Source organism: Mycobacterium sp. E2479, from assembly GCF_001667925.1.
In the GTDB taxonomy this organism is placed as follows: domain Bacteria; phylum Actinomycetota; class Actinomycetes; order Mycobacteriales; family Mycobacteriaceae; genus Mycobacterium.
This window is the reverse complement of sequence record NZ_LZJR01000010.1, coordinates 115,187-171,326: the sequence shown is the minus strand read 5'-3', so window position 1 is coordinate 171,326 and position 56,140 is coordinate 115,187. Positions and strand designations below refer to the sequence as shown.

Below are 56,140 nucleotides of genomic sequence, written 5' to 3'. Positions count from 1 at the left end.
CCACCAGTTGACCGCCTTTGATGGTGATGGGTGACACCACTCGCTGGGTCGCCACACCGGCCGCATCCAGATAACCGATCACCAGGGTGTCTTGTTCCTTGGCCGCGCGCTGCAACTGCGTCATGGTGACCGCGGGATCGACACGGATGTTGCCGAATGGTGCGGCGGTCACCTTGCGCAGCACCGCCACCACCGCGTTGAGGCTTTCGCTGTTGGGACGCCGGATCGGGCGATAGGGCCGGCGCTGCTGGGGCGTGGCCACCCGGGCACCGCGCGGACGAACGTCGACGATGGCGCCGGAGGAATCCTCGGCCGCCGGCGCGAAGCCGGCGGCCCGCAGGGCGACGAGCACCTCGCCGATGGGGGCCGGCGACACCGCGACCGTCGGCGCAAGGGCCCGCAACTGCACCTCTTCGGTCGCCGGTGCTGCCACCGCCTGGGCCAGCAGGGCGGGGTCCTCGCAGCGCACGAACGACGCCGCCATGCCGATCCGCAGCTGCCCATGCCGGCGTGCAACATCGTCGATGAGGTAGCTCAAGCCTTGGGGAACCGGAGTTTTCGAATGCTTGGCGAATAAGGAATGCATCCAGTCGCGGGTCTTGCCGACATCGAGTGCGTGGCGGATCGACTGCTCGCTGATTCGGTACACCATCGCGGTGCCGGCCGATTCGACGGTGGCGACGACGGCGAGTTGCTCGGCCAGGTCGCGTTCCAATGGGCCGGGCACGACCACGGTGAGATCCGCCTGCAGCAGGAAATGGTCGACCGGTTTGGGCAGCGCCCGGTTCATCGCCTCGATCGCGAGCTGCGGATCGCCGTCGTCGTCCAGCAGCGCGCGACCAGGTGTGCTGATCGCCCCGCGGCCCACCAGCCCCAGGGCGTTGCTCTCGGCGAGCAGGTCCCCGACGGGTCCGGGCTGCAACCGTTTGGCCCAGCGCGGGCGCCGCCAGATCAGCGCCGCCGAAGCGTGCGCCGCGTTGACGCCGGCGCCGGGGGGCAGTTCGGACAGCATGGAGAGCAACAGCCGGCGATCCAGCGGTGCGGCCGTGGAGTACAGGCCGTCGGTGAGGGCCCCATAGGGCTTGGCGTCGGGGCCGCGGCTGCCGATCAGCGCCGGCCGACCGGGAAGGTCGAGCCAGGTGCTGGCCAACAGCTGCCAGCGTTCGGCGGCCGACATCGCGGCGTACCGGTCGGTTGCGACCGTCGGCGCCCAGTACGGTGCCTCTCCGGTGACCGGCTCGGGGTCTGGCATGCCGCTGGCGATCAACCCAGCCGCGGCCGCGACTTCGAGGATCAATCCCAGGCGCGACTCTTCGATGCCGGTCACCTTGCCCAGCCGCTTGACGTCGCGAATCCCCAGACCGCCGCTTCGCAGCTCGGAAACCGGTGCGGTGGAAAGCGTTTCAAGCAGGACATCGACCTCGCGTAGCAAGTCGATGACAGCCCCGGCAGCGGTTGCGTCGACGTCGTCGGCCGTGGTGGTGGAGACCACCGGGTCGGGTGCGGTCAGCTGCATGGGACCGGGCTGCTCGCCCCGCAGCACCTGCCCGACGTGGCGGGGCAGGATCACCGTCTCGGCATCGATGCGCCGCAACAGGCCCATGGCCAGCAGCTGGGGTACCGGCCGGTCGGCGGGCGCGCCGGGCGCGGCGTCGCGGGTGCGGCCCAACGGGGAACCTTCTAGAAGCTTCTCCAACACGTCGAGCTGCGCCTGGTCGAGGCCATCGATCAGGCCGGCGATCTGCTCGGCGCTGCGCGACGCGTCCTCGAGACTGACCTGGCCCGGATGCCACGGCATTCCTGCCGCGGCGTCGGCGGCCACGCGCAGCGCGGCGTCGCCCCAAGCCAAGGCGCGTTGCCGGAGGTCGTCCACCGCGTCGAGGACGTCGGTTTCGGGGGCGCGGTCACCGATCAGCGCTAGCAGCTTCGCGGTGGGCACAGGCTCCACGTCGGCCTGGAGCACTAACAGCGCGTCGAGTACGGCCAGCCGCAGAAAGTCCAGGTCATCGGTGGCGGCCTTGATCGACTGGCGGGCCTGGGCGCGCGCGGCCAGCGCGGCGATGCTGCCGGGTGGGGGCTGGGCGAGGTCAGGCCGCAATTCCAACAGTCGGATCAGCCGCTCATCGGACAACTCGGCCAGCCACGATCCCAGCGGGATATCCGGGGTGTTGTCGGTCATTGCTGACCAGCGTAAAGCAGGTGGCTGATACCCAGCAGGCCTCGACAGCCCATCGCGCCGCTAGCGCGGTGACCGGCGGCGGCGACGGCAACGCGTCTTCAAACGCCGGTCTTGCGCCGCGTGCCGTCCGGCCACCTGTCAGAATGGACCTCGTGGCTGACACTGCTGAGGGCAAAGCACGTAAAACCAAGTATGTGGACAACGGCTGGCCGACGACGGACCCCGACGACCACGCGGTCAGTGAACTCGTGACCGATCGCACGGGCGCGCTGTCGCCCTTCGGTGAGCTGGTGTTCCCGCTGCCCCCCACCGATCTGCCCTACGTGCACCCGGTCACCGTCGTCAATCGGTAGGCCGCCAGATGGCCAGGGCCTCTGAGGGCTCCGAAGCCTCGGCGAACTCGGCTTCCGAAGACGCCGGCTCGGGCCCCCTGTCACATTTGGACGACCAGGGGGCGGCGCACATGGTCGACGTCAGCGAAAAGCTGGCCACCAAGCGGACCGCGGTGGCCGCGGGCGTCCTGCGCTCGTCGCCGCAAGTGCTGGCGCTGATCTCGGCCGGCGGACTGCCCAAGGGCGATGCGCTCGCCACGGCCCGGATAGCCGGCATTCAGGCCGCGAAGCGCACCAGCGAACTCGTCCCGCTTTGTCATCAACTCGCTCTCACAGGGGTCGACATCGACTTCACCGTGGGGGAGTCTGAGATCCAGATCACCGCAACAGTGCGAAGCACCGACCGCACGGGGGTGGAGATGGAAGCGCTGACGGCCGTCAGCGTCGCGGGCCTGACGCTCTACGACATGATCAAGGCGGTGGACCCGGCCGCACGGATCGACGACATCCGAGTGCTGCGCAAGGAAGGCGGCAAAACCGGAAGGTGGGCGCGCCAATGAGCACCCGTTCCGCCCGCATCATCATCGCCTCGACCCGCGCGGCGTCGGGAGTCTACGACGACCGCTGCGGCCCGATCATCGCCGAATGGCTCGCAGAACGCGGCTTTTCGGCACCGCAGCCGGAGGTGGTTGCCGACGGGCCGCCGGTCGGTGCCGCGCTGCGCACCGCGATCGGCGCCGAGGTCGATGTCATCATCACCTCCGGCGGCACCGGCATCTCGCCCAGCGACAGCACGCCGGACCACACCGTGGCCGTAGTCGACTACATGATTCCGGGGCTAGCGGAAGCGATCCGCCAGTCGGGCCTGCCGAAGGTGCCGACGTCGGTGCTGTCGCGCGGGGTGTGCGGCGTGGCCGGCCAGACCTTGATCGTCAACCTGCCTGGTTCGCCGGGAGGAGTTCGCGACGGCCTCGGTGTGCTCGCCGATGTGCTCGACCACGCACTCGACCAGCTCGCCGGTAAAGATCACCTGCGATGACGCTCGTCGTGCGCGCAGCCATGACCGAGCACCCGATTTCACTGGCCGAGCATGAAGAGTTAGTGGGCCATCAGTCGGCCGGGGCCATCGTCGGGTTCGTCGGCATGATCCGCGACCACGACGGCGGACGGCGGGTGGTGCGACTCGAGTACTCCGCGCACCCGTCGGCCGACCAGGTCATCGCCGATGTGGTGGCCGAGGTGGCCGAGCAGTCCAGCGGCGTACGGGCAGTCGCCGCAAGCCACCGCATCGGCGCGCTACGCATCGGAGAGGCGGCTCTGGTGGCCGCCGTCGCCGCCGACCATAGGCAGGCAGCATTCGCCACCTGCGCGCTCTTGGTGGACACCATCAAGGCGCGGCTACCGGTGTGGAAGCACCAATTCTTCGCCGACGGAACCGAAGAGTGGGTGGGCTCGGCCTGACGCGCCAGGCACGTCGGCCACCGGAATGCTGCACCATGCCCGACACGCCCCGAAAAGGAGGGGTTTCGGGGCGTGCGGGGGGTGAGGCGGCGTCAGGCGTTGGGTGACGGCTGAGCGAGAGCGTCCAGCGCGTCGTTTCCGTGAACGTCCTGCGCCTTGATCGCCTCCCACAGCTGCACGAGGTAATTGGCGTCGGAGGCCTGCTGCGGCGTGCCTTCCGGCACGAAACCGTGAAAGTCCGTGTCCACGACGGGCGGTGCGTCCGCCGGAGGTGCGGGTGGCATCGCGTCGGCCGGCGGCGGGGCGTCGGCGGGGGGCGCCGGCGGCAGGTCCACGGGAGGTGCGGGTGGCATCGCGTCGGCCGGCGGCGGGGCGTCGGCCGGGGGAACCGGCGGCAGGTCCGCAGGGGGCGGCGCAGGAGCGTCCGGCGGTGCCGGCCGGTCAAACGAGGCCAGCTGCACCGGAGCGGGCGGGGGCGGCGCAGGAGCGTCCGCCGGGGGCGCATCCACGGACGGGGCGAGCGGCGCCGGGGCGCCATTGATGCCGGGGGCGTCCAGGCCGGCGGGCGCCGGCACGTCGCGATGGGTCGGTCCCGACAAGGGGCCGCCGCACACGGGCCAGGCTCCGCGGCCCTGAGTGGCGAGCACCCGTTCGGCGACGGCGATCTGCTGTTCCCTGGTGGCGAGTTCGGCCGACGGGGCGTATTGGCCGCCGCCGTGTGAGGCCCAGGTGCTTGCGCTGAACTGCACGCCACCGTGGTAGCCGTTGCCGGTATTGATGCCCCAGTTACCGCCGGATTCGCAACGGGCTACCTGATCCCATTCTCCGTCGGTGGCCGCGGCCGCTTGGCCGGCCAGGGCGATGCTGCCGCCACCAAGAACCGCGCCGGTGAAGGCGATCTTGGCGACGCTGATGTTCGAACTGCTGGGCTTACGATGACGTCCGCTCATACGCGCCGATCTATTCCTCTCTCGTCACGCGCCTGCGAGGTCAGCTGTCGGGTTCGGGTTGGAGAGGCCACCCGGCCGGCGTCGTCGTCAAATGAGACGACGCCGACTTCACCCCTAGGAGCCGCGTGCGGCCCCATTCCGATCACGGTGGACCGGTGGGTCCCCCGTCTCCATCCATGTAGTTCGGAGGCCCCCCGCCTATTGGATGGAGCTCGGCGCGATAGGGAGGGGAGGTCCGCCAATCGGGATGGCTGGCGAGCCTTCGGAGACGGTAACCGTTTCTGTTGGTCTCGTCACGTTGAGCGGAACCCGGCGTTTCCCTCTCGGCCCTCCGTGAAAACCGCAGGAACACATAGTGTTTGCGCAGCTCATAGGGGTCGATATCGGAGCGTGACCGCGCCGTTATCGTTCCGTTACGTGAGATATGTCACAGTTTCAACCGCCAGAAAAGGGCGGCAGGACATCGATCGTGTCACCGGATTGCAACGCCGTGGTGTCGTCGCGGACGGCGATCCCGTCGCGCAGGTACGAGCACCGGTTCAGCACGGTGGCCAAGCCAGACCCTCGAACGGCGAGCCGCTCGACCAGCTCGCCGACCGTGGTGCCGGGACGCAGCACCACCGACTCTGAGTCGACGCCCGCGGCCGCGCGCGCGGCGGCGAAGTAGCGCACCGTCACCTGAATTCCGTTGGCTTGGACAGGGGTCTGCCCCATGGGACTAGCCACCGATCGCGCTCATCGGGCGGTCGGGCTGGATGAAGTTCGGATCGTTGATGCCATGACCGGCGGGTTTGCCCCACATCGCAGTGCGCCACGCCGCCTCGATCGCGTCGTCGGGCGCACCGCTGCGCAATAGCCCGCGCAGGTCGGTCTCTTGTTTGGCGAACAGGCAGCTGCGGATCTGGCCGTCGGCCGTCAAGCGCGTGCGGTCGCACGCCGCGCAGAACGCGTGCGAGACCGATGCGATGACCCCGAACTTGCCGCTCGGCGTGCCCGGGCCGGTATCGACCAGCCACAGCTCAGCGGGGGCCGAGCCCCGCGGCGCGGGATCGGGCCGCAGCCGAAAATGTGGGCGCAGCGCGGCGAGCACGTCGTCGGCCTTCAGCGCCGCGTCCCGTCGCCATTGGTGCCCGGCATCCAGGGGCATCTGCTCGATGACGCGCAACTGATAGCCGTGCTCGAGGCAGAACCGCAACAGGTCCACCACGTCCTCGCGGCCGGTGCCGGGGTCCAGCACGGCGTTCACCTTCACCGGCGTCAGGCCGGCTTCGTTGGCGGCGGCCAAGCCGTCCAGCACGTCGGCGAGGCGATCGCGGCGGGTGATGGCCGCGAAATTCTGCCGATCCACGCTGTCGAGTGAGACGTTGACGCGATTCAGGCCGGCCGCCGCGAGCCCGGCGGCGCGACGCGCCAGCCCGATACCGTTAGTGGTCAGCGAGATCTCGGGGCGGGGCTGCAGAGCGGCCGCATCGGCGACCACTACTTCGAGGTGGCGCGCCAGCAGGGGTTCGCCGCCGGTGAACCGCACGCTGGTCACCCCCAGCCGGGTAACCGCAATGCGCATCAGTCTGGCGAGTTCGTGAGCATCCAGCAGTTGCTCGCCCGGTAGCCAGTTCAGGCCCTCCGCGGGCATGCAATAAGTGCACCGCAGGTTGCAGCGGTCGGTCAGCGAGATCCGCAGATCGGTGGCGACCCGCCCATAGGTGTCAACCAGCGGGCCGGTGGCGGGGGCACCGGCAGAAACGGCCGCGCCGCCGTCGCGCCTCGGCACTGACGGGACGCCCAGCGTCGTCAAAGTCATGCGGCCGCCGGGGGCGCGTAGTCGGTCGGTGAGCTGACCGGGACAATCTGCTTGCCCAGCGGCATCAATGACACCGGAATCAGTTTCAGGTTGGCCAACGCCAAGGGGATGCCGACGATCGTGACCGCCATCGCCGCCGCGCTGGCCAGATGACCGATCGCCAGCCACACACCGAACAGCAACACCCAGATCACGTTTCCGACCAGGGCGCCAGACCCCGCCGTCGGCTTGTCCACAATCGTGCGGCCGAACGGCCACAGCGCATAGGAGGCGATGCGCAACGACGCGAAGCCGAACGGGATCGTGACGATGAGCAGGAAGCTGATGATCGCCGCAGCCAGGTATCCGACGGCCAGCCAGAGGCCGCCGAAGACTAACCAGATGACGTTCAGGATCAGGCGCATATCTCCTCCGCGGTTATTACCAAGCGTACCGAGTGCCCGATAACGGGGGTGCTTGTCGCCCGGGCCCGCGAGTAGGATCAGACTCCTAATACGGCGTCCTGCGCAGGCGGGACGCTTATTGTGTTTCCTACCTCTATTGATTCGTTAGACAAGCAGGTGAGACCAGTGCCGACGGGCAAGGTTAAGTGGTACGACGCTGACAAGGGCTTCGGGTTCCTGTCGCAAGAGGACGGCGAAGACGTATACGTTCGCTCGTCGGCGTTGCCCGCCGGGGTTGAGGGCCTCAAGGCTGGCCAGCGTGTCGAGTTCGGCATCGCCTCCGGACGGCGCGGACCGCAAGCGTTGAGCCTCAAACTGATTGAGCCGCCGCCCAGCCTGACCAAGGCGCGTCGCGAGGTGCCCGCCGAGCACAAGCACAGTCCCGACGAGCTGCACGGCATGGTCGAGGACATGATCACGCTGCTGGAAAGTGCGGTGCAGCCTGAGTTGCGCAAGGGTCGCTATCCGGACCGCAAGACTGCCCGCCGGGTTTCCGAGGTGGTCAAGGCAGTGGCCCGGGAGCTCGACGCCTGACGCCGGCGGTGGCCCACAACGTACTGCGCCGCGAAGCTACTCGGTGGTAACTTCGAGATCTGTAGGCGTGGTATTCGGGCCAGTAGCGGGGTACTCCCGCGTCGTGTGAGTCGTTAGCGAGGAGGCTGCGATGGCACAGCAAGCGCAGGTCACCGAGGAGCAGGCGAGAGCACTCGCCGAGGAATCCCGCGAAAGTGGTTGGGATAAACCGTCGTTCGCCAAAGGCTTATTCCTTGGTCGTTTTCCGCTGGAGCTCATACATCCATTTCCCACGCCGTCTGACGCCGACGAGGCGCGCATCCGTGCGTTTCTCGAAAAGCTGCGACAACTTCTGGACACCATCGACGGCAGTGTCGTCGAGCGTGACGCGCAGATTCCCGATGAATACGTCAAGGGCCTTGCCGAATTGGGCTGCTTCGGCATGAAAATACCCACGGAATTCGGTGGCCTGGGCATGTCGCAAGTCGCCTACAACCGCGCGCTGATGATGGTTTCGAGCGTTCATCCCAGTCTCGGTGCACTGCTGTCGGCCCATCAGTCGATCGGGGTACCCGAACCGCTCAAACTCGCCGGGACCCCCGAACAGAAGCGGAAATTCTTGCCGCGCTGTGCTGCTGGGGCCATATCGGCGTTTCTGCTCACCGAACCAGACGTTGGCTCAGACCCGGCACGCCTGGCCTCGACGGCGACGCCGGTCGACGGCGGGACGGCTTACCAACTCGAGGGCGTGAAGTTGTGGACCACCAACGGTGTGGTCGCCGAACTGCTGGTGGTTATGGCCCGGGTGCCCAAGAGCGACGGACACCGGGGTGGAATCAGCGCCTTCGTGGTCGAGGCCGATTCACCCGGGATCACCGTAGAGCGCCGTAACAAGTTCATGGGGCTGCGCGGTATCGAGAACGGCGTGACCAGGCTGCACCGCGTTCGGGTGCCCAGCGAGAATCTGATCGGCCGCGAGGGCGACGGGCTCAAGATCGCGTTGACCACGCTCAACGCCGGACGGCTGTCGCTGCCTGCGACCGCAACGGGGGCGGCCAAGTGGGCGCTGAAGATCGCACGCGAATGGTCGGGCGAACGCGTCCAGTGGGGCAAGCCGCTGGCCAAACATGAAGCGGTGGCTAGCAAGATCTCGTTCATGGCCGCCACCACCTACGCGCTTGATGCGGTGCTCGAGTTGTCTTCGCAGATGGCCGACGAGGGACGCAACGACATCCGGATCGAGGCGGCGTTGGCCAAACTGTGGGCCAGCGAGATGGGCTGTTTGATTGGCGACGAGCTCTTGCAGATCCGGGGTGGGCGGGGCTATGAGACCGCGGAGTCATTAGCCGCGCGCGGCGAGCGCGCGGTGCCGGTCGAGCAGGTGGTGCGGGACCTGCGGATAAATCGCATCTTCGAAGGGTCCAGCGAGATCATGAGGCTCCTTATCGCCCGCGAGGCGGTCGATGCCCACTTGAGTGCGGCCGGTGACCTCGCCAAGGCCGACGCGGGTCTGAAGCAGAAGGCCGCCGCGGCGGTCGGCGCGAGCGGTTTCTACGGGAAGTGGTTGCCACAGTTAGTCTTCGGCGAAGGGCAGCGACCGAAGGCGTACAGCGAATTCGGCCCGTTGGCCACACACCTCCGGTTTGTCGAACGCTCCACCCGCAAGCTGGCGCGCAACACCTTCTACGGGATGGCGAGGTGGCAGGCCAAGCTGGAACAGCGGCAGGGATTCCTCGGGCGCATCGTCGACATCGGTGCCGAGCTGTTCGCGATGTCAGCGGTGTGCGTGCGCGCCGAGGGCGAGCGGGTCGCCGACGCGACTGTCGGTCAACAGGCTTACGAGCTGGCCGAAACGTTCTGTCAGCAAGCGACGCTCCGCGTGGAGGCCCTTTTCCACGCGCTGTGGACCAACACCGACACCAGCGACGTTCAGCTGACCCACAATGTCCTGGAAGGCCGTTACACATGGCTCGAAGACGGGATCATCGACCAGTCAGAGGGTACCGGGCCGTGGATCGCGCACTGGGAACAAGGAGCGTCCACTGAGACCAACCTGGCTCGGCGGTTTCTGACGGTGGCTGCGCCGACGGAGGCGCATCTCTAGCGAGGAGTTTTGTCATCATGGCCACCTACGTTGCCGGGGCGGGTGAATTCACCCGTGACACCAACTACATCACCACCCGCATCACCGCCGACGGGCGCGACGGCTATCCGGTCGAGCCCGGGCGGTACCGGCTTATCGTCGCCCGGGCGTGCCCGTGGGCGAACCGCGCGATCATCGTGCGGCGTCTGCTGGGCCTGGAAAGTGTTCTCTCCATTGGTTTCTGCGGCCCCACCCACGACGAGCGCAGTTGGACATTCGATCTCGATCCGGGCGGAGTGGACCCGGTTTTGAAGATTCCGCGGTTGCAGGACGCCTACTTCAAGCGGTTCCCCGACTACCCCAAAGGCATCACGGTCCCGGCGATCGTCGACGTCGGAACCGGGGCGGTGGTCACCAACGACTTCGCGCAGATGACCCTGGATCTCTCGACGGAATGGTCGGCCTACCACCGTGCCGGAGCGCCCGAACTGTATCCCCAGCACCTTCGTGCCGAGATCGACGAGGTGAACAAGAAGGTCTACACCGAGATCAACAATGGCGTCTACCGGTGCGGGTTCGCCGGCTCGCAGGAGGCCTACGACGCGGCCTACGACCGATTGTTCACCGCGCTGGATTGGGTGAGCGAACGGCTGAGCGACCAGCGATATCTGGTCGGCGACACCATCACCGAGGCCGATGTGCGGTTGTTCACCACCCTGGCCCGCTTCGACCCCGTGTATCACGGGCATTTCAAATGCAATCGCAGCAAATTGAGCGAAATGCCGGTGCTGTGGGCCTACGCGCGCGACCTGTTCCAGACACCCGGATTCGGTGACACCGTCGATTTCGTCCAGATCAAGCAGCACTACTACATCGTGCACGCCGACATCAACCCCACCCGGATCGTGCCCAAGGGTCCGGACCTGGCCGGCTGGCTAGTCCCGCACGGACGAGAAAGCCTCGGCGGCAAGCCGTTTGGGGCGGGAACGCCGCCCGGACCGCCGGTCGAAGGTGAACGCGTGCCCGCCGGCCATGGGGCCTAGCCATTGCGTATCGCGGCGAACGTGGACGTGTTGCGCGAAATTTGGCGAATTTTCCCATCAACTCCACGCTCGACGTTAGAGCGGACAGCCCGCGGCGAGCAGGGCGTTGCGAACGCGCGCCACAACGACGTGGGGCCGACGGCTGAGCAGGTCGGCGCTGACCCGGACTATCGTCCAACCCCTCGCCTCAAGCTCTGCCAGTCGATCGATGTCTCGGGTCCGCTGCGCAGGATCGGTCCAGTGCTGCGCGCCATCGAATTCCACTCCGACCTTCCAGTCCTCCCACCCCATATCAATGCGCGCTAGCACCCTGCCGCATTCGTTGACCACTTTTATCTGGGTCTGTGGTCGTGGCAATCCGCTGCCCACGGAGAGCAAGCGAGTCTTGGTCTCGTACGGTGATTCCGCGCCCCCGTCGGTGAGCGGCAGGACCTGACGCAACTGCACGATTCCGCGCGCTCCGCGGTGGCGGTCGGCCAATAGTTCGACGTCAGCGAGCTTCAAGCCCGATGCATGCATCAGCGCGTCGAGCCGAATCACCGCTGTTGTCAAGCCCTTTCGCCTGGCCAGGTCGAACGCCGTGCGTGCAGGCGTGGTCAGGCGCATTCCGTGGCACACTGTCGTCTCATCATCGTCGAGGGTGTCGCTGTACGAGATGATGCCGCGCGCTTTGTCTCGGCCGGCTCGGTTGAGCTCGGCGGGCAGCCAGTCGTCGATCCACGCCGTCCGGTGCAGTGCGGCCGCGGACAGGCCCGCCAGCGTCGCGGTCCGCCCAGACCACAGCCAGGTCGCGATCGCCCGGGTCACGGCGGTCAATGTCGTCGCGCGAGGGATGTACACGTTGCGATGGACCATTTCGAAATCGGTCCGCAATTGATGCGGTGTGAGCAGTCCGGCTGCCAGCGCTTCGGTTCCTCTGAATGGCCAGTCCAGCGATCGCATGCCGATACATTGCCCGGCCGTAGCGACATCCTCGGCCGAGCGTGGACTCATTGCGCCCAAAGACTCACATTCACACAACAAGTCGACATCGGGGCCAGAGAAATCAGTACACCAGCCGCACCGACCATTCCGCGTGTGGCACGTCGCGCAATTCCCCCGCGGGATCGACCGCCAGCGTCAGCAGTTGCACGACGATTCCGGCCAGACGCCCGCGATGCGGGTCGACGGGCGGGATCGTTACGGCGAACCGGGTGCCCGGGCGAAAGATGGTGCTGGTGGTGTTGGTGGGGTCGTCGTACACCTGCAGCAACCGCCAGGGCGCGCGGTAGATGGCATCGGGCACCGAGAGCTGAATCGGGTACCGCTCGCTGACCTTCAGCTCGCCCTGGCTCTGCGGCGTCTCGCAGTCTTCGAGGTTGAGCACGTTGCAAAAAAGGTACGGCCCCACCCGGGTGAGGTGACCATGTGAATACGCGCTGATCTCGGGGTGACGCGGGCCAGAGCGGCCCACCAGAAACCAGGTCCCGACGCCGGCGCCAATGCAGAGCACAGCTATCAGGCAGGCGAGCAGTACAGCCACACCCCGCTTGCCTTCGGGCTTCACTCGGCAACCACCGCCGGAGCGCCGACACCGCGGCGCTTGCCCTCCTGCTCGACCATGATTGGCCTATTTCCTCCCAGGCCGGGAATCAGTGAATTGCCGCGGAAGCTGACCAAGGTCTGCGCCAGACCCAGGATGAGTAGGGCAGTGACCGCGGTGAAACCGACCCACAATTCGGTGTACACCAAGACCCCCAGCGCCCCGCCGAGGACCCACGCCAACTGCAGCGTCGACTCCGAGCGCCCGAAACCCGATGCGCGGGATTCTTCGGGCAGGTCGTTCTGCAGCGACGCGTCCAGGGACGCCTTTGCGATGGCGCTGGCGCCCGACGTGACGAGGGTGGCGATCACGACAAGCACCAGGTTGCCGGCCACCGAGGCCGCCAGCGCGACCGCGCTCACCGCCACCGTGCAGCGCACCACCAGCACGGCGGGCCGGCCCAGCTTCAGGCGCGCACTGGTGAAGTTGCCGACGAAATTGCCGATCCCGGCCGCGGCGCCGATCACCCCGAGCATCGCGACCTGGGCCCAGCCATTGGCCTGATGGGCCTTGGCGACGAATGCGGGATAGAGGAATAGGAAGCCCACCATGACCTTGATGGTGCAGTTACCCCACAGCGAGGTGATGATGTTGCGGCCCAACGGCTGTCGCAGTGCCCCGCTGACTTCTTTATGCCAGCTGCGCCGCAACGGTTCACTGTTCTGGCGATAGCTCAGCGTGGCGGGGACTTCACCGGCGGTCACCTCGACCCAACGCGGTATCCGCATGGACAGCAGGGCGCCGGCGACGGTCACGGCGATCACCACGAACAACGCCCCGGGCAGCTTGAACAGGTGCGTGCAGACAAACTCGACGCCGCTCGCTATCGCACCGCCGACGATGGTGCCGCCCAGCAGACCGAACATGGTGAGCCGGGCGTTCACCCGCACCAGGTCGATGGTCGGGGGCATGACCCGCGGTGTCACCGCGCTGCGCAGCACACTGAACGACTTCGAGAACACCATCATCGCGAGCGCGCACGGATAGAGCACCCACGACGGGAAACTGCCGCTCGCGCCGTCGTAGTTCATGACCAGCAGCACGGCCAACGCGGTGCGAAGGGCGAACGATGCGGCCAGGGCGACGCGACGGCCATGCTGCAGCCGGTCCAGCGCCGGTCCGATCAGCGGTGCGATCACGGCGAACGGCGCGATGGTGATCAACAGGTACAGCGCGACCCGGCCCTTGCTCTCGCCGGTTGCTGCGGCGAAGAACAACGTGTTGGCCAGTGCGACGGCCATCGCGGCGTCCACCGCGAAGTTGGCCACCACGGGCCACGTCAGCGCCGTTAGGCCTGACTTGTCGGCGCCGTCGGCGGTCGCGGCGCGCTGCACCATCCAGTACATCCGCGAACCCATCTCGCGGCTGCGCAGTGCCGCGGCGCGGGTGACGGTGATGCGCTCGCCGGCCGCCGGACCGCGAGATGCCCCGTCACTGTTGGGCTCCGGCTTCGGCTGGTGGTCCAAGGGGGGGAGATAACGGTTGGCGCTCGGCATTGGCGACGGGCGGCGGGAGCGCCGATCAGCGCCGCCGGCGGGATAATTCACCGCACCCGGATGCTGGGAGGCGGACCCGTTGCGGGCCCGGCGGCCCGGCTGAGGGGCCACACGGCTTGGATTGTTTTGCCGCCTTCCAGACACGTACCGATTCTCCCCTATGCCGACTCCATGCGTCTGCAGGTACGGGGTGTGGCTCGTCAACCTAGTATTGGAAACGCGATGCAGAAAGAAGACAGCGTGACCCGATCCTTCGAGGAGCCCACCGCGGGCTCCGCCGTGGCGACCGTGGGCGACTGGCCCGAGGGGTTGGCGGCGGTGCTCACGGGTGCGGCGGACCAGGCCAGGGCCGCCGTCGTGGAGTTCAGCGGGCCGGAGATGGTCGGCGACTATCTGGGCGCCGGCTACGAAGACGCGAACAGCGCCACCCACCGGTTCCTGGCGCATCTACCCGGCTATCAGGGATGGCAATGGGCGGTCGTGGTGGCCGCCTATCCCGGCGCCGAGCGCGCCACCATCAGCGAGGTGGTGCTGGTGCCGGGGCCGACGGCATTGCTGGCGCCCGAATGGGTGCCGTGGGAGCAACGGGTGCGGCCCGGGGACCTGAGCCCCGGTGACCTGTTGGCACCCGCCGCCGACGACCCTCGGCTGGTTCCCGGCTACACCGCCAGCGGGGATCCCCAGGTCGACGAGACCGCCGCGGAAATCGGGCTGGGCCGTCGTTGGGTGATGAGCGCCGAGGGCCGATCGGAGGCGGCCGAACGCTGGCGCACCGGTGATTACGGTCCCGACTCGCCGATGGCGCGATCCACCAAGCGGGTGTGCCGCGACTGCGGTTTCTTCCTGCCGCTGTCGGGTTCCCTCGGTGCACTGTTCGGTGTGTGCGGCAACGAATTGTCGGCCGACGGGCACGTCGTCGACAAGCTGTACGGCTGCGGTGCCCACTCGGACACTCCGGCCCCGGCGGGCACCGGGTCGCCGGCCTATGAACCGTACGACGACGGCCTATTGGACATCACCCAGGCACCGGTCGAGCCGTCGCCGCCGCTTCCGGAGTCATCGCAGGCGGCCGAAGCGCAGCCGGAGGAGCCCCGGCCCCAGCCAGAGACGCCGGGAGAATCGGCGGAACCCGAGCCGCAGCCCCAAACATCAGAAACCGAGCCTGCGTCTGAGGCGGTGGCGTCCGAGCAGCGGTCGCAGACCGAGCCTCCCGACTAGCCGGTTTCGGCGGCGGCCTTGATACGCGCGAGCGACGCGTTCATGCCGTCGAGCAGTTCGCGTTCGAAGTTGGTGGTTCCGCCAAAGAGCGCATTGACCGACAGATTCGAAAAGGCGGTGACGCCGTTTTCGGCGTGACGGCTCTCGATCAGCCGGGTGCCCGCGCCGCTGGGTTCGAGCTCATAGGTCCAGATGGTGTTGTTGGTGTCCACGCGGAACGCAAGCCTGCGGTCGGGGACGACCTCGACGACCGTGCAGGTGGTCGGCCAGAACAACCGCTTGCGGCGGTTGAGGTTCAGGGTCCGGGTGCCCTGACGCACCGGGCCGAAAGGCTTCATCCACCGGCACTGCGGACTCCACTGCGGCATGCGCCGCAGATCGGAAATCAATTCCCACACCTTGTTCGTCGGTGCATCGATATCGATCTGCGCTTGCAACAGCGGGGCTACCATCACTCCTCCAGGTTCGCCGGTTACTTGTGGTCGAGGAAATTTTCCAGCCCGGCCTGGGCGCCGCGCGCACCGCGTCGGGCCGCGGCGAGCTGCAGCAAGAAGATGCTCGTACCGAGTACCCCCACGCCCAGCCCGGCCAGGGTCACGGGACGCCAGCCCTGCAGGGAGGGCACCAAGAACGCGGCGGCCAACGCGATCAACCAACCCAACGCGCCGAGCGCGATGAATAGCCACGCGCGCAGCAGCACAGCGGGCAGCGGCGGTGCGGTGCGGTCGCGATCGGGTTGGGTGGACATCGCGATTAACATAAACCTCCCGTCGGCGTCGGGCGGCGGCGCACCCAGTTGCCGAGAGAGATGATCGAAACCCGCTGACTAAGCGGGATACCTGGGCGGATAAGCGTTTCGATGAAAAACCCCACCGCTCAGCCGAACACCCTTCGTTCACGGGTTCGTGTCCCGGTTTCTCAGGCAGCCGTGTAACCTCGCGCCATGCCTGACAGCGATGCGCGGCTGGCCAGCGACCTGTCACTGGCAGTTATGCGGCTGGCCCGCCAACTGCGGTTTCGCAATCCGTCGTCGCCGGTGTCGTTGTCCCAGCTGTCGGCGCTGGCGATGCTGACCAACGAAGGCCCGATGACCCCCGGCGCCCTTGCGATTCGCGAGCGGGTGCGGCCGCCGTCGATGACCCGGGTGATCGCGTCGCTGGCCGAGATGGGGCTGGTGGATCGCACGCCACATCCGGTCGACGGCCGGCAGGTCCTCGTCTCGGTCTCCGAGTCTGGGGCCGAGCTGGTCAAGGCGAACCGCCGTGCCCGCCAGGAGTGGCTGGCCAAGCGGCTGGCGACGCTGGACAGCAACCAACGCGACACCCTGCGCAACGCGGCCGATCTGATGCTGGCCCTGGTCGACGAAGGCCCGTGAGCCGCACCCCCGAGGCCGGCGAATGATCACCGACGTTGACGACCCCGACGATCCGAGGCTCGACGATTTCCGCGACCTGAACAGCGTCGACCGTCGTCCAGATCTGCCGTCCGGCAAGGGTCTGGTGATCGCCGAGGGTGTGTTGGTGGTGCAGCGCATGCTCGCATCACGCTTCCGCCCGCATGCTTTGCTGGGCACCGACCGTCGGTTCGCCGAGCTCGAAGATGACCTGGCCGGCAGCTCTGTGCCGTTCTACCGGACCTCCGCCGACGTCATGGCCCAAGTGGTCGGCTTCCACCTCAACCGCGGCGTGCTCGCGGCCGCCCGACGAGTGGCCGAACCCAGCGTTGCCGAGGTGATCGCCGGGGCCCGCACCGTGGCGGTGCTCGAAGGGGTCAACGATCACGAAAACCTGGGCTCGATCTTCCGCAACGCGGCGGGCCTCGGTGTCGACGCGGTGGTCTTCGGCAGCGGCTGTGCCGACCCGCTGTATCGCCGCGCGGTCCGGGTGTCGATGGGCCACGCGCTGCTGGTGCCGTACGCGCGCGCGTCCTGTTGGCCCGCCGACCTTAAAAAGCTGCAGCACAATGGTTTTCGGCTTATGGCGATGACCCCTCAGGGCGCTGCGTGCGCCTTGCCGGAGGCGATGACGGCCGCTCGTGGCGAACGCGTGGCGGTGTTGGTGGGTGCCGAGGGGCCGGGACTGACGCCGGCCGTCCTGCGGTCCAGCGACGTGCGGGTGCGCATCCCGATGTCACGGGGTACCGACTCGCTCAATGTCGCGACGGCGGCGGCGTTGGCGTTCTACGAGCGGGCCCGCTCGACGAGAGGCGGCGATGGACAGTCAGACTAGGCTCCGGCTGATGAGAGACGAGTCCGTCCCCTGGGCAACGGGTTTGACGGTCACCGCATTCGTTGCGGCGGTCACCGCCGCCGCGATCGTCGTGCTCAGTCTGGGGCTGGTTCGGGTGCACGCGCTGCTGGCCGTCGGGCTCAACGTCGTGGCCGCCGGAGGACTGGCACCGACTTTGTGGGGGTGGCGGCGCACCCCGGTGCTGCGCTGGTTCGTGTTGGGTGCCGCGGTGGGCGTCGCGGGAGCCTGGCTGGTGCTGCTGGCCTTGGCGGCCGCGGGTCGCTAGCGCTGGCCGCCCGACCGCACGCCGAGCAGCACGTCCTCCCAAGCCGGAATGACCGGCTTGCCCCGGCGCGTGTGCACGGGCTTTTCCTCGGGCTCTGCGGCCACCGGTACTTCGGCTTCCACGACGGGCGGCTTCGCGGGCTCCTCGAAGTCGACGTGGGCGACCCTGGCCACCGGGCGCAGCGGACGTTCGAAGCTGGGGTCGATCAGCGCGCTGGCCTCGTCGTCGATGGCGGTGACCGTTCCCCCGTGGGCGCCCGGGGAGAAGCAGAAATGCGCGAGGTTGTCGGAGCGACCGACCTTCCACGCAAGCTGCACCGTCCAGCGGTTGTCTTCATTGCGCCAGGCGTCCCAGCTCAGTTTGTCGTGGCTGAGACCCCTGGTCACCAGCGCGGCGCTGACCGTTTCCAGCAGCGTCAGCACGGAGGGGCCGTCGTCCAGCATCGGGTGGGCTGCGGTTGCCAGTTCCGCGGCGCGGAACCGTTCCAACAGCACCGGGTGGGCGAAGCGGCGGACCCGCGACACCTCCGAGCCGGATGCCGCGGCAACCTGCTCGACGGAGGCGCCGGCACGGATCTTTGCCTGAATTTCTTTGGGGCTCAGCATGTTGGTGACTTCAATCTCGAGCTGCGGTTGCTCAGAGGACAGGGCCGCGTCGCGCAGCAGAGTTCGCAGGCGATCGTCGGCCGCCAGCTTGAACTGCTCCGCGGGATCGTCACCTTCGCAGATGACATATTTGCTGTCGGCATCCAGCCCGACCACTTTGAGTTCCCGCATGGTTATCTCCTCGCAGGCTCCGTGCAGGTCAGCGACGGACCCGTCACGTGCGCACTGTAGTCCAGCAACCGCCCATCGGCTGTGCTGACACGCGGTGTGATTGCGCGCTGATTGCCGGCCGGTTACAGGCGCTCGACCACCCAATCGATGCACTGGGTGAGCGCGCTGACGTCGTCAGGGTCCACCGCCGGGAACATCCCCACCCGCAGTTGGTTGCGGCCGAGTTTGCGGTACGGCTCGGTGTCGACGATGCCGTTCGCCCGCAAAATCTTCGCCACGGCCGCGGCGTCGACCTCGTCGGCGAAGTCGACAGTGCCCACCACCTGTGAGCGCAGCTTCGGGTCGGCGACGAATGGCGTCGTGTAGGACCTCTCTTCGGCCCAGGAGTACAGCCGACCCGACGAGTCCGCGGTGCGTTTGACGGCCCAGTCCAGCCCGCCGTTGCCCAGCATCCAATCGACCTGCTCGGCCATCAGCGCGAGGGTGCCGACCGCCGGGGTGTTGTACGTCTGGTCCTTGAGACTGTTCTCCACCGCGATGGGCAACGACAGGAAGTCGGGAACCCAGCGGCCGGCGGCGGCGACGGACTCGACGCGGGCCAGCGCTGCCGGGCTCATGATGGCCAACCACAGGCCACCGTCGCTGGCGAAATTCTTTTGCGGAGAAAAGTAGTAGGCGTCGGTTTCGGGAATGTCGACCGGCAGCCCGCCGGCGCCCGAGGTCGCGTCGACGACGATCAGCGCATCACCGGAATCTGCGGGCCGGCGGACGGGCACCGCGACGCCGGTGGACGTCTCGTTGTGCGCCCAGGCGATGACGTCCACCGAGGGATCGCTCTGCGGCTCGGGGGCACCGCCGGCGTCCGCCTTGATGACGATGGGATCGCCGATGAACGGATTTTTGGCGACCGCAGAGGCGAACTTGGAGCTGAACTCGCCGAAGGACAAGTGCAGCGAGCGCTTGTCGATCAGGCCGAACGCCGCGGCATCCCAGAACGCGGTCGCGCCGCCGTTGCCCAGGATCACCTCGTAGCCCTCGGGGACGGAAAACAGGTCGGCAAGCCCGGACCGCAACCGGCCGACCAGATTCTTGACCGGCGCCTGCCGATGCGAGGTGCCGAACAACGGGGCGACCGTCGTGGTCAGCGCCTGCAGTTGTTCGGGCCGGACCTTCGACGGGCCACAGCCGAAGCGGCCGTCGCGGGGTTTGATGTCAGCGGGGATCTCGAGCTGGTCAGCCATGCTCATCAGGGTAGTGACGCGACCTGACGGGTCGGTGCGGCGGCCCGTCCGCGAGCCCCCGCCGGCGGGTGAAAAGGCCTGCTCGCGGGTTGTCGGACGGTTGGCCGGGTGTGATCTGGGACATAAAAAATTGATGACCACCGGTCAGGTCACAGCATCCGTACAAGGTCTAGAGAATATCCGGTACCTGCGGTACTGTCTGGACACAGCACGTCCAAATGTAAACCTCGTTGGGGAGGCCTGGATATGGCTAGGACGCGACTAGTCCGGCGTTGGCGAAACAACATGGAAGTGCGCGACGACGCCGAATACGTCAACATGCTTGCCACACTGTCCGAGGGGTCGGTGCGGCGCAACTTCAATCCGTACACCGACATCGACTGGGATTCACCGGAATTCGCCGTCGCGGAAAACGATCCGCGGTGGATTCTGCCGGCGACCGACCCGCTGGGCCGTCACCCCTGGTATCTCGCGCAGTCGGACGAGCGCAAGATCAAGATCGGGATGTGGCGCCAGGCCAACGTGGCGAAGGTGGGGCTGCACTTCGAATCCATCCTGATCCGCGGCCTGATGAACTACACGTTCTGGGTGCCCAACGGGTCGCCGGAATACCGGTACTGCCTGCACGAATCGGTTGAAGAGTGCAACCACACCATGATGTTCCAGGAGATGGTCAACCGCATCGGCGCCGACGTGCCGGGCATGCCGCGGGTTCTCAAGTGGCTTTCGCCGTTGGTTCCGCTGGTCGCCGGCCCGCTGCCGGTGGCGTTCTTCATCGGCGTGCTCGCCGGCGAGGAGCCGATCGACCACACGCAGAAAAACGTTCTGCGCGAAGGCAAGTCGCTGCATCCCATCATGGAGCGGGTGATGGCCATTCACGTGGCCGAGGAGGCTCGCCACATCTCGTTCGCCCACGAGTTCCTGCGCAAGCGGGTGCCGGAATTGACCAAGAGGCAGCGATTTTGGACCGCGCTGTACCTGCCGCTGACCATGAAAGTGCTGTGCCGCGCAATCGTGGTGCCGCCCAAGGCGTTCTGGCGCGAGTTCGACATCCCGCGCGACGTGAAGAAGGAATTGTTCTTCCGCTCCCCGGAATCGCGTAAGTGGCTCAGCGACATGTTCGGTGACGTGCGAATGCTGGCTTATGACACCGGCCTGATGGAGACCCGCTCGGCGCGGTTGATGTGGCGGTTGTGCAAGATCAGCGGAAGGCCGTCGCGTTACCGCAGCGAGCCGCAGCGCCAGCACCTGGCCCCCGTCCCGGCCGCCTGATAACTGCGAGATCCTCTATGCCGCACGTTATTACCCAGTCGTGCTGTAACGACGGGTCCTGTGTTTTCGCCTGCCCGGTGAATTGCATTCACCCGACACCGGACGAGCCCGGCTTCGCCACCTCGGAGATGCTCTACATCGATCCGGTGGCGTGCGTTGACTGCGGTGCCTGCGTGAGCGCGTGCCCAGTGGGCGCGATCGCACCCGACACCCGGCTGGACTCCAAACAGCTGCCTTTCATCGAGATCAACGCGTCCTTTTATCCGGACCGGCCGATGGAGGAGAAGCTGCCGCCGACCTCGAAGCTGGCCCCGGTGATCCCGGCCGCCGAGGTACACGCCCGCCGAAGGCCGCTGACCGTGGCCATCGTCGGATCGGGGCCGGCGGCGATGTATGCCGCCGACGAACTGCTGACCCAGCAGCGCGTCCGCGTCAACGTCTTCGAAAAGCTACCCACGCCTTACGGTTTAGTGCGGGCCGGGGTGGCGCCCGATCACCAGAACACCAAGAGGGTCACCCGGCTTTTCGACAAGGTCGCCGGTGACCGCCGGTTTCGGTTCTATCTCAACGTCGAGGTCGGCAAGCAGCTGAGTCATGCGGACCTGCTGGCTCACCACCACGCCGTGCTGTACGCCGTCGGTGCGCCCGATGACCGCCGGCTGGACATTGAGGGCATGGGCCTGCCGGGGACCGGCACCGCAACCGAACTGGTGGCGTGGATCAACGGGCATCCCGAGTTCGCAGACCTGCCAGTCGATCTCAGCCACGAGCGGGTGGTGATCGTCGGCAACGGCAACGTCGCGCTCGATGTTGCCCGGGTGTTGACCGCGGATCCCGACGACCTGGCCCGCACCGACATCGCCGACCACGCGCTGGCGGCCTTCCGGGGCTCGGCGGTGCGCGAGGTGGTGATCGCCGCCCGGCGCGGCCCCGCGGACTCGGCGTTCACGTTGCCCGAGTTGATCGGACTCACCGGCAGCTCCGAGGTGGTGCTCAGCGCGGCCGATCATCGGCTGGTGGTGGCCGATCTCGCGACCGCGTCGGATGCGTTGACGAAACGCAAGCTGGAAATCCTGAGCACGTGCGGCGATGATTTGGCGCCGTCGTCGCGTCCGAGGATCAGGCTGGCTTATCGGCTCACCCCGAACCGCGTGCTGGGCGAGCAACGCGCCACCGGCATGGAGTTCTCGGTCACCGGAACCGACGAGACGCGCATTTTGGAAACGGGTCTGGTGCTGACATCGATTGGCTATCGCGGCAAGCCGATTCGCGATCTTCCTTATGACGAATCATCGGCCGTCGTGCCGAACGACGGGGGTCGCGTCGTCGAACCCGCCTCCGGCGTTCCGGTGCCCGGCGCATACGTCGCGGGCTGGATCAAGCGGGGACCCAGTGGGTTCATCGGCACGAACAAGTCCTGCTCGTTGCAGACCGTGCAGTCCCTGGTCGCCGATTTCAACGCCGGCAATCTGACCGATCCGGTCGGCAAGCCCGAGGCGCTGGCCAGCCTGGTGCACGCTCGTCAGCCCGAGGCCATCGACGCGGCGGGATGGCGCGCCATCGACGCCGCCGAGATCGCGCGGGGCAGCGATGAGGGCCGGCCCCGCAGCAAGTTCACCGACGTGTCCGCCATGCTCGCCGCAGTAGCCGCCGCAGCGCCGGCGCCGCCACCGCGACGCCGGCTGCTGGATCGGCTGCTCGGTTAGTCAGCCGGCTCCCTGCCCGGCCATCGCCGCCGCGATCTCGTCCATGCTGACCTCGCGGACCGGCTGTCCCAGTGACCAGTGATGGCCGAACGGGTCGGCCACCATGCCGTAGCGGTCACCCCAGAACTGGTCGTCCAGCGGGGTGACCACTGTGGCACCCGCATCCAGTGCACGCTGGAAGCTGGCGTCGACATCGGGGACCGTCAGGTGGATCGTGACGGGCGTGCCGCCGAGCGACGTCGGTGTCATCGATTTGCCCCCACACACTTCGGGGAAGTCGTCGTTGAGCATCACCGTGAAGCCGTTGATGCGGACCGCGGCGTGCACCAGTTTGCCATCGGGGCGCGGCACGCGCCCTATTTCCTGTGCCCCAAAAGCCTTGACGTAGAAGTCGATTGCCGCGGCTGCATCGTCGACCACCAGGTGCGGGGACAGGGCCGGCTCGATGTTGATCGCCATGCTGATTCTCCTTATCGGTTCCCTCTCCTGCCCGGGGCGGGCAGGTTCACGATTTATGACTGCGTCGGCGACGAAAACTCATCGCGACGGCAACCATTAGATCGTCGGGTACCGACAAACCAGGCGGCTCATGCGTTGGTGAGACTGCGGTCCCAGCCTTCGACGGATTCCGGGCTGCGCGGTCCCGGGCCCACGTAGATGGCCGACGGCCGGACCAGCTTGCCCAGCCGCTTCTGCTCGAGGATGTGGGCGCACCACCCCGCGGTACGGCCGCAGGTGAACATCGCCGGCATCATGTTGGCCGGCACTCGGGCGAAGTCCAGCATCACCGCGGCCCAGAACTCGACGTTCGTCTCGATCGCCCGGTCCGGACGCCGCTCGCGCAGCTCCGCCAGCGCCGCCTGCTCCAGCGCGACGGCCACCTCGTGGCGCGGCGCGCCCAGCCGTTCGGCGGTAGCCCGCAGCACCCGGGCCCGCGGGTCCTCCGCGCGGTAAACCCGGTGCCCGAACCCCATCAGCTTGTCGCCGCTGTCCAAAATCTTCTTTACCAGGCCACGCGCGTCGCCGGTGCGCTCGACCTCTTCGATCATCGGCAGCACCCGCGCCGGCGCCCCGCCGTGCAGCGGCCCGCTCATCGCCCCGATCGCGCCGGACAACGCCGCCGCCACGTCGGCGCCGGTCGAGGCGATCACCCGCGCGGTGAACGTCGAGGCGTTCATGCCGTGCTCGGCGGCCGAGACCCAGTAGGCGTCAATCGCTTCGACGTGCCGTGGGTCCGGCTCACCTTGCCACCGCGTCATGAAACGCGCGGTGACCGTATCGCATTCGTCGATGATTCGCTGCGGGACGGCAGGCTGGTAGATGCCGCGCGCGGACTGTGCCACGTAGGACAGCGCCATCACCGACGCGCGGGCCAGCTGGTCGCGGGCGACGGACTCCTCGGTGTCCAGCAGCGGCTTGTACCCCCAGATCGGGGCCAGCATCGCCAAGCCCGCCTGCACGTCGACGCGGACGTCGCCGGTGTGGATGGGCAGGGGGAACGGCTCGGCGGGCGGCAGCCCGCGGCCGAACTTGCCGTCGACCAGCAGTGCCCACACGTCGCCGAACGTGACTTGCTGGGTCACCAAGTCTTCGATGTCGACACCGCGATAGCGCAGCGCACCGCCGTCTTTATCCGGTTCGGCGATTTCGGTGGTGAAGGCGACCACGCCCTCGAGGCCGGGGACGAAGTCTTCGGGGACCGCAGTCATACCGAAAATTCTCGCACCCCCTGATCGGGCCGACGCTACCGGCCGGTAGCGAGCGCCGGTAGCGTTGACGCGATGGCAGGACCGAACCCCGAACAAGGAAAAGAGCACCTGCAACGAATGCGTGTGGAGTACGGGTCGGTGGAAAAAGACGGCAGTCCAGATCTCGACGCGGATTGGCTGAGTGGCGGCTGGGTTTCGTTGTTGCGCAGATGGATCGACGATGCCGAGCGGTCGGGCGTCGCCGAGCCCAACGCGTTTGTGCTGGCTACCGTCACTGCCGACGGCAGACCGGCGAGCCGATCGGTGCTGTGTAAGAGCGTGGACGAGACCGGGATCACTTTTTTCACCAACTATGACTCGGCCAAGGCCGACGACCTCGCGACGACGCCCTACGCCTCGGCGACGTTTCCCTGGTACCAGCTCGGTCGTCAGGTGCACATCCGCGGGCCGGTGAGCAAGGTCAGCGCGCAGGTCACCGAGGACTACTGGTCCAAGCGGCCGCGCGGGTCGCAGCTGGGCGCGTGGGCGTCGCACCAATCGCAACCGATCGCGTCGCGAGCCGCCCTTCTCGACCAGCTGAGCGAGGTCACCGCCCGGTTCGCCGACCGCGAGCAGGTCCCGGTCCCGCCGGGCTGGGGTGGCTATCTGATCGCTCCGGAACTGGTTGAGTTTTGGCAAGGTCGGGAGGACCGGTTGCATAACCGCATCCGGGTGACCGGCGATCGGGTCGAACGGCTTCAGCCCTAGCGCTGACGATGCACGTCGCGCGCCGGCGTGAGGGATCGGTCGCTGGCGTGACCAGCAGACCCGACCCCGGACGGGCGCCCCATGCTCATAACGACTACCTTTTGCAGTAAGCACCAAGTCAGCAGCCATACCAGCCAGAGCGCAAAGGGGTTCTCGTGGCAGACAACGACGACACCGCCACATTGAAGTACCCGGGCGGCGAGATTGACCTCCAGATCGTCAACGCCACCGAGGGTGCTGACGGCATCGCGCTGGGCTCGCTGCTGTCCAAGACCGGCTACACCACGTTCGACAACGGTTTCGTCAACACCGCCGCGTGCAAAAGCGCCATCACCTACATCGACGGCGACGCCGGGATCCTGCGCTACCGCGGCTACCCGATCGAGCAGCTCGCCGAGAAGTCGACCTTCATCGAAGTGAGCTACCTGCTGATGTACGGCGAGCTGCCGACCAAGGACCAGCTGGCCGAATTCACCAAGCGCATCCAGTTGCACACCATGCTGCACGAGGACCTGAAGCGCTTCTTCGACGGCTTCCCGCCCAACGCGCACCCGATGCCGGTGTTGTCCAGCGTGGTGAACGCGTTGAGCGCCTACTACCCGGACTCGCTGGACCCGATGGACAACGAGCAGGTCGAGCTGTCGACCACCCGCCTGCTCGCGAAACTGCCCACCATCGCCGCCTACGCCTACAAGAAGTCGATCGGCCAGCCGTTCCTCTACCCGGACAACAAGCTGTCGTTGGTGGAGAACTTCCTCTGGATGACGTTCGGGTTGCCGGCCGAGCCCTACCACGCCGACCCGGAGATAGTGCGGGCGCTGGACATGCTCTTCATCCTGCACGCCGACCACGAACAGAACTGTTCGACGTCGACGGTCCGGTTGGTCGGCTCGTCGCGGGCGAACCTGTTCACCTCCATCTCCGGAGGCATCAACGCGCTGTGGGGGCCGCTGCACGGCGGCGCCAACCAGGCGGTGCTCGAGATGCTCGAGCAGATCCGCGAAAGCGACGACGATGTCAGCGAATTCGTGCGTAAGGTGAAGAACCGCGAGGCCGGCGTGAAGTTGATGGGTTTCGGTCACCGCGTGTACAAGAACTACGATCCGCGCGCCCGCATCGTCAAGGAGCAGGCCGACAAGATCCTGGCCAAGCTCGGCGGCGATGACGACCTGCTGGACATCGCCAAGCAACTCGAAGAGGCGGCGCTCACCGACGACTACTTCGTCGAGCGCAAGCTCTACCCCAACGTCGACTTCTACACCGGCCTGATCTATCGGGCGCTGGGCTTCCCCACCCGGATGTTCACCGTCCTGTTCGCACTGGGGCGGCTGCCCGGGTGGATCGCGCACTGGCGCGAAATGCACGACGAGGGCGACAGCAAGATCGGCCGTCCGCGCCAGATCTACACCGGTTACACCGAGCGCGACTACACCACCATCGACGCGCGCTAACACGGGGACTGGATCCGCAAGCGCGGCAATACATCCGCTATCTGAGCGAGGCCAGCACGGCCATCGCGGCGTTGTGTCCGCCGATGCCCGAGACCGCCCCGCCACGGCGTGCGCCGCAGCCGCACAACATGATCCGTTCGTGCGCGGTGGCCACCCCCCATCGCCGTGCCGGGGTGTCCAACGGGTCGTCGTCTTCGGCGAACGGCCACGACAGGCCACCGTGGAAGATGTTGCCCGCGGTCATGTTCAGCCCGCGGTGCAAGTCCAGCGTCGTCGTCGTCTCGATGCAGGGCCGGCCATGCGCGTCGGTCATCAAGACCTCTTGAATCGGTTCGCCGACAACGGAATTCAGCGACGCCAGTACGGCGTCGGTCAGTCGGTCGCGCAGGGCGCCGGAGTAGCTGCCGTCGAACAGTGAGTGCGGGGTGTGCAAGCCGAACACCGTCATCGTGTGGGCGCCCGAGTCGCGCAGGTCGGCCGAGAGGATGCTCGGGTCGGCCAGCGAGTGGCAGTAGGCCTCGCAGGGCAGCGGGTTCGGGATCTGCCCAGTTACCGCGTGCGAATACGCCGCGTCCAGCTGAGTCCAAGTTTCGTTGACGTGGAAGGTGCCGGCGAATGCATCCTCGGGTCTAACCTTCCGGTCGCGCAGCCCGGGCAGCCTCCGCAGCATCATGTTGACCTTGACCTGAGCGCCCTGGGCCGGGACCGCCGGCCGTTCACCGAGGAGGCCGGCAAGGACCGTCGGTGTGACGCCGGCCAGGACGAACCGGGCCCGAATCAGGTGTTCTTCCTCGCCCCTGCGATAGCACACCTCCCCGTCGGGATCGACCGCGTAAACCTCTGCACCGGTGGTGATTTCGGCCCCATGGCGGACCGCCGCCGCGGCCAGGGCCGTGGTCACCGCGCCCATCCCGCCGATCGGGACGTCCCAGTCTCCGGTGCCGCCGCCGAGGACGTGATACAGGAAGCAGACATTCTGGGTCAGCGAAGGGTCATCGAGGCGGGCGAACGTGCCGATCAGTGCGTCGGTCGCGATCACCCCGCGCACCACGTCGCTGCGCACCGCCTCGGCGATGGCGTGTCCGATCGGGTGCTCGATCATCGCGTGCCACGCGGCCGCCGCGCGGCTGCCGCCACCTTCCAGCACCTGCCGGCGGGCGTCCCCGCGGGTGCGCAGCGGCTCGAGCAACGTCGGCCACAGCCGCTCGGTGACCAGCCGGCACCGTTGGTAGAAGTCAGCGAACCCCTGCGCGTCGCCGGCGGCCCCGATACCGGCGAAGGTGTCGCCGGGCGACCCGATCAACAGCCCGCTGTGGCCGCCGGTCGCCGGGTCGGGTGTGTACGACGAAAACGGCCGCCGGGCCAACCGCACGTCGGCGCCCAGATCTTCGACGATTCGTGCCGGTAACAGACTGACCAGGTAGGAGTAGCGCGATACCCGAACGCCGACGCCGTCGAAGGCGTGCGCCGAGACCGCCGCGCCGCCGGTGTGGTCGAGCCGTTCCAGCAGGCGCACCCGCAGACCCGCGCGGGCCAGGTAGGCGGCCGCCACGAGGCCGTTGTGTCCGCCTCCGATGACTAAGGCGTCGACTCGGCTTGCGTGGTCGCTCAGCTCAGGTAGCCCTCGACCTCGTCGGGCGGACGCACCTCTGCCGCTCGCGGGTCGCCTCCGGTCTCGCGTAGCGCCCGGCGCTGCCGCAACAGGTCCCAGCATTGGTCCAGTTGGACCTCGACCTGCCGGAGGCGGTCGTGTTCTTCCGAAGTGTCGATGTCCCCGCGCTGCAGCTGGGCCCGCAGCGCTTTCTCCTCGGCGACCAAGTCACGAATGACTGCCAGCGTGTCGTTGTCGGTCGGTTTACTGCCGTTGGCCATCGCTCCAGTGTGCCCGACTCGAAAGACACTCCACCACCGCCCAGGCCTGGTTCACCGACGAGAAGTCCGCCGAACAAGCCGGTTTCACGCCCTGGGGCGACAGCTCGGAGAATCTGCGGCGGCGATAGAGCGCTAGCTGGGGCCCGGGAGCCGCAGTACCAGCCGCGCCCCACCCAGGGGGCTGTTCTCCAGCGCCGCCGTCCCGCGGTGCAGCTGGGCCTGCTGGGCAACCAGGGCCAAACCCAGACCCGACCCGGAATGAGAGGCCGTCGATCCGCGGGAGAACCGATCGAACACCACCTGGCGCTCATCCTCGGGCACGCCGCTGCCGTTGTCGTCGATGGCGATCTCCACCCCGGCGCGCGAGCTGACCGCCGACAGCTGGACCTGGGTGGCGCCACCATGCTTGACGGCGTTGGCGATCGCGTTGTCGACGGTGAGGCGCAATCCGGCCGGTAACCCGACGATGATGCAGGTGGGCGACGGCACCAGCGAAACATCGACCCCTGGATAGATCCGGGTGGCGTCGTGGGCCGCGCGGTCGAGCAGCTCGGTGATGTCGACAGGCACGTGGTCGTCCGCCGTCGACAATTCGCCCTGGGCCAACCGTTCTAGGGCGGTCAGCGTTGCCTCGATTCGCGACTGGGTGCGGATGACGTCGCTTAGCACCTCTTTGCGCTGTTCATCCGTCATGTCCAGGGTGGACAGCACTTCGAGGTTGGTGCGCATCGCGGTCAACGGGGTGCGCAGTTCATGCGAGGACACGGCGGCGAAGTCGCGTGCCGACGCGAGCGCGTCCTTGGTCCGGTCCTGTTCGGTCCAGATGCGCTGCAACATGCCCCGCATTGCTTCGGCGATCTCGACGGCCTCACTGGCGCCACGCACGGCCACCTGCGGGCGCTCGTCGGCGTCGATCGAACGGGCTTGCTGGGCAAGGCGTTTGAATGGTCGCACCGCGAAAGCCGCCAGGAGCCAAGCGAATACCCCTGCCGCGCCGATCGACAGCGCGCAGATCAGGATCACCCGGCGATGCAGGTTGTTGGTCTGGGCGATCGTGTCGTCATAGGTCGCACCCACCGCCACCGTCGCCGGCTGCGGAGTGCGCACCTCCAAGGTCCGCACTCGATAGCGCACCCCGTTGATGTACGTGTCGGCGTAGCCGACGTCCAGCGGCGGCAGCGTGATGTCCGAATTGGACATGACCTGGCCCTCGCGCCGGACCGTGATGACGGTGTCCTGGTCGTTGGGGGTGCGCGGGATGTCGCCGAGTCCACGCGGCAGGAAGGGGATGGCGAAGCCCGCCGCCTCGTCGAGGCGGCGATCCAGCCGTTCCTTCCAGGCGCTGGTGATGCCGAACCACACGACCGCGCCCGCGATGACCACCACGATGGCGGTGCCGATGGCCGTCGCAACCGCGACCCTCGCCCGTAACGATGGCGTACGGGTCGCAATCCGGGACAGGAAGTTCATTGCCGGTAGACCTGCTTACTGCATGCGCAGTACGAATCCCACTCCGCGGACGGTGTGCAGCAGCCGGGGGCCACCGTTCGCCTCCAGCTTGCGGCGCAGATATCCGATGAACACGTCGACGACGTTGGTGTCGGCGGCGAAGTCGTAACCCCACACCAGCTCGAGCAGCTGTGCGCGGGACAACACCGCCGTCTTGTGTTCGGCCAGCACCGCCAGCAGGTCGAATTCCCGCTTGGTCAGGTCGACGTCGACGCCGTTGACCCGGGCCCGCCGTCCCGGGATATCGACTTCCAGCGGCCCGACCGTGATGGTTTCCGAGGAGGACGTGGCGGTGGCGCCGCGGCGGCGCAGCAGCGCCTTGACCCGCGCGACCAGCTCGGCCAGCACGAAGGGTTTGACCAGGTAGTCGTCGGCTCCGGCCTCCAGGCCGGCCACCCGATCGTCGACCGAGCTGCGGGCGGACAGGACGCAGACCGGGACGTCGTTGTCCATGGCGCGCAGCGCCGTGACGACGCTGACGCCGTCCAGCACCGGCATGTTGATGTCGAGCACGATCGCGTCCGGGCGCGTCTCGGTGGCGCTGCGCAAGGCCTCGGCGCCGTCGACCGCTGTCGACACCTCGAATCCGGACAGCCGCAGACCGCGTTCGAGCGACGCGAGCACATCTGAATCGTCGTCGACGACCAAGACCCGCGGTGAGCTAGCTCCAGTGTCCATGCGGCCCATTTTGCCTGATTGTCGACTATCGCTGTGGGAGGCTGCACCGCTGTATCGCTCGGCACTGCTCGGCCGCGTCATGTCCGCGTCATCTCCGCGTGATGTCCGCGCGAGTCATAAACCACACACATGTACGTCGGCGCGTCGTGTGCGTGGCTTATGTGTCGCGATATCCGCGACGGCGCAGGGCCTCTCGGATTCCGCCGATAACGGCCTCGGGCCGGTCTTCAGCGACCACCCGCACGACGACCCATCCGCAATCCGCGAGCGCGTCGAGTCGGCGAATATCTCGCACGTACTGGCGCCGGCTCGTGCGGTGCTGGTCCCCGTCGTACTCGACCGCCACTTTGAAGCGATCCCAGCCCATGTCGAGGAGCGCCACTGTCCGGTAATGCATGACCACCGGTATCTGGGTTTCGGGTTTGGGCAATCCTGCGCCGACGATCAGCAATCGCAGCCAGGTCTCTTTTGGGGATGCCGCACCCGCGTCGACGAGCGGCAGCACCGTTCGCAGTTGGTGCAGGCCCCGCGCGCCGCGGTGTCGCTTGGCCAGGAGCAGCACGTCTTCGGCGGAGAACGGCGCGGCACGCATCAAGGCGTCGAGTCGCGCCACGGCCTCTGCGGAGGGGAGTTGTCGCGCCAGGTCGAAAGCCGTGCGCACGAGGCTGGTCACGGGCAGGCCGGTGACGTGCGAAATTTCGTCGTCCGCTAGGCGCTGATTGCGGGTCAAAATGCCGTCGGGGGCATGTTGATTGCGCCAAATCAACTCGACCGGCTCATCGTCGTCGATCCAGTCCGCGCCGTGCAGTGCCGCAGCGGCCAGCCCAGCCAGCACGCCCCGTCGCCGCGACCATAACCACGCCGCCTCAGACCGTATCCGGAGCGAGGGTGATGTGTGACGGGCCAGATAGATGTCGGGGTAAATCGTGCGGAAATCGGTGAGCAGCTGATACCGGGTCAGTTTTCGCTGGCGCAAAGCTTCGCTGCCCACGAAGGCGTCATGCATACGCATAAGACGCGATGTGCGGGTGAACGGTTTGGCGAGACATAAACCACGCACACGTACGTCGGCGTGTCGTCTGCGTGGCTTACGTGTCGCGACGGAATTCGGGCAGACCGATGTTGCGGTAGCGCCGCAGCCGGGCGGCCAGCCGCTCGGCGGAGGGGAGCTCGCGCAGCGCGTGCACCTCGGCGGCGATGGCCCGCGACAATCGCTGCGCGAACTCGACCGGCTCGTCGGCCGCGTCGGGATACTCCGGGACGACGGCGTCGACGATTCCCGACTTCAACAGGTCGGCAGATCGGATTCCTTGTGCCGCAGCGAGTTCGGCGGCGTGCTCGGTGTCGCGGAAGACGATCGCGCTCGCGCCCTCCGGTGGTAGCGGAGCCAGCCACCCGTGCAATGCGGCGAGCACCCGATCGGCGGGCACCATCGCCAAAGCCGGGCCACCGCTGCCCTGGCCCAACAGCACCGACACCGTCGGGGTATCCAGCGTCACCAACTCGGCCAGGCATTGCGCGATCTGCCCGGCGAGCCCGCCCTGTTCGGCTTCGGCCGACAGCGCCGGCCCCGCGGTGTCGATCGCCAGCACCAACGGCAGACGCAACTCGGCGGCCAGCGCCATGCCACGCCGGGCTTCGCGCAGTGACGCCGGGCCCACCAAGCCGCCCGTCAGCCGCTGCTGGCCAAGCACCACCACGGGCTGGCCGGCGAACCGAGCCAACGCCAACAACGTGGTCGCCGCCTCTCCCTGACCGGTCCCCGACAGCATCACCCGATGCGTGGCGCCGTGCCGCAGCAACAGCCCAACCCCCGGCCGGTCGGGCCGCCGCGACGCCACCACCGAGTCCCACGCCGAGACGTCGGGCGTCGGTTCGGGTGGCGCCGGCGCGGGCAGCTGCTCAGGAGCGTCGGCCATGACGGTCATGGCACGGTCCAGCATGCGGCGCAGCTCATCGAGCGGAACGACGCCATCGATCACGCCGTGCCGCTGAAGGTTTTCCGCGGTCTGCACGCCCTCGGGGAAGGGTTCGCCGTAGAGGAGCTGGTACACGCGCGGGCCCAGGAAGCCGATCAGCGCGCCCGGCTCGGCGACCGTCACATGGCCCAGCGAGCCCCAGGACGCGAACACCCCGCCGGTGGTCGGATTGCGCAGATAGACCAGATAGGGCAGGTGTGCTCGTCTGTGCAGCCGCACGGCCGCGGCGATCTTCACCATCTGCAGAAACGCGACCGTTCCCTCTTGCATGCGGGTGCCGCCGGAACTCGGCGACGCCAGCAGCGGCAGCCCCTCGGACGTCGCCCGCTGCACCGCGGCGGTGATCCGCTCGGCCGCGGCAACCCCGATCGACCCGCCCAGGAAGCCGAACTCGCAGACCACCACCGCGACTCGGCGCCCGAAGACGTGGCCTTCGCCGGTGACCACCGATTCGTCCAGGCCCGTCGCGGTGCGGGCGTCGGCGAGCTCTCGGGCGTAGGACTCGCTGACCGGCACCTTGAGCGGTTCACCGTCCCAGCGGATGAAGGAATTTTCGTCCAGCACGGCATCGCGGAGTTGAGCAGCCGTAATACGACTCACGTGACGAGGCTATATAGGGTGGCTGCCATGATCGGTGTTACCCGGGCCGAGGCCGTTATGACCATCGAGCTGCAGCGCCCCGAGCGCCGCAACGCGTTGAACTCTGAGCTGGTCGAGGAGCTGCGCGAGGCCGTGCTGAAGGCCGGAGACGGCTCCACCCGCGCGATCGTGCTGACGGGGCAGGGGACGGCGTTCTGTGCCGGCGCAGATCTCAGCGGTGACGCCTTCGCGGCCGACTACCCCGACCGGCTCGTCGAGCTGCACAGGGTGCTCGATGCCACATTGATCCCGGTGATCGGGGCCATCAACGGCCCGGCCATCGGCGCGGGCCTGCAGTTGGCCATGCAATGCGATCTGCGGGTCGTCGCACCCGACGCGTTCTTCCAATTCCCGACCTCGAAATATGGCCTGGCGCTGGATAACTGGAGCATCCGGCGGCTGTCGTCCCTCGTCGGTCACGGCCGGGCTCGGGCGATGCTGCTCACGGCGGAGAGGCTGACCGCCGACGTGGCGCTGCAGACCGGGATGGCCAATCGCATCGGGACACTGGCCGACGCGCAGGCCTGGGCCGCCGAGATCGCCGGGCTGGCGCCGCTGGCGATCCAGCACGCCAAGCGGGTGCTCAACGACGACGGCGCCATCGAAGAGGCCGATCCGGTGCACAAGGAACTCTTCGACAAAGCCTGGAGCAGCCAAGACGTCGTCGAAGCCCAGGTCGCCCGCATCGAGAAGCGGCCACCGAAGTTCCAGGGGGCGTGACAAACATGCGGGGGACGCTACGGCTGGTCGCCGGCACGGCGTCGCTGGCGGCGGGCGGTTGGCTGATGCGAGCGCTGCACGGCGCGCCGGACGCGCTCGGCGCCCATCCAGCCTCGATCGCCGCGGTGACAGCCGGGTCGCCGCACTACCGCAACGGCGTCTTCGTCAACCTCGAGCCCGCCTCCGAGACCAAGATGGACCGCGAGCAACTGCGGCTCATCGCGTGGGAGCTGATCGGCAACCGGGGCGCGAGCAAGCCGAAGGGGCCGATCCCGCTGGCGTCGCCGGGGATGCTCGACGCCGACCCGAGCCGGCTGGCTGTGAGCTGGTTCGGTCATTCCACGGCGCTGCTGGAGATCGACGGTTACCGGGTACTCACCGATCCCGTATGGAGCGACCGGTGTTCGCCGTCGGACGTCGTCGGCCCGCAGCGGCTGCATCCGCCGCCGATCCAACTCGAGGCGCTGCCCGCCGTCGACGCGGTGGTGATCAGCCACGATCATTACGACCACCTCGACATCGACACGGTCAGGGCGCTGGCCCGCACTCAGCGGGCACCGTTCTTCGTGCCGCTTGGCATCGGGGCCCACCTGCGGCGGTGGGGGATACCCGATCAGCGCATCGTCGAGCTCGACTGGCATCAGAGCGCCAAAGTCGACGAGCTGGCCGTGGTGTGCGTGCCGGCGCGGCACTTCTCGGGACGCTTTCTGGACCGCAATACGACGCTGTGGGCGTCCTGGGCGTTCGTCGGCCCGGCGCATCGGGCGTACTTCGGCGGCGACACCGGCTACTCGAAGAGCTTCGAGCAGATCGGCGCCGATCACGGGCCGTTCGACCTGACGCTGCTGCCGATCGGGGCCTACAACACGGCGTGGCCCGATGTCCACATGAACCCCGAGGAGGCGGTGCGCGCGCACCTCGACGTCACCGATGGCGGACTGCTGGTGCCGATCCATTGGGGCACCTTCCGATTGGCCCCGCACCCGTGGGCTGAACCGGTTGAGCGGCTGCTCGCCGCCGCCGCGCCGGAGCGGGTGCAGGTGGCGGTGCCGGCGCCGGGTCAACGCATCGATCCCGCGGCACCGGAGAAATCCGATGCCTGGTGGCGGCTGTAGATCCACGCGGCGCCCATCGTCACCGCGTTAGGGTTCGCGGATGACCAATCGCGCGGCCGCGGCCGTCCTCACCGCGGCGTTGCTCGGGTTGACGGGGTGCGACTCCGTACAGCCGACGGCGGGGCAGCCCTCCACACTGTCCGACACCCCGCCCAACGAGGTCGCCGGCGTGACGATCCCCGCCGGCCGCATTGACGAGGCCGTCGCCAAGCTGGACGGGTTGATCAACGACCTGATGAAAGGCACCGGCATTCCCGGGATGGCGGTAGCCGTCGTGCACAGCGGGAAGGTGTTGTACGCCAAAGGCTTCGGCGTCAAAGACGAGAGCAAGGGGCAGGGCAAGGACAACAAGGTGGACGCCGACACCGTCTTCCAGTTGGCTTCTGTGTCCAAATCGGTGGGCGCGACGGTAGTCGCGCACGAGGTCAGCGACAACGTGCTCGCGTGGGACACACCCGTCGCGGCCAAGCTGCCGTGGTTTACGCTGAACGATCCCTACGTCACCAGCCACGTGACCGTCGGCGACCTGTACGCGCATCGCTCCGGCTTGCCAGACCATGCCGGTGACAAGCTCGAAGACCTCGGCTATGACCGCCGGCAAATCCTGGAGCGGCTCAAGTACCTGCCGCTGGATTCGTTCCGAATCAGCTACGCCTACACCAACTATGGGATCACTGCCGGTGCCGAGGCGGTGGCGGCCGCGGCGGGCAAGCCATGGGAGGACCTCTCCGACGAGGTGCTCTACCGCCCGCTGGGAATGGCTTCGACCAGTTCGCGGTTCGCCGACTTCATCGCCAGGCCCAACCATGCGGTCAACCACATCAAAGTCGGTGACAAGTGGCAGGCCCGCTTCCAGCGCGACCCGGACACCCAGTCGCCGGCGGGCGGCGTGAGTTCATCGGTAAACGACATGGCGCGCTGGCTATTGATGTTGCTGGGCAACGGAACCTACAACGGCCGCCGGATCACGTCGCCGGAAGCACTGCTGCCCGCCATCAGCCCGCAAATGGTGTCGTCGCCCGCCACGACGCCGCAGGCGCGCACCGGATTCTACGGATACGGCTTCAACTCCTCGGTCGACTCGTCGGGCCGCACCGAGTTCAGCCATTCCGGCGCTTTCGATTTGGGCGCGGCCACAAATTTCGTGGTGCTGCCGTCGGAGGATTTGGGCATTGTCGCGCTGACCAACGCCGCGCCCTACGGCATCCCGGAAACGCTCACCGCCGAGTTCATGGACCTCGTTCAGTACGGTCGGATCCGTGAGGACTGGGGACCGCTGTACAAGAAGGCGATCGGCTGGTTGAACAACCCGGTCGGCTCACTGGTCGGAAAGCAACCCCCGGTCAACCCCGCCCCGGCCCGACCGCTCGGTGACTACGCCGGCAGCTATGTGAGCGACTACTGGGGGCCGGCGGTCGTGACCCAACACGACGGCGCGCTGCAACTGCAGATGGGTCCGAAAAACCGGACGACCACCCTCGCCCACTGGGACGGCGACACCTTCACCTTTGCGCTGACCGACGAAAACGCACCACCCGGAACGGTTTCCAAAGCTGTTTTCGGCGACCATACGCTGAACTTGGAGTATTACGACTCGAACAAGCTGGGAACCTTCACGCGATGACTCACGCCTCGGGCCTGACCGACGCCGAAGTCGCGCAGCGGGTGGCGGACGGCAAAAGCAACGCGATGCGGCAGCGCGCCACTCGCAGCATCACCGAGATCGTCCGGGCCAACGTGTTCACTCGGATCAACGCGATCCTCGGAGTATTGCTGCTGATCGTGGTCGCGACGGGCTCGGTGATCAACGGCATGTTCGGGCTGTTGATCATCGCCAACAGTGTCGTCGGCATGGTTCAAGAAATCCGCGCGAAGCAGACGCTGGACAGGCTCGCCATCGTCGGGCAGGCGAAACCCCTGGTGCGCAGGCAATCCGGGACCAAGGCCGTGCCGCCCGGTGAAGTGGTGATCGACGACATCATCGAGGTGGGCCCCGGCGATCAGGTCGTCGTGGACGGGGAGGTCGTCGAGGAGGCGAGCTTGGAGGTCGACGAGTCGCTGTTGACCGGGGAGGCCGACCCGGTCGCCAAAGCCGTCGGTGACTCGGTGATGTCAGGCAGCTTCGTCGTCGCGGGCAGCGGTGCCTACCGCGCCACCAAGGTCGGGCCGGCCGCCTACGCGGCCAGGCTCGCCGAGGAGGCCAGCAAGTTCACGTTGGTGAAATCCGAACTGCGCAATGGGATTAACCGCATCCTGCAGTTCATCACCTACCTGTTGGTGCCGGCTGGACTGCTGACCGTCTACACCCAGTTGTTCACCACGCGCGCGGACTGGCGGGAGGCCGTGCTGCGCACGGTCGGCGCGCTGGTGCCGATGGTCCCCGAAGGGCTGGTGTTGTTGACCTCGGTCGCATTCGCGGTCGGGGTGGTGCGGCTCGGTCAGCGCCGGTGCCTGGTGCAGGAGCTGCCCGCCATCGAGGGACTCGCGCGCGTCGACGTGGTGTGCGCGGACAAGACGGGCACCTTGACCGAGAGCGGTATGCGGGTCGCGAGCGTAGACGAGCTCGACCAATCGGCGCAGCGGGAACCGATCGGCGACGTGCTCGCCTCGTTGGCCGCCGCCGATCCGCGTCCGAACGCGAGCATGCGGGCCATCGCCGAGACCTATCACCAGCCCCCCAGTTGGACCGCCACGGCGACGGCACCTTTCAAGTCGACCACCAAATGGAGCGGTGTCTCTTTCCAAGACCACGGCAACTGGGTGATGGGGGCTCCGGACGTGTTGCTCGAGCCGTCGTCGGACGTGGCTGTACAGGCCGAGCGGATCGGGGCGCAGGGGCTACGGGTGCTACTGGTCGGCGCCGGTGATGTCGCCGTCGACGACCCCGACGCGCCGGGCCGCGTCACCCCGGTTGCGCTGGTGGTCCTCGAACAGAAGGTGCGCCCGGACGCGGGCAAGACGCTGGATTACTTTGCTGAACAAGGCGTTTCGGTCAAGGTGTTGTCCGGGGACAACGCGGTCTCGGTCGGCGCCGTCGCCGGCACGCTGGGGCTGCGCGGCGAGACGATGGACGCGCGTCAATTGCCCTCGGAAACCGCACAATTGGCGGACGCGCTGGACACTCACACCACCTTCGGCAGGGTACGGCCGGACCAGAAACGGGCCATGGTGCACGCCCTGCAAACACACGGACACACTGTCGCGATGACCGGCGATGGCGTCAACGACGTGCTGGCCCTCAAGGACGCCGACATCGGCGTCGCGATGGGATCCGGCAGTCCGGCAGCGCGCGCCGTCGCGCAGATCGTGCTGCTGGACAACAGATTCGAGACGCTGCCTTACGTCGTCGGCGAGGGCAGGCGGGTGATCGGCAACATCGAACGCGTCGCTAACCTTTTCTTGACCAAAACGGTGTACTCGGTCCTGCTGGCCTTCTTGGTGGGCATCGAATGCCTGCTGGCCAAACCACTCAAGGCCGACCCGTTGCTATATCCGTTCCAGCCCATCCACGTCACCATCGCGGCTTGGTTCACCATCGGCATACCGTCGTTCATCCTGTCGCTGGCGCCCAACAACGAACGCGCGCACCCGGGCTTCGTGCGCCGGGTCGTCTCATCGGCACTGCCCTCCGGATTGATCGTCGGCAGCGCGACGTTCGCCTCCTACCTGCTGGCGTATCACGGTCGTCACGCCAGCTTCCAGCAACAGGATCAGGCGTCCACTGCCGCCCTGATCACCTTGCTGATGACGGCGCTGTGGGTGCTGGCGGTGGTGGCGCGGCCGTACCAGTGGTGGCGGGTGGCGCTGGTAATCGCTTCGGGCGTGGCCTATGTCGTGATTTTCAGCCTGCCGTTGGCGCGCAAGGCGTTCCTGCTCGACCCGTCCAATGTCGCGGTGACGTCGACCGCGCTGGGCGTCGGTGTGCTGGGCGCCGCAGCTATCGAGGCCACGTGGTGGATTCGCGCCAAGGTGTTGGGCGTGCAGCCGCGGTTGTGGCGCTGAGCGCGCCGAACTCACCCCGCAGTGGGTTGTCGCGGACCAAGTACGATGCCGGGAAAAGGGAGGAGCGCATGGGTTTCCTGGACAAGGCGAAGGACCTGTTGTCGCAGAACGCCGACAAGGTCGAGATGGCGATCGACAAGGCCGGCGAGTTCGTCGACGAGAAGACGCAGGGCAAGTACACCGACACCATCCACCAGGTGCAGGAGCAGGCCAAGAAGGCCACCGGCGCCCCGGACACCGGCGACCAGCAGAACTGAGCAATGGCCAAGCTTTCCGGATCCATCGATGTCCCGCTGCCACCGGAGGAGGCCTGGCAGCACGCCTCTGACCTGTCCCGGTACAGGGACTGGCTGACCATTCACCGGGTGTGGCGCAGCATCCTGCCCGACGCGATAGAAAAGGGCACGGTCGTCGAGTCGATCGTCGAGGTCAAGGGGATGTACAACCGGATCAAGTGGACGGTCGTGCGCTACAAGCCGCCCGAGGGCATGACGCTCAACGGCGACGGGGTCGGCGGGGTCAAGGTCAAGCTGATGGCCAAGGTCGCGCCAAAAGACGACGGCTCCATCGTCAGCTTCGACGTACACCTGGGCGGGCCGGCGCTGTTCGGTCCCATCGGCATGATCGTCGCCGCCGCCTTGCGGGGCGACATCAACCAATCGCTGGAGAACTTCGTCACCGTGTTCACCCGGGCCGACCCGAGCACGAATGGCGACGGTGGGGCTCGTCGCTGATCGCCGCCGCCGATGAGTTTCCGGCCCGACGGCGGTCTACAGTGTGAAGCCCTTTCCTTCGGGGCCAGAACACCACCAGGAGGTCACCGTGCCCATCCCTGACTGCGCCCCGCTAGGCGCTCCATGCTGGATCGATCTGACCACGTCCGACGTCGCCCGCGCCCAGGACTTTTACGGCACGGTCTTCGGCTGGACGTTCGAGTCCGCCGGACCCGAGTACGGCGGCTACGTCAATGCGGCCAAGGACGGCCACCCGGTGGCCGGGGTCATGGCCAACCGGCCAGAAAGCGGGTCGCCCGACCACTGGGCCACCTACTTCCACACCCGCGAGATCGACACCACGCTGGCCGCGGTGACCGCGGCCGGTGGATCGGTGTGCATGGCGATGGAGGTGCCCGCAAAGGGTCACATGGCCGTGGCGACCGACCCCGCCGGGGCGGTGTTCGGGCTGTGGCAGCCGTTGGGCCACCGCGGCTTCGAGCTCATCGGGGCGGCGGGCGCTCCGGTGTGGCACCAGCTGACCACGCGCGGCTACGGCGCGGCCCTTGCCTTCTACGGCGACGTCTTTGGCTGGCAGACCGAGGCTGTCTCCGATACTGACGAATTCCGTTACAGCACAGCGCGCTTCGGTGAAGAGCCATTGCTCGGCGTCATGGACGGTGCCGCAACCCTGCCAGAAGACATCCCGTCGAACTGGGTGATCTTCTTCGGCGCCGAAGACGTCGACAAGACCCTGCGGGTGATCGCCGACAATGGCGGCACGGTGGTGCGCGACGCCGAGGACACACCGTACGGACGGCTGGCCGCGGCGGCCGATCCGACGGGTGCCGTCTTCAATCTGTCCTCGCTGCAGACCTAGCGCCCCGCCTCGGGCACCCGGTGTTGGGCACCACCCGCGTGCGAGCGTCACGCCGGCGTGGCCACCGGCGACCGGCGCCACGCTAGCGGAACGCTCGCTCACGTGAGCCGGCGCCGGCGTCCGTTAGTCTCACTAGCATGACTCGCCGACTGCGCCCCGGTTGGCTGGTGGCGCTTTTCGCCGTCATGGTGTCGGCCAGTGCATGGCTGCCTTGGCTGCGGACGCGGGTAAACGGCGGGGGCTGGGCCAACGCCATCGGCGGCGCCCACGGCAACCTGGAGCTGCCCCGGGGGTTCGGCGCGGGTCAGCTCATCGTGCTGTTGGCCTCGACGCTGTTGGTGGTCGGCGCGATGATGGGTCGTGGTTTGTCGGTGAAGCTCGCTTCGGCTGCCGCACTGCTGATTTCGTCGCTGATCGTGGCGCTGACGTGCTGGTATTACAAGCTCAACGTCAATCCGCCGGTGTCGGCCGAATACGGGCTGTACGTCGGAGCGGGTGCCGCCGTCTGCGCGGTCGCGTGTTCGCTGGTGGCCGTCATCACCGCCTTGGCTTCCGGCCGGTCCGGCCGCTGAATCGTCAGGCCGACGGGAATTCGTGCTTTCCCGAGGCGCCGCTGTTGTCGGGCTCGTTGACGCCGAATACGAAGGGCGCGAAGACTATTTCGCGTCCATCCGGGTCACGGAAGGTCACGGCGCCCGTGGCCTCCCAGTAGGGGTGCTGTTCGACGGGTTCGACGCCCGCGTCGCGCAGGCGGGCCAGGGCGGCCTGTTGCGCGCGCTTGTCGGGGAAGTACAGGCACAGCTGTTCGTGGTGGTCCACGGCGACGGGCTCGGACGATTCGACGAGTTCCAGTGTCAGGTTCCAGCTGGGCAGCCCGAAGATGGCGCCGTTGCTGCCGAAGCTTCCCTCAAACGTCTCATAGAGTGGCAGCCCAACCAACTCACGGTAAAACCGCACGGTCTCAGCGAAATTCGGCGACCGTCGAGCGAAACGCATGCCGCCGATCGAGCTCAGCTGTGCAGGCCAGTGCGTCATCCGGCGGCGGTGCGGCATCGTTACAGCCCAATCGCGCCGGCCGCCGACTCCGCGGTGTTCCAGCGCCGCAGTTGAGCGCCGGGCGCCCAGGTAGCGTGGGTGCCGCTGGAAATGCGTTCGGGCAGTTGCAGTTTGCACACGGGGCCGTCACCGACCCGAGCGGCGTCGAAGACCAGGCAGTGGGAGGCGTCGGTGTTCATGTCGGTGGTAAGGGTGACCAGATAGCCGTCGTCTTCACCGGTGGCGCCCACGCGCGGTGCCATCGCGGTCTCGCTGCCGTAGACGCCCGCACCGAACGAGAACCCCTCCTCGGTTCCCGTGCGCAGGTCATGTTTGACCAGGCCGTCGAACAAGAACCAGCCGGGCTTGCCGGTCGCGGCATAGGTGTAGCGGTAGTCGGCGCCGGCGCACCCGGGATTGATGGTGCCGAACTCGGTGATGGACTCCGAGAGCCGCTCTTCTCGTACCGCTCCGGTGACCAGGTTGAAGCGCCAGCGGTGCAGCCGAGCCTGCAGGCGATCGAGGGCGAGGAAGCGAAACAGCTTCTCCCACTTGGTTCCTCCGGTATCGAGCGGGGACGGATCGCCTTCGAAGAAGCCGTCGAGCACGACCTCGTCACCGTCCTCGTAGGCGTTGGTGAAGTGCAGCACGAAGGTGGGATCGGCCTCGAACCAGCGAATGTCTCCGGTCTCGCCACGGCGCGGGATCACCGCGAACCGCGACGGGATGTCGGGATAGAAGCGCGGCAGGTGCACGTCGTGCTCGAGCAGCTGGGGATCCCAGAACAGTGGAAAATCGTTGAGGATGGCGTAGTTTTCGGTAAACGCCATGTCGTGGGGGAGACGCGGTCCGGGTAGCGGGATGTCGACATAGTGCACCAGCTCGTTGCGCTCGTCGACGACGCCGTAATGCATGAACGGCTCTTGCTTGCTGTAGTTGAAGAACAGCAGTTCACCGGTTCTGTTGTCTACCTTGGGATGTGCGGACACCCCCCACTCTGTCGGGAAGCCACCATTCCAGGACTCCTTGCCCAACGTGGCGGCCGAGTACGGGTCGATTCGGTACAGGTCGCCGCACTGGTAGAAACTGGTCAGCGCGATTCCGCGGTGGACGATCACGTCCGTGCTCGACGCATCCTTCATCTTGGTACGCGCGCCCCACCCGCGCTCGCGGCGGGCCAGTTGCACGGGCTCGGCCAGACCCGGCCACAACGGCTCGCCGGCCTCGTTCTCGGCCAGGAAACCATCGGTGCGGATGAATCGGTTGCGGTAGAAGGCTTTTCCGTCACGGAAACCGACCACATGCACCATGCCGTCGCCGTCGAACGGATGATAGGTCTTCAAGGCCGGATGCAGGGGGTTCTCGGTGTTGCGCAGGTAGACGCCGTCCAGGTCGCCGGGGATCTCACCCTCGACTGCGATGAGGTCGTCGGCGTCCCACTCGGTGGTCTGGGGGCGCCACGGTCCCGTGCGATACGGGTGCTCGTCGTCCTCGGGCAGCGTAGAGAGGAACTTGCCGACGATCTCAACATCCATAGTCACACGCCTTTGTGCCGCTGACGACGAAACTCACTGTGGTGGCGGTGCTGCCGCCGAAATTCAGGGTGCCGAAGGTCTTAGCGCCATCGACCTGATACTCCCCGGCGGCGTCGCTGACCTGTTTGGCCGCGTCAAGCAGCATCCGCACGCCGGAGGCTCCGACCGGATGTCCGCCGCCGATCAGCCCCCCGCTCGGGTTGATCGGCAGCCGGCCTCCCATCTCGATCTCACCGTTCTCGATCGCCTTCCACGATTCGCCAGGGCCGGTCAGCCCGATGTGGTCGATCGCCAGGTACTCGCTGGGAGTGAAACAGTCATGCACTTCGAATCCGTCGACGTCGTCGAGGCCGCACTGTGCGCGACGCAACGCGTCGAGTACCGCCGCCCGCACATGGGGAAGCACATAGGGGTCGCCGTCAGCACGATCCAGTTTCTGTCGTAGACCCAGCCCGACGGTGCGATGGCCCCACCCGTCGATCCGGGCGATCGTGCGCGCATCGGGATGATCGCGCAGATAGGCGTCATTGACGAGTACCAATCCCGCGCCGCCGTCGGTCATTTGGCTGCAGTCGAATCGGCGAAGCCGGCCTTCGGTGATCGGATTGCTCGCGTCATCGTCGACGATTGGGTCGGGGACGGTCCATTCCCGGGTTTGGGCGTTGGGGTTGCGCCGCGCGTTGGCGAAGTTCAGCTGCGCGATGGCACGCAGGTGCGCGTCGTTCAGGCCGTACCGCTGGTCGTACTCGTCTGCCACCTCGGCAAACATTGACGGCCACAGGTAGCGGGCGTCGGCTCCCTCGTGCCCGGTCCATGCGGCCGCACCCAGATGCTGGGCGGCGGTGTCGCCGGGAACCGTCTTCTCCAACTCGATTCCCACCACCAGCGCTGCATCGTAGGCGCCCGATCGCAGATCGGCCATTGCCGAAAGCGCCGCCACGCTGCCAGAGGCGCACGCCGCCTCGTGCCGCGAAGCCGGCGTATCCCAGAGGCCGTCGCACACGGTAGCGGGCATTGCCCCGAGGTGGCCCTGACGCGCGAACATCTCGCCGAAGGCGTTGCCGACGTGCACCACCTCGATGTCGGCCGCCGCAACCCTGGCCGCGGTGAGCGTGGAGTGGACGACCTCGGCGGTCAGCGCGGCGAAATCGCGGCCTTCTTTGGTGAGGTTGCGAGCGAAATCGCTTTGATAACCACCGAGAATCCACACACCGGCCGAGTCATGCATACGCCGACCGTACTACCGCACGGCTGGGTTGTTCACGCCTATCGGCGACCCGATGCCGACCGGTGCGGATCGGTAGACGGGTCCAACGAGGGCGGCCCCGTCGGCTCTCGGGCTGAACCGACGGGACCTAGACAAGTGCGAAGGCCGGCCGACGCACTCGCCTCTGTTGGATCATTTCCCTCGATGAGGGTCGACAAACATGTTGACCCGATCTGATTTGCGTGTCACACCGCGGCGGGCGATTGTCGATTCCCGTTTTGCGCGTGTGCAATAGAGCTCTCGGGAGCTTGCGCCGGCGCTCGGCTGAGCCGCGGAAATCTGGTGCGCTCGTACCAATGCGAATCAACGGCTCGGGTCGCCGCTGGGCGTCGAACAACGCCTTCCATGCGTCCCCGCGCGGCGCGCCTCGCCGCTTTTGGCGGCCGTGTAGCAAAGTGCCGATCTCGCTTAACTCGGCACGGGCAGCGGCCGCGCCGACGCCGGAGGGCCTGCGATGGTGTCTTCGCCGCGCAGCGACAAGCCGACGGCGGCCAACGCTCGGAGGTCAGTCGGTTGCACGGTCGTTGGTCGTGCCTCTTGGGGGACCACGCAGCCGCTACCACTTCAAGCGGCGGCAACCTTGGTAACGCATCCCACCTGCTCATATGCATGGGCAGCTAATCGTCTGCCGGGGCGGCACGGGCCGTCAGTGCAGCGTTGCGACACGGTTACGGATGGATACCTATCAGCTCATCACTGGTCACATTTGCCACGCAGATCACTATCGTCACATGAGCCAGCTAAGGGACGTCAATGCGGTGTCCTACCCCTCGAAAGGTGCTACATGTCGGCGTTTCTGCGAAGTGTGTCGCTATCGATGGCGTCGGCGGCCGCTATCGGATTCGTCCTCGTGGTGGGACCCGCGCCAACTGCCAGCGCCACGCCCTGCGGGGCACCCGAGGCGAACGTGGATCCTCCCGCCGCGCCCCCGGCCATGCCCGCGCCGCAGCCGGTCGTGCAACCGCCGACCGGGCGTCGGCCCTCACACACGAACGACCAGGCGCCGCTGCCGAGGCTCGGCCCGCTGATCTCGTCTCTGCTCAAGCCGGCCGCTCCGGGCCGCCAGTACGCAGCGCCGCTGCACCCGCAAGCCGAGGTGCTGCCACCCGGGCCCAATCCGCCGCCCGCGCCCGGCGTCCCGTTGCCTCCCAACGCAAATCAGCTGCGCCCCAACGCAGTCCCTGTTCCGCAGCCGCAGCCGCAACCGCAGCCCGAGCAGGCACCGCCGCCTCCTTCGATCGCGGGTGCTCCGACGTCGCTCGTCGACTGGGTGACCGGACCGAACGGCCCTAACAAGACCCTGCAACGCTTCAGCATCTCGGGTACCGACCTTGGGATTGCTTGGGACAACGGTGATCCCGTGAACCGTCAGGTACTGATGGCCTTCGGTGACACCTTCGGTTATTGCAAGGTGCACGGTCAGCAGTGGCGCTACAACACCCTGTTCCGCAGCAACGATCGTGATCTTTCCAAAGGCATTCATATCGCCGATGGTGTGCCGAACGACAGGTATTCGGGATCACCGGTGTGGGCGCCCGGCCTTTCCAAGCAGGTCGTCAACACCATCCATAAGGCCGCGCACGAGACGGGCATCATTCCGACCGCAGCGATGTCCATGGGCAGAACCCAGTACATGAGCTATATGTCCATCCGTCAGTGGGGCCGGGACGGCGAATGGTCGACGAACTACTCGGCGATCGCCAGGTCCAATGACAATGGCCAGAACTGGGGAATCTTCCCGACGACCATTCGTACGGCCTCGCCGGATGCCATCCCCGGAGCGGGGTTCACGCCCGGAAATGAGAACTTCCAGATGGGCGCGTTCCTGAAGGGGAACGACGGTTACCTCTACCAGTTCGGCACTCCGTCTGGGCGCGGCGGCGCGGCTTTTCTCTCGCGCGTCCCGCCGAATCAATTGCCCGACCTGACCAAGTACCAGTACTGGAACGGCGACAACGGCGGCCATTGGGTGGCGAACAACCCGGGCGCGGCGACTCCGATTTTCCCGGGGCCGGTTGGCGAAATGTCGGCCCAGTACAACAGTTATCTCAAGCAGTATCTGGTGCTGTACACCAATGGCGGCAGCAACGACGTGGTGGCAAGGACCGCACCGACGCCGCAGGGGCCGTGGAGTCCCGAGCAACCGCTGGTGTCGTCGTTCCAGATGCCCGGCGGCATCTATGCGCCAATGATTCATCCGTGGTCGTCGGGACGAGATCTGTACTTCAACCTGTCGTTGTGGTCGGCCTACGACGTGATGCTGATGCACACCGTATTGCCGTAGAGCCGTCGCCGGCGGATGACGAGGTCAGGGGGAAGGCGGCTTTCGCTCGCAGACGCCCGGGGGGATGCGGGCGTCTGCGGCGTTAGTTGCCGGGGAGGTGAATATTCCTAACCAGCCCGGGAGTAGCTAAAGGCTTTTCGCGAGGAGTCGGCCGCGATGGTTCTTGCGGCTACGGCGGGGGCAGGGGAATCCATCGTTTGCCGTCCGTCGTCCAACCGCAGGGCAGGTAGTTCCAGTGCGCCGGCGGATTGGAGTCGAAACTCAGGCACTTCGGCGTGTAGAACGATGGCTCGGGCGGAGGGGGTGCCGGCTGGTCCTCAGCGCGTGCGATAGCACCGCTGAGCATCACCGCCCCAACGGCGATCAGTATCGCGACTGACTTCCGCATCGCAGGCTCGGCAAGTCCTATGCCTTGACCAAGCGACCGGCGCTACGTTTGTTTCCTTGCACGCACGGTATAGATGCTAGTCCTCTTTCACGGGCTATGTGGGGCTTGCGAGTCTCTCGCCGAGGTAGGACGCCGCACCCCGGCCGAAGCGTCGATATGTTCGGCACCGCGAGCCCCTGCGCCGACGGAACCGGCCGGTCCGTTCGTCGTGCGCGAGGGTTGCTAGCGGTGGCGGCGGGAGCGAGTGCGCGATAGTAGGACCCGTTGATGAACGTAAGCTGGACAGGGCGTCACAACGAAAAGTACGATCGTGTTCAGTCAGCAACTGGTAAAGCGGGGAAATTGTTTGCGGCACAGGGCCGTGCAAGCAGGAGCATCGCAATGAGGTCTCTCGATGGGAGCTCACCGCCAGTGTTTGCGGCGAGTGCCTCTGGGGTGACCCTGCACCGCCTGAATCACACCCCGCTGCCCGCCCGTTATTTCGAGCGCGCCCGGCCCTGCCTCGCCACAGTCATCTCCGAGCAAACACGCGAAGATAGCTGGCACGCAATCGAAATCATTGCGAATAGGCACAACCGCCGAGTCGAGTCCTACCTGCAACGCCGACGGCATCGTCCGTGGCGCAACAGGGGATCTTAGGCTCGACCGTCGACCTGTCGACGTCGTGATCGGCGTTGCGCAGCAACTCCGACGATGTCGACATATCACCCACGGCCGAAGAATGCCGTAGCTACGTCACGCGTCGCGCAGGGTTGCCCGAGCCGCAGCCTGCTGCCGGGATCTGGTCACGGAACGTCATTCATCGATCGCCGTGTGTCACAACAAATAATGTCGCCATGCTCGGCCTGGCTCCTCACGTAGTGGGAGTGAGCCAGCGGCATTGCAGCTCTGGATGACAAAAATGGATCGGGCGCAGTGGTGCCCGACGCGAGCACCAGAAGTGGCGTTTAGCGGATCAGCAGATAGGTACGGCGGGTCGGTGTGCAACTTGCACAGGCGTGATCGCTGTGCCGTTAGTTATGAGGTGTAGCAATGGACTTCGGAGGTTTACCGCCGGAGGTCAACTCCGGGCGAATGTACGCCGGCCCCGGATCGGGCCCGATGTTGGCAGCAGCCGCGGCGTGGGATGCGTTGGCCGCCCAATTGCACACCGCGGCAGCATCATACGAGTCGTCGATCGCGAACCTGACCGGCGGCTGGCGCGGTCCTTCGTCGACCGCGATGTCGGCCGCAGCAGCGCCGTATGCGGCGTGGATGAGCGCGACCGCTGCCCAGGCCGAGCAAACCGCCAATCAGGCGCGAGCGGCAATATCCGCTTATGAGGCCGCATTCGCCGCGACAGTGCCGCCGCCGATCGTTGCGGCCAACCGCGCCCGGCTGATGGCTCTGGTCGCTACCAACTTTCTCGGTCAAAACACCCCGGCGATCATGGCCACCGAGGCCGAGTACGCCGAGATGTGGGCCCAGGATGCGGCGGCGATGTACGGCTACGCGGGCTCCTCGGCGGCCGCTAGCCAGATGACCCCATTCGGCCAGCCGCCGCAGACCACCAACGCGGCCGGGACGGCGGGACAAGCCGCCACCGTCGCGCATGCCACCGGCGGCATCGCCACAAATACGGAGTCGGCGCTGCCGCAATTGATGTCGGCTGTTCCGCAATCCCTGCAAACCCTCACAACCCCAACCGCCGCCGCAGCCGACCCGCCGTCGCTACTATTAGGACTCAACTCGGCCCTGACCGGTCCGTTAGGGCCCGTCTCGTTGTATGGCATTGGGGGCAGCCCCTATCTGCTGGGGGTTGAGAACTATCTGGTGCCCCAGAACGTGGCGAATCTCAACAGCGCGAGTCACCGACTCGACAGGGATCGATCGGCGCTGCGATCGCTGGGCGGTGGCCTCGGTTCCGAAACGCGGACGGTGCACTCGACGCCCTCCGGCGGAACCGGGATGTCCGCGGGTGTAGGCCGTGCCGGAGTGGTTGGTCGTCTGTCGGTGCCGCTGGGATGGGCAGCGGCGGCACCGGAAATCCGGACGGTCGCCGCGGTGATGCCGCAGGCCAGTTTCGCCGGTGCTCCGGCCGCGGTTGCGGCGGGGGAGCAGGGGTCGCTGTTCGGCAACATGGCCGCTTCCGGCCTGGCCGGGCGCGCCGCTGCTGCCGGTGGCGGTTCTGCCCGCGACATCACCTTCGGCGGCAACGCATTCGGGCGGGCAGCGACCACTGCCACGATCATTGTCATCAACGCGGACGACGCGCAGGAATAGCCGCGGTCACTAATCTTAAGGAGCAGCAATGGATTTTGGAATCTTACCGCCGGAAATCAACTCCGTCCGGATGTATGCGGGACCCGGCGCGGGATCGATGTTGGCCGCGGCGTCGGCATGGGATGCGTTGGCCGCTCAGCTGAGCGCTGCGTCAGCGTCGTATGAGTCGGTGATCTCGAACCTGTCGAGCGGGTGGCAGGGTCCGTCGTCGGTGGCGATGGCGGCCGCGGCGACACCGTATGTGGAGTGGATGAGCGCCACCGCTGCGCAGGCCGAGCAGGCCGCCGCCCAGGCCAGAGCGGCGGCGGCGGCCTATGAGGCCGCCTACCTGGCGACGGTGCCACCGCCGACGATCGCGGAAAACCGCAGTCGGCTGGCGTTACTGGTGGCCACAAACGTACTAGGGCAGAACACCGCCGCGATCGCTGCCACCGAGGCGGAGTACGGGCAGATGTGGGCGCAAGATGCGGCCGCCATGTATGGGTACGCCGGTTCGTCGGCGACGGCCGCGCGGATGTCACCGTTCAAGTCCGCGCCGCAAACCACGAATCCCGTTGGGGCGGTTAGCCAATCAGGTGCGGTCGCGCACGCTGGCGGCGCCGCGCCGGCCAACGCTCAGTCGGCCTTGTCGCAGCTGATGTCGACAACGCCGCGAACGCTGCAAGGCCTCGCGTCGCCCGCGGCATCGCCGGCTGCGGATCCGTCGTCATTGGCATCGTTTTTGAACAACCTGAATTCCACGCCGTTGGCGAGGATTGCCGCGAACATCGAATTCGTCACCAAAGGCATTCGGCCGGTGAACGACACGTTGCTCAGCCTCAGTTTGGGCCTGGTGGCAACGGCGCGGACCTGGAACGACACAGCGGTCGAGCTCGAGGGGCCACTGTTCGCGGCGCTCGGTTCGAGCAGCCAGGCAGTGGGAGCTGCGGGTGGGGCCGCGGTGTCGGCAAGCGTCGGCAGTGCGGGCCTGGCAGGAGCCTTATCGGTGCCGCCGAGCTGGGCCGTAGCCAGTCCTGCCGTCAAACTCGCCGCCACTGTCTTGCAGTGCACGGGCGCGGGTGCCACACCGACGGTCGCGGCGGCCGCAAGCGGCTTCTCGGGTGAGATGGCGTTGGCAGGTTTGGCCGGAGGTGCCCTGGGCGGCGCCGTGCCCCGCGGGGCGACGGGCGGCGCCCTGCGAGGCTCGGGACGCCGCTCGCCGCACAAAGAGGGGGAGGCCCCGGACAAGCTCAAGACCGTTTTGGCGGAACTGCAAGAGTCGCCCGAGGCGGTTCAGCACTGGCACACCGATAAGGCGCATCTGGAAAGCCTCTTGGACCAGCTGTCCAAGAAGCCGGGCGTCCACGCCGTGCATTTGTCCTCGGCGGACAAATCGAAGGCCACACCGCCACGGCCTACGTGGGGTTAATAAATCATCTTGTCCGGGGCCAGACGACGCCGTTGTGGAATCCACCACGCGGTCGTCATGGCCGCGGCGCCCAACGCGGGGGCCAAGACAATGACAACGTCTCCCAACGCAAGCAGCAGGATGACGCCCGCGATGACGCACAGCGTCGCGGCAGGAGTCCGCGGTCCTCCAGTTAGCCGGCTTCCGCGAAGCGCACGGCAGGCATCGTCTCTTTGAGGCGTCCAAGCCCACCGACCGCTTCAACCGCCTGCCTGAACCGCTCCTGCTGATCCAGCACCCAATCGAGCATCGCGGGCCACAGATCCACGTCCGCAACATCGGCGAACTGCGATGTGACGCAGATTGCGGCGGCCTTCTTACCGGGCTTGTCGTCCCACTGGGCGGCCTGGCCCAGGGCCCGCTCGAATTCATCCTTGATCGCACGGAGCGCCCCGAACCGGGCCGAATTGACGCGGGAATCGCGACTGCTGAAGTAAAGCTGCACGCCCAGACCCCGGTGGGTGAATGCGGTTGAGTATGCAACCGCGCTTATGCCGGTAGGAAGGTTGTATCGCGCGGCACGTGTCGGTGTTCTCCGTTTTGTCCAGGCGGGGTGGTCCGTGCCTACGCGGTTGAGGAACTGCTCCCAGAAGTCCCAATACAGCTTGGAACGTTCGGTCACCGTCGCCGCCTTACCTCGCCTTCCCAATTCGTATGTGGGCACGACCCCGTCGGAATTCGGCGCCGGGGCGGAAGCGTCGCTCTTGACCACCTCGGTCTCGGGTCCGCCAGGGCGCACGTCGGCGCCTCGTGCGGCCGCTCTTGTAGCCGCTGCGCGTCGGGTCCTTGCTTTGGCGGCCCTCGCCTTGCCGGCCCTCGTCTGAACGACCCACGCCGCAAGCACGATTCCACCGATAGCGACAAAGAAAACGAGAAACAGAACGTAGAAGAAACCGGCCGCATCCATGACGTCACCGCCCGAAAGCCAGCTGCCGGAACTGTGCGGCAATTCCGTACAGGTGCTGGCCCAGCGACTGGGCAGTCATGAGGCGGCTACCACAGTTGAGTGTTGAACGCTGTCATGGCCGTGAGATGCGCCGCGGGGCAACATGCTCGCCCGAACCTCCGGGTTTGGTGATGCTGTTTGGTGACGCTGCCCGACTCGTCGCTTCGAGCGTAAGTGTCCGAGCCGTTAGTTAGGGGGGAATTGCGAAACTTGCGCGACCGTTAAGTGCCGTCGGGCTGTGATCGCGGCAGTGCGCGGCGAATCTGACGCGGCGCCGATCCGCGGTGTCAGACGTGGCGCGAGGCTAGGCAAGTGCGAATGGCACACAGTCACCGGGGTCACCAAGCGGCTTCCCCTCGCAGGCGTAAACGGGCCCCTGCTATCACGGCCTCGGCTTCTGCAACGACTGCGTCTGCCGCCTTGGCTTCTGTCGTCGCCGCGACTGCCTCGGCTTCTGCTGCCGCGGCGCGCCGGGCCACGTCTTCTCGTGCCATCGCCAGCGCGGAAATCAACATCCCAACGCAGGCCACAGCGGCCACGACCGGCCCCGCTGCGGCGGTGACGACGAACGCGAAAGAAAAGCTCAAGACAACGAGCCGAACAAGCGTCCTGGTCCTCATGGAGGTTTAGTCGGCTGGTACCGCGTTTGCGTTACGTAAGGATTCGCAGCCGACGCGGGGCTGTCCCGGTTCAGCTCGGGTAGGTAAGGGTCCGCTCTTCGGAATGTTGTGCCGGGCGTCCTACGAATAAGCTGGCGCAAAGTGGCTAGCCCGCCAACGGAGTAGGGTGGCGGGGGCGGTTGGGAGACGCTAGATAACACCCCCCGGTGCATTACGGATGGACAGCTGGACGGCATCAAGTTCCAAGTCGAAAGTCCGTGCGTCTCAGTAAATCCCTGCCCCAGGAAGAAATTATGCCCACCTATGAGGCGCAGCTCCGCCAGGACTTGCGCGACTACGCCCTCGAGTTACGCCAACTCGCCTATACCCTGCCCGAAGGTGTGGGGGAACACGATCTGCTTCAAATGTCTGGTCGGATGCGCGCCACTGCCGATCAAGTGGACCGTCAGGGGAGCGTTGACGATGGCTGATCGCGTCATGAGGGGCAGTCGCCTGGGCTTCGTGAGCTACGAGGCTGACCGCAACCACAGCCTCGCGCCGCGTCAGGCGGCGCGATACCGGACCGAGAACGGCGACGAGTTTGAGGTTCCCTTCGCGGACGACGCTGAGATCCCCGGAACCTGGCTGTGCCGCAACGGCTTGGAAGGCATCCTGATCGAGGGTGGTGACCCGGTCGAACCCAAAAAGGTCAAGGTGCCGCGCACACCCTGGGACATGCTGCGGGAACGCCGCTCGATCGAGGAACTGGACGAACTGCTCAAGGAACGCCTCGAGATCATCAAGTCGGGCCGCCGCCGCAGTTAGCTTAGCCTTGGGTGTTTCGATCGCATGGGCTTTCCTCAGATCGTGCTCGGCAGGATTCGTGCCTGCGACACCAACTGGCCTTTGACGGTTCTCACTTGTATCACGAAGTCGTTGTAGGGCAATACTTTTCGGTTCGTGTCAGCGGCGATCGGTAGTCCGAAGAATGAACAACAATCGCTATAACCGGGTATCGATCGGCCGTGAGCGAGTGATCGCAACTCAGAGGATCGGGTCGTGAGCACAGCACACGGACTAGAGGCCACCGCAGCGCGAGGGGGCCAAGATGGGTGACCACGGTGGGCAATCCGGTGGCAAAGGTTGCGGCGGAGGCGATGGGATTGGAGTCGGGAATAGGTTGGGCCCCTCCCAATAGTGCGCAGGAGCCTTGGTCCGCACGTCGTAGTCGAAGTAATAGGTGTGGCAGACACCCATATCCCAAACTAGGTCCGCATCCGATCGGGGTGGATCATTCGGCATAGCTTGTCCTGGACACCATTGGAATGGGCCATAGGTATACGCATGGGCGGTACCAGTGCCCAATCCCAAAGCTGCCACGCTCAAACCGCCGGACACCAGCGCGACCGTTGCTAGGCCAACGATCTCTCGTTTCATAAACCGCAGATTATTCCTACGTGACCCGGGAAGACGGGAAAATCGCGCAACTCGGTTCATGTTGGTCGTTTGTTGCTGTTGGCCCGCGGCGGTGACTCAAGCGCAGGCGAGGGTTCCGATTGAAACCGTCCAAGGTTGCAATGACCGGGGGTCATCAGGGGTAAATCCTGAGCGACGGCAATTCACCGAAAGGCGTTGCCCCGCGAACGACATCAATCTAACGGCAATCGTTCAAACAACCGACAGCCAATCCCTGGGCCGCACGTTCCAGTCGGGCGGGTCACTGACGTCAGTTAGTGCTCGACATTCTGTCGTCGTGTCATGTCTGACGCAGTTTCGGCCGATGCTTTTTCGGCACGCCCCTGAACTCTTTCTGCATGAGGTAGCTGAACGACGCTTGATGGTTGGGCAAGCGGGTCGCCACCACGATTTGCGGCTTGAATGTTTTGCCTCCGCGCATCTCGACCTTGATCGCCGGGTCTGCATACTGTGCCAACGCCCGCAGCGCCGACGGGCTGTAGGCGCGCAGCCCGCTGATGAATCCGTCGTGGTGTAGCGGCAAAATCGGTGCCAACGGCAAAGTCAGCGACAACCGCAGAATGTGCACCATCGACGGCGGGCGCGACAGGTCGATGACCAGCAGCTTGTGCGCGACCCGGGTGCCTTCGGCGAAAACCCGGGCGGCCAGCGGCGGCGGCAGGTGGTGCAGCGACAATGCGAATATCGCAAGGTCGTAGCACCCATCTGGCGCGTCGACGGCGGTGGCGTCCATCGCGCGGACCACCGCCCGCGGGTGCGTGCCCAGATCGCCGGCGACGATGGAGGCCACGAATGTGGGATCAATGTCGGTGACCGTGACCTGGGCTGTGGGATGCATCGCCAGCAGCGCTCGTGATAGCCCGCCGTGCCCGGCACCGAGTTCGAGGATATTGGGATCGCGCACATCCGCGACCTCGTCGAGCGCGATGCGCGCAAACTTTTTCTGCGTACCAGAAAACTTTTCGATGCGTTCCAGAGAGCGGACCACCCTGCGTTTCAGATCGTCGGCGCCGTCGCGGTCAAGATATTCCAGGCGGTCAGTCTGCAGCCGCCGGTCCAGCCATGAGGCGTCCGGCCCCCCGCGCGGCATACGGTCGATTTGGTACCTCGCGGCCACTGTGCCCCCCGTTTTGAAGTGGTCAAAGTTCAACCGAAGTCAAGGATCCCCGATTCGCAATCCTACGACGTTGCCGATTCGTGCGGAGGTGAACGCTACACGTATGCGAAGTCTTTCACGTGCGCACACTCCAAGTGACGGTCGAGCGATTTTGTCAGTCGATTCGCGACTACAGAGCGCTCGGAGGCGAGATGGGCTTCCCGGGCCCATCACCGATGACGGCGTGGCGGGGTGGTGGGCAACGGGGCGCCGTGGCGTTAGGCTGCCGAACCTTCGGCGCCCTATTGAAATTCGAGAGAGTCGACGCTCAACGCGACTATGCGCGCCCCGAAAGCACCCCCCCTGTAGGTGTTACATGCCAGGGTGACGGTTTCGTCGCGAGTGGTGGTGAGTCCGGCGAAGAGCGTAATGCCGGAATTATCCGCGTCGTTCAGGTAGATCCGTACTTTCTCGAGTTCGATGTTCGCATCGTAGAGAAGCCTGGCTTCGGCATACTGTTTAGAGCCATCGTAATTCCACAGCACGACTGTGCCCATGAGGAGCCAGTTGAGTTCCTGGCCATCCGGGTTCTCCAGGTCCACCTTAGCGACGATGACGTCGCTGAAATGGTCGAGATTGACTTGGTCGTATATGCCATTGATGATGGCTCGGCTGGTGCCCATTCGCGTCTCCCTCGTTTCAACCTGAGTGAGCGGGAAGACTACGCGATCGGCCCATTCGGGGGAGTTGATTCGGAAACTCGAGATCATCATCCTAAGACGAAACGACGCACATCACCCGAGGTCATACACGACAACTGTGCCCCGGCAGGACTCGAACCGGCGACACCGGCTGTACCAGTTCGTCGTTCTCAAGATTGCTGTAGCATATCGCTTGAGTTACGAGCCAATGGAATCCGACGCCAGTCCGCTTTGCCGGCAATCATCGGTTCTCGATCATATCCCGAGGAATAAACGAAGGGTGGATGAGGCTGCTCGTGGGACCGGATCCTCCAGGGCCGCGTCTGAGTTTTGTCTGGCCGGCCTTGAAACGCTGCAGCGGCACCGGCGAGTGTAGCGCGCGCGCCGATGGTCCAGTGACATCGTTGTTCTCGAATCTGTTGGGGATGGTCGCATTTCGGGAAGAAACGGGTTACGCGGTGTTGCTCGGAGCATGCACGG

The 56,140-nt window shown here is 66.5% G+C and carries 54 protein-coding genes, 2 pseudogenes and 1 riboswitch (1 of these 57 only partly in view); of the genes and pseudogenes, 28 read left to right on the top strand and 28 right to left on the bottom strand.

Annotation, left to right across the window (positions count from 1 at the left end):
• Positions 1–2,179, bottom strand: partial view of a helicase-associated domain-containing protein gene (locus tag A5686_RS01995; protein ID WP_067930279.1) — the 5' portion only. It extends 80 nt beyond the left edge of the window; 2,179 of the gene's 2,259 nt are visible here — the first part of the coding sequence; its start codon is at positions 2,177–2,179; the stop codon falls past the left edge of the window.
• A gap of 152 nt (positions 2,180–2,331) precedes the next feature.
• Between A5686_RS01995 and A5686_RS01990 the strand changes: the two genes are divergently transcribed.
• The 4 genes from A5686_RS01990 to A5686_RS01975 are packed head-to-tail and all read left to right on the top strand — an operon-like array spanning position 2,332 to position 3,972.
• Positions 2,332–2,532: a hypothetical protein gene (locus A5686_RS01990; protein WP_197520447.1), complete on the top strand. Its 201-nt coding sequence runs from the start codon at positions 2,332–2,334 to the stop codon at positions 2,530–2,532.
• A gap of 8 nt (positions 2,533–2,540) precedes the next feature.
• A complete protein-coding gene (gene moaC / locus A5686_RS01985) occupies positions 2,541–3,071 on the top strand; it encodes a cyclic pyranopterin monophosphate synthase MoaC (protein ID WP_067930274.1) in 531 nt (176 codons plus the stop codon).
• Positions 3,068–3,550 carry a molybdenum cofactor biosynthesis protein B gene (locus A5686_RS01980; protein WP_067930268.1) on the top strand — a complete coding sequence of 161 codons (483 nt, stop codon included), beginning with the start codon at positions 3,068–3,070 and terminating at the stop codon, positions 3,548–3,550. The genes moaC and A5686_RS01980 overlap by 4 nt, the downstream gene beginning before the upstream one ends.
• A complete protein-coding gene (locus A5686_RS01975) occupies positions 3,547–3,972 on the top strand; it encodes a molybdenum cofactor biosynthesis protein MoaE (protein WP_067930266.1) in 426 nt (141 codons plus the stop codon). The genes A5686_RS01980 and A5686_RS01975 overlap by 4 nt, the downstream gene beginning before the upstream one ends.
• 92 nt (positions 3,973–4,064) lie before the next feature.
• Here the strand turns inward: A5686_RS01975 and A5686_RS01970 are convergent, their stop codons facing one another.
• From A5686_RS01970 to A5686_RS01955, 4 genes are all read right to left on the bottom strand, one after another.
• Entirely contained in the window at positions 4,065–4,922 is an 858-nt protein-coding gene (locus A5686_RS01970) for a transglycosylase family protein (RefSeq protein ID WP_067930264.1), read from the bottom strand.
• Positions 4,923–4,935: 13 nt separating this feature from the next.
• Positions 4,936–5,150: riboswitch (cyclic di-AMP (ydaO/yuaA leader) on the bottom strand.
• Between the two features lie 207 nt (positions 5,151–5,357).
• Positions 5,358–5,636: a MoaD/ThiS family protein gene (locus tag A5686_RS01965; protein WP_067930263.1), complete on the bottom strand. Its 279-nt coding sequence runs from the start codon at positions 5,634–5,636 to the stop codon at positions 5,358–5,360.
• A gap of 4 nt (positions 5,637–5,640) precedes the next feature.
• Positions 5,641–6,723 (bottom strand): GTP 3',8-cyclase MoaA, encoded by a 1,083-nt coding sequence (gene moaA / locus A5686_RS01960; RefSeq protein ID WP_067930261.1) that lies wholly within the window; start codon positions 6,721–6,723, stop codon positions 5,641–5,643.
• Positions 6,720–7,127, bottom strand: a complete 408-nt coding sequence (locus tag A5686_RS01955) for a YccF domain-containing protein (protein WP_067930259.1) — start codon at positions 7,125–7,127, stop codon at positions 6,720–6,722. Before A5686_RS01955 ends, moaA begins: the two co-directional genes overlap by 4 nt.
• Before the next feature lie 165 nt (positions 7,128–7,292).
• Here A5686_RS01955 and A5686_RS01950 point away from each other — a divergent pair, with 165 nt between their 5' ends.
• From A5686_RS01950 to A5686_RS01940, 3 genes are all read left to right on the top strand, one after another.
• Positions 7,293–7,700, top strand: a complete 408-nt coding sequence (locus tag A5686_RS01950; protein ID WP_067930257.1) for a cold-shock protein — start codon at positions 7,293–7,295, stop codon at positions 7,698–7,700.
• A gap of 130 nt (positions 7,701–7,830) precedes the next feature.
• Positions 7,831–9,783: an acyl-CoA dehydrogenase family protein gene (locus A5686_RS01945; RefSeq protein ID WP_067930254.1), complete on the top strand. Its 1,953-nt coding sequence runs from the start codon at positions 7,831–7,833 to the stop codon at positions 9,781–9,783.
• A 17-nt stretch (positions 9,784–9,800) separates the two neighbouring features.
• The gene (locus A5686_RS01940; protein WP_067930253.1) at positions 9,801–10,805 is read left to right on the top strand and encodes a glutathione S-transferase family protein; all 1,005 of its coding nucleotides are present in this window, start codon (positions 9,801–9,803) and stop codon (positions 10,803–10,805) included.
• A gap of 75 nt (positions 10,806–10,880) precedes the next feature.
• Here the strand turns inward: A5686_RS01940 and A5686_RS01935 are convergent, their stop codons facing one another.
• From A5686_RS01935 to A5686_RS01925, 3 genes are all read right to left on the bottom strand, one after another.
• Positions 10,881–11,747, bottom strand: coding sequence for an endonuclease domain-containing protein (locus tag A5686_RS01935; RefSeq protein WP_067930252.1), 867 nt, complete (start codon positions 11,745–11,747; stop codon positions 10,881–10,883).
• Positions 11,748–11,850: 103 nt separating this feature from the next.
• Positions 11,851–12,351, bottom strand: coding sequence for a DUF2771 domain-containing protein (locus A5686_RS01930; RefSeq protein WP_067930250.1), 501 nt, complete (start codon positions 12,349–12,351; stop codon positions 11,851–11,853).
• A complete protein-coding gene (locus A5686_RS01925; RefSeq protein ID WP_067930242.1) occupies positions 12,348–13,994 on the bottom strand; it encodes an MFS transporter in 1,647 nt (548 codons plus the stop codon). The genes A5686_RS01930 and A5686_RS01925 overlap by 4 nt, the downstream gene beginning before the upstream one ends.
• Before the next feature lie 111 nt (positions 13,995–14,105).
• Here A5686_RS01925 and A5686_RS01920 point away from each other — a divergent pair.
• Positions 14,106–14,918, top strand: a pseudogene (locus A5686_RS01920) (DUF3027 domain-containing protein); the annotation flags it as partial.
• A gap of 179 nt (positions 14,919–15,097) precedes the next feature.
• On the opposite strand, the gene A5686_RS01915 reads toward A5686_RS01920, so the two are convergent.
• Together A5686_RS01915 and A5686_RS01910 are read right to left on the bottom strand one after the other, a co-directional pair.
• On the bottom strand, positions 15,098–15,553 hold the full coding sequence (locus A5686_RS01915; RefSeq protein ID WP_067930240.1) for an SRPBCC family protein: 456 nt from the start codon (positions 15,551–15,553) through the stop codon (positions 15,098–15,100).
• Positions 15,554–15,573: 20 nt separating this feature from the next.
• On the bottom strand, positions 15,574–15,849 hold the full coding sequence (locus tag A5686_RS01910) for a DUF2530 domain-containing protein (RefSeq protein ID WP_067930239.1): 276 nt from the start codon (positions 15,847–15,849) through the stop codon (positions 15,574–15,576).
• 195 nt (positions 15,850–16,044) lie between these two features.
• Between A5686_RS01910 and A5686_RS01905 the strand changes: the two genes are divergently transcribed.
• The 3 genes from A5686_RS01905 to A5686_RS01895 are packed head-to-tail and all read left to right on the top strand — an operon-like array spanning position 16,045 to position 17,615.
• Positions 16,045–16,476 (top strand): MarR family transcriptional regulator, encoded by a 432-nt coding sequence (locus A5686_RS01905; RefSeq protein WP_067930238.1) that lies wholly within the window; start codon positions 16,045–16,047, stop codon positions 16,474–16,476.
• A 22-nt stretch (positions 16,477–16,498) separates the two neighbouring features.
• Positions 16,499–17,329, top strand: a complete 831-nt coding sequence (locus tag A5686_RS01900) for an RNA methyltransferase (protein WP_067930236.1) — start codon at positions 16,499–16,501, stop codon at positions 17,327–17,329.
• A 10-nt stretch (positions 17,330–17,339) separates the two neighbouring features.
• Positions 17,340–17,615: a DUF2537 domain-containing protein gene (locus tag A5686_RS01895; protein ID WP_067930234.1), complete on the top strand. Its 276-nt coding sequence runs from the start codon at positions 17,340–17,342 to the stop codon at positions 17,613–17,615.
• On the opposite strand, the gene sepH is transcribed toward A5686_RS01895, so the two are convergent.
• Both sepH and serC read right to left on the bottom strand, forming a co-directional pair.
• Positions 17,612–18,391 carry a septation protein SepH gene (gene sepH, locus A5686_RS01890; protein WP_067930233.1) on the bottom strand — a complete coding sequence of 260 codons (780 nt, stop codon included), beginning with the start codon at positions 18,389–18,391 and terminating at the stop codon, positions 17,612–17,614. The two genes, A5686_RS01895 and sepH, sit on opposite strands and share 4 nt — an antisense overlap.
• 122 nt (positions 18,392–18,513) lie before the next feature.
• On the bottom strand, positions 18,514–19,632 hold the full coding sequence (gene serC, locus A5686_RS01885; RefSeq protein WP_156749893.1) for a phosphoserine transaminase: 1,119 nt from the start codon (positions 19,630–19,632) through the stop codon (positions 18,514–18,516).
• A gap of 246 nt (positions 19,633–19,878) precedes the next feature.
• Here serC and A5686_RS01880 point away from each other — a divergent pair, with 246 nt between their 5' ends.
• Positions 19,879–20,904, top strand: coding sequence for a diiron oxygenase (locus tag A5686_RS01880; protein WP_067930227.1), 1,026 nt, complete (start codon positions 19,879–19,881; stop codon positions 20,902–20,904).
• A gap of 17 nt (positions 20,905–20,921) precedes the next feature.
• A complete protein-coding gene (locus A5686_RS01875) occupies positions 20,922–22,610 on the top strand; it encodes an FAD-dependent oxidoreductase (protein ID WP_067930223.1) in 1,689 nt (562 codons plus the stop codon).
• Here A5686_RS01875 and A5686_RS01870 read toward each other — a convergent pair whose 3' ends face one another.
• A complete protein-coding gene (locus A5686_RS01870; RefSeq protein ID WP_067930217.1) occupies positions 22,611–23,069 on the bottom strand; it encodes a VOC family protein in 459 nt (152 codons plus the stop codon).
• 128 nt (positions 23,070–23,197) lie between these two features.
• On the bottom strand, positions 23,198–24,319 hold the full coding sequence (locus A5686_RS01865) for a citrate synthase 2 (RefSeq protein ID WP_067930206.1): 1,122 nt from the start codon (positions 24,317–24,319) through the stop codon (positions 23,198–23,200).
• Between the two features lie 72 nt (positions 24,320–24,391).
• On the opposite strand from A5686_RS01865, the gene pdxH reads away from it, so the two are divergent.
• Entirely contained in the window at positions 24,392–25,066 is a 675-nt protein-coding gene (gene pdxH, locus A5686_RS01860; RefSeq protein ID WP_067930203.1) for a pyridoxamine 5'-phosphate oxidase, read from the top strand.
• A 155-nt stretch (positions 25,067–25,221) separates the two neighbouring features.
• Positions 25,222–26,517: a citrate synthase gene (locus A5686_RS01855; RefSeq protein ID WP_067930202.1), complete on the top strand. Its 1,296-nt coding sequence runs from the start codon at positions 25,222–25,224 to the stop codon at positions 26,515–26,517.
• Between the two features lie 37 nt (positions 26,518–26,554).
• Here A5686_RS01855 and A5686_RS01850 read toward each other — a convergent pair whose 3' ends face one another.
• The 6 genes from A5686_RS01850 to A5686_RS01825 form a co-directional block, all read right to left on the bottom strand.
• On the bottom strand, positions 26,555–28,129 hold the full coding sequence (locus A5686_RS01850; RefSeq protein ID WP_067930353.1) for an NAD(P)/FAD-dependent oxidoreductase: 1,575 nt from the start codon (positions 28,127–28,129) through the stop codon (positions 26,555–26,557).
• Complete coding sequence (locus tag A5686_RS01845; protein WP_067930351.1) at positions 28,126–28,389, bottom strand: DUF2630 family protein; 264 nt, start codon at positions 28,387–28,389, stop codon at positions 28,126–28,128. The genes A5686_RS01850 and A5686_RS01845 overlap by 4 nt, the downstream gene beginning before the upstream one ends.
• A gap of 132 nt (positions 28,390–28,521) precedes the next feature.
• The gene (locus tag A5686_RS01840; protein ID WP_067930201.1) at positions 28,522–29,859 is read right to left on the bottom strand and encodes a sensor histidine kinase KdpD; all 1,338 of its coding nucleotides are present in this window, start codon (positions 29,857–29,859) and stop codon (positions 28,522–28,524) included.
• Between the two features lie 15 nt (positions 29,860–29,874).
• Positions 29,875–30,585 (bottom strand): two-component system response regulator PrrA, encoded by a 711-nt coding sequence (prrA, locus tag A5686_RS01835; protein ID WP_112632790.1) that lies wholly within the window; start codon positions 30,583–30,585, stop codon positions 29,875–29,877.
• Between the two features lie 148 nt (positions 30,586–30,733).
• Positions 30,734–31,582, bottom strand: coding sequence for an endonuclease domain-containing protein (locus A5686_RS01830; protein ID WP_067930200.1), 849 nt, complete (start codon positions 31,580–31,582; stop codon positions 30,734–30,736).
• An 82-nt stretch (positions 31,583–31,664) separates the two neighbouring features.
• Positions 31,665–33,155: a carboxyl transferase domain-containing protein gene (locus tag A5686_RS01825; protein WP_067930198.1), complete on the bottom strand. Its 1,491-nt coding sequence runs from the start codon at positions 33,153–33,155 to the stop codon at positions 31,665–31,667.
• Between the two features lie 27 nt (positions 33,156–33,182).
• On the opposite strand from A5686_RS01825, the gene A5686_RS01820 reads away from it, so the two are divergent.
• From A5686_RS01820 to A5686_RS01785, 8 genes are all read left to right on the top strand, one after another.
• Complete coding sequence (locus tag A5686_RS01820) at positions 33,183–33,914, top strand: enoyl-CoA hydratase (protein WP_067930196.1); 732 nt, start codon at positions 33,183–33,185, stop codon at positions 33,912–33,914.
• 5 nt (positions 33,915–33,919) lie between these two features.
• The gene (locus A5686_RS01815; protein ID WP_067930349.1) at positions 33,920–35,029 is read left to right on the top strand and encodes an MBL fold metallo-hydrolase; all 1,110 of its coding nucleotides are present in this window, start codon (positions 33,920–33,922) and stop codon (positions 35,027–35,029) included.
• 40 nt (positions 35,030–35,069) lie between these two features.
• A complete protein-coding gene (locus A5686_RS01810) occupies positions 35,070–36,653 on the top strand; it encodes a serine hydrolase (RefSeq protein ID WP_067930194.1) in 1,584 nt (527 codons plus the stop codon).
• Positions 36,650–39,031, top strand: a complete 2,382-nt coding sequence (locus A5686_RS01805) for a cation-translocating P-type ATPase (RefSeq protein ID WP_067930192.1) — start codon at positions 36,650–36,652, stop codon at positions 39,029–39,031. The genes A5686_RS01810 and A5686_RS01805 overlap by 4 nt, the downstream gene beginning before the upstream one ends.
• Before the next feature lie 68 nt (positions 39,032–39,099).
• The gene (locus tag A5686_RS01800; protein WP_067930187.1) at positions 39,100–39,288 is read left to right on the top strand and encodes an antitoxin; all 189 of its coding nucleotides are present in this window, start codon (positions 39,100–39,102) and stop codon (positions 39,286–39,288) included.
• Between the two features lie 3 nt (positions 39,289–39,291).
• Positions 39,292–39,765 carry an SRPBCC family protein gene (locus A5686_RS01795; protein ID WP_067930185.1) on the top strand — a complete coding sequence of 158 codons (474 nt, stop codon included), beginning with the start codon at positions 39,292–39,294 and terminating at the stop codon, positions 39,763–39,765.
• A gap of 88 nt (positions 39,766–39,853) precedes the next feature.
• Positions 39,854–40,624, top strand: coding sequence for a VOC family protein (locus tag A5686_RS01790; protein WP_067930346.1), 771 nt, complete (start codon positions 39,854–39,856; stop codon positions 40,622–40,624).
• Between the two features lie 137 nt (positions 40,625–40,761).
• The gene (locus tag A5686_RS01785; protein ID WP_067930182.1) at positions 40,762–41,196 is read left to right on the top strand and encodes a hypothetical protein; all 435 of its coding nucleotides are present in this window, start codon (positions 40,762–40,764) and stop codon (positions 41,194–41,196) included.
• Between the two features lie 4 nt (positions 41,197–41,200).
• Here the strand turns inward: A5686_RS01785 and A5686_RS01780 are convergent, their stop codons facing one another.
• Genes A5686_RS01780 through A5686_RS01770 form a run of 3 tightly spaced genes read right to left on the bottom strand, consistent with a single transcriptional unit; the run spans position 41,201 to position 44,422 of the window.
• Positions 41,201–41,677, bottom strand: a complete 477-nt coding sequence (locus A5686_RS01780) for a VOC family protein (protein ID WP_067930180.1) — start codon at positions 41,675–41,677, stop codon at positions 41,201–41,203.
• A 2-nt stretch (positions 41,678–41,679) separates the two neighbouring features.
• The gene (locus tag A5686_RS01775; RefSeq protein WP_067930178.1) at positions 41,680–43,194 is read right to left on the bottom strand and encodes a carotenoid oxygenase family protein; all 1,515 of its coding nucleotides are present in this window, start codon (positions 43,192–43,194) and stop codon (positions 41,680–41,682) included.
• Complete coding sequence (locus tag A5686_RS01770) at positions 43,184–44,422, bottom strand: acetyl-CoA acetyltransferase (RefSeq protein WP_067930177.1); 1,239 nt, start codon at positions 44,420–44,422, stop codon at positions 43,184–43,186. Before A5686_RS01770 ends, A5686_RS01775 begins: the two co-directional genes overlap by 11 nt.
• A gap of 823 nt (positions 44,423–45,245) precedes the next feature.
• Between A5686_RS01770 and A5686_RS01765 the strand changes: the two genes are divergently transcribed.
• Entirely contained in the window at positions 45,246–46,745 is a 1,500-nt protein-coding gene (locus A5686_RS01765) for a DUF4185 domain-containing protein (protein ID WP_067930176.1), read from the top strand.
• Between the two features lie 169 nt (positions 46,746–46,914).
• Here A5686_RS01765 and A5686_RS26305 read toward each other — a convergent pair whose 3' ends face one another.
• Positions 46,915–47,133, bottom strand: coding sequence for a hypothetical protein (locus tag A5686_RS26305; RefSeq protein WP_082947419.1), 219 nt, complete (start codon positions 47,131–47,133; stop codon positions 46,915–46,917).
• Positions 47,134–48,165: 1,032 nt separating this feature from the next.
• Between A5686_RS26305 and A5686_RS01760 the strand changes: the two genes are divergently transcribed.
• Entirely contained in the window at positions 48,166–49,395 is a 1,230-nt protein-coding gene (locus tag A5686_RS01760) for a PPE family protein (protein WP_082947417.1), read from the top strand.
• A 28-nt stretch (positions 49,396–49,423) separates the two neighbouring features.
• Positions 49,424–50,803: a PPE family protein gene (locus A5686_RS01755; protein ID WP_067930175.1), complete on the top strand. Its 1,380-nt coding sequence runs from the start codon at positions 49,424–49,426 to the stop codon at positions 50,801–50,803.
• 172 nt (positions 50,804–50,975) lie between these two features.
• On the opposite strand, the gene A5686_RS01750 is transcribed toward A5686_RS01755, so the two are convergent.
• Both A5686_RS01750 and A5686_RS01745 read right to left on the bottom strand, forming a co-directional pair.
• Positions 50,976–51,581 (bottom strand): DUF4268 domain-containing protein, encoded by a 606-nt coding sequence (locus A5686_RS01750; protein ID WP_197520445.1) that lies wholly within the window; start codon positions 51,579–51,581, stop codon positions 50,976–50,978.
• A 545-nt stretch (positions 51,582–52,126) separates the two neighbouring features.
• Complete coding sequence (locus tag A5686_RS01745) at positions 52,127–52,375, bottom strand: hypothetical protein (RefSeq protein WP_156749892.1); 249 nt, start codon at positions 52,373–52,375, stop codon at positions 52,127–52,129.
• A gap of 326 nt (positions 52,376–52,701) precedes the next feature.
• Here A5686_RS01745 and A5686_RS27500 point away from each other — a divergent pair, with 326 nt between their 5' ends.
• Positions 52,702–52,878 (top strand): hypothetical protein, encoded by a 177-nt coding sequence (locus A5686_RS27500; protein WP_197520444.1) that lies wholly within the window; start codon positions 52,702–52,704, stop codon positions 52,876–52,878.
• Positions 52,871–53,212, top strand: a complete 342-nt coding sequence (locus A5686_RS01735; protein WP_067930170.1) for an RNA polymerase-binding protein RbpA — start codon at positions 52,871–52,873, stop codon at positions 53,210–53,212. Before A5686_RS27500 ends, A5686_RS01735 begins: the two co-directional genes overlap by 8 nt.
• Before the next feature lie 1,024 nt (positions 53,213–54,236).
• Here the strand turns inward: A5686_RS01735 and A5686_RS01730 are convergent.
• Both A5686_RS01730 and A5686_RS01725 read right to left on the bottom strand, forming a co-directional pair.
• Positions 54,237–54,953 (bottom strand): annotated as a pseudogene (locus A5686_RS01730) (class I SAM-dependent methyltransferase); the annotation flags it as partial.
• A 308-nt stretch (positions 54,954–55,261) separates the two neighbouring features.
• Positions 55,262–55,642: a hypothetical protein gene (locus A5686_RS01725; RefSeq protein ID WP_156749891.1), complete on the bottom strand. Its 381-nt coding sequence runs from the start codon at positions 55,640–55,642 to the stop codon at positions 55,262–55,264.
• Positions 55,643–56,140 lie beyond the last annotated feature (498 nt).

Bases quoted from the DNA above. Each gene is read 5' to 3' on its own strand.
- moaC (WP_067930274.1), top strand. From the start codon at position 2,541: ATGGCCAGGGCCTCTGAGGGCTCCGAAGCCTCGGCGAACTCGGCTTCC.
- A5686_RS01980 (WP_067930268.1), top strand. From the start codon at position 3,068: ATGAGCACCCGTTCCGCCCGCATCATCATCGCCTCGACCCGCGCGGCG.
- A5686_RS01975 (WP_067930266.1), top strand. From the start codon at position 3,547: ATGACGCTCGTCGTGCGCGCAGCCATGACCGAGCACCCGATTTCACTG.
- A5686_RS01970 (WP_067930264.1), bottom strand. From the start codon at position 4,922: ATGAGCGGACGTCATCGTAAGCCCAGCAGTTCGAACATCAGCGTCGCC.
- A5686_RS01965 (WP_067930263.1), bottom strand. From the start codon at position 5,636: ATGGGGCAGACCCCTGTCCAAGCCAACGGAATTCAGGTGACGGTGCGC.
- moaA (WP_067930261.1), bottom strand. From the start codon at position 6,723: ATGACTTTGACGACGCTGGGCGTCCCGTCAGTGCCGAGGCGCGACGGC.
- A5686_RS01955 (WP_067930259.1), bottom strand. From the start codon at position 7,127: ATGCGCCTGATCCTGAACGTCATCTGGTTAGTCTTCGGCGGCCTCTGG.
- A5686_RS01945 (WP_067930254.1), top strand. From the start codon at position 7,831: ATGGCACAGCAAGCGCAGGTCACCGAGGAGCAGGCGAGAGCACTCGCC.
- A5686_RS01940 (WP_067930253.1), top strand. From the start codon at position 9,801: ATGGCCACCTACGTTGCCGGGGCGGGTGAATTCACCCGTGACACCAAC.
- A5686_RS01935 (WP_067930252.1), bottom strand. From the start codon at position 11,747: ATGCGATCGCTGGACTGGCCATTCAGAGGAACCGAAGCGCTGGCAGCC.
- A5686_RS01915 (WP_067930240.1), bottom strand. From the start codon at position 15,553: ATGGTAGCCCCGCTGTTGCAAGCGCAGATCGATATCGATGCACCGACG.
- A5686_RS01910 (WP_067930239.1), bottom strand. From the start codon at position 15,849: ATGTCCACCCAACCCGATCGCGACCGCACCGCACCGCCGCTGCCCGCT.
- A5686_RS01905 (WP_067930238.1), top strand. From the start codon at position 16,045: ATGCCTGACAGCGATGCGCGGCTGGCCAGCGACCTGTCACTGGCAGTT.
- A5686_RS01900 (WP_067930236.1), top strand. From the start codon at position 16,499: ATGATCACCGACGTTGACGACCCCGACGATCCGAGGCTCGACGATTTC.
- A5686_RS01895 (WP_067930234.1), top strand. From the start codon at position 17,340: ATGAGAGACGAGTCCGTCCCCTGGGCAACGGGTTTGACGGTCACCGCA.
- sepH (WP_067930233.1), bottom strand. From the start codon at position 18,391: ATGCGGGAACTCAAAGTGGTCGGGCTGGATGCCGACAGCAAATATGTC.
- serC (WP_156749893.1), bottom strand. From the start codon at position 19,632: ATGGCTGACCAGCTCGAGATCCCCGCTGACATCAAACCCCGCGACGGC.
- A5686_RS01880 (WP_067930227.1), top strand. From the start codon at position 19,879: ATGGCTAGGACGCGACTAGTCCGGCGTTGGCGAAACAACATGGAAGTG.
- A5686_RS01875 (WP_067930223.1), top strand. From the start codon at position 20,922: ATGCCGCACGTTATTACCCAGTCGTGCTGTAACGACGGGTCCTGTGTT.
- A5686_RS01870 (WP_067930217.1), bottom strand. From the start codon at position 23,069: ATGGCGATCAACATCGAGCCGGCCCTGTCCCCGCACCTGGTGGTCGAC.
- A5686_RS01865 (WP_067930206.1), bottom strand. From the start codon at position 24,319: ATGACTGCGGTCCCCGAAGACTTCGTCCCCGGCCTCGAGGGCGTGGTC.
- pdxH (WP_067930203.1), top strand. From the start codon at position 24,392: ATGGCAGGACCGAACCCCGAACAAGGAAAAGAGCACCTGCAACGAATG.
- A5686_RS01845 (WP_067930351.1), bottom strand. From the start codon at position 28,389: ATGGCCAACGGCAGTAAACCGACCGACAACGACACGCTGGCAGTCATT.
- A5686_RS01840 (WP_067930201.1), bottom strand. From the start codon at position 29,859: ATGAACTTCCTGTCCCGGATTGCGACCCGTACGCCATCGTTACGGGCG.
- prrA (WP_112632790.1), bottom strand. From the start codon at position 30,585: ATGGGCCGCATGGACACTGGAGCTAGCTCACCGCGGGTCTTGGTCGTC.
- A5686_RS01830 (WP_067930200.1), bottom strand. From the start codon at position 31,582: ATGCATGACGCCTTCGTGGGCAGCGAAGCTTTGCGCCAGCGAAAACTG.
- A5686_RS01820 (WP_067930196.1), top strand. From the start codon at position 33,183: ATGATCGGTGTTACCCGGGCCGAGGCCGTTATGACCATCGAGCTGCAG.
- A5686_RS01815 (WP_067930349.1), top strand. From the start codon at position 33,920: ATGCGGGGGACGCTACGGCTGGTCGCCGGCACGGCGTCGCTGGCGGCG.
- A5686_RS01810 (WP_067930194.1), top strand. From the start codon at position 35,070: ATGACCAATCGCGCGGCCGCGGCCGTCCTCACCGCGGCGTTGCTCGGG.
- A5686_RS01805 (WP_067930192.1), top strand. From the start codon at position 36,650: ATGACTCACGCCTCGGGCCTGACCGACGCCGAAGTCGCGCAGCGGGTG.
- A5686_RS01800 (WP_067930187.1), top strand. From the start codon at position 39,100: ATGGGTTTCCTGGACAAGGCGAAGGACCTGTTGTCGCAGAACGCCGAC.
- A5686_RS01795 (WP_067930185.1), top strand. From the start codon at position 39,292: ATGGCCAAGCTTTCCGGATCCATCGATGTCCCGCTGCCACCGGAGGAG.
- A5686_RS01785 (WP_067930182.1), top strand. From the start codon at position 40,762: ATGACTCGCCGACTGCGCCCCGGTTGGCTGGTGGCGCTTTTCGCCGTC.
- A5686_RS01780 (WP_067930180.1), bottom strand. From the start codon at position 41,677: ATGCCGCACCGCCGCCGGATGACGCACTGGCCTGCACAGCTGAGCTCG.
- A5686_RS01775 (WP_067930178.1), bottom strand. From the start codon at position 43,194: ATGGATGTTGAGATCGTCGGCAAGTTCCTCTCTACGCTGCCCGAGGAC.
- A5686_RS01770 (WP_067930177.1), bottom strand. From the start codon at position 44,422: ATGCATGACTCGGCCGGTGTGTGGATTCTCGGTGGTTATCAAAGCGAT.
- A5686_RS01765 (WP_067930176.1), top strand. From the start codon at position 45,246: ATGTCGGCGTTTCTGCGAAGTGTGTCGCTATCGATGGCGTCGGCGGCC.
- A5686_RS26305 (WP_082947419.1), bottom strand. From the start codon at position 47,133: ATGCGGAAGTCAGTCGCGATACTGATCGCCGTTGGGGCGGTGATGCTC.
- A5686_RS01760 (WP_082947417.1), top strand. From the start codon at position 48,166: ATGGACTTCGGAGGTTTACCGCCGGAGGTCAACTCCGGGCGAATGTAC.
- A5686_RS01755 (WP_067930175.1), top strand. From the start codon at position 49,424: ATGGATTTTGGAATCTTACCGCCGGAAATCAACTCCGTCCGGATGTAT.
- A5686_RS27500 (WP_197520444.1), top strand. From the start codon at position 52,702: ATGCCCACCTATGAGGCGCAGCTCCGCCAGGACTTGCGCGACTACGCC.
- A5686_RS01735 (WP_067930170.1), top strand. From the start codon at position 52,871: ATGGCTGATCGCGTCATGAGGGGCAGTCGCCTGGGCTTCGTGAGCTAC.
- A5686_RS01725 (WP_156749891.1), bottom strand. From the start codon at position 55,642: ATGGGCACCAGCCGAGCCATCATCAATGGCATATACGACCAAGTCAAT.